At 41.4% G+C, this 57,671-nt stretch carries 52 protein-coding genes and 1 pseudogene (1 of these 53 running past the window's edge); 45 read left to right on the forward strand and 8 right to left on the reverse strand.

Features of this window, described 5'->3' with window-relative positions; genetic code table 11:
- Positions 1-629 precede the first annotated feature (629 nt).
- On the reverse strand, positions 630-1,070 hold the full coding sequence (locus FE810_RS08930) for a secondary thiamine-phosphate synthase enzyme YjbQ (protein WP_138319713.1): 441 nt from the start codon (positions 1,068-1,070) through the stop codon (positions 630-632).
- Positions 1,071-1,470: 400 nt separating this feature from the next.
- Between FE810_RS08930 and pyrG the strand changes: the two genes are divergently transcribed.
- Positions 1,471-3,108: a CTP synthase gene (pyrG, locus tag FE810_RS08935; protein WP_138319714.1), complete on the forward strand. Its 1,638-nt coding sequence runs from the start codon at positions 1,471-1,473 to the stop codon at positions 3,106-3,108.
- A gap of 71 nt (positions 3,109-3,179) precedes the next feature.
- Complete coding sequence (eno, locus tag FE810_RS08940; protein ID WP_138319715.1) at positions 3,180-4,478, forward strand: phosphopyruvate hydratase; 1,299 nt, start codon at positions 3,180-3,182, stop codon at positions 4,476-4,478.
- Positions 4,479-5,396: 918 nt separating this feature from the next.
- Here eno and FE810_RS08945 read toward each other — a convergent pair.
- Together FE810_RS08945 and FE810_RS08950 are read right to left on the reverse strand one after the other, a co-directional pair.
- A complete protein-coding gene (locus FE810_RS08945; protein WP_138319716.1) occupies positions 5,397-5,687 on the reverse strand; it encodes a GIY-YIG nuclease family protein in 291 nt (96 codons plus the stop codon).
- A gap of 533 nt (positions 5,688-6,220) precedes the next feature.
- Complete coding sequence (locus FE810_RS08950) at positions 6,221-6,853, reverse strand: hypothetical protein (RefSeq protein ID WP_138319717.1); 633 nt, start codon at positions 6,851-6,853, stop codon at positions 6,221-6,223.
- Positions 6,854-7,387: 534 nt separating this feature from the next.
- Between FE810_RS08950 and ftsB the strand changes: the two genes are divergently transcribed.
- From ftsB to FE810_RS09120, 34 genes and pseudogenes are all read left to right on the forward strand, one after another.
- Entirely contained in the window at positions 7,388-7,666 is a 279-nt protein-coding gene (ftsB, locus tag FE810_RS08955) for a cell division protein FtsB (RefSeq protein WP_138319718.1), read from the forward strand.
- 11 nt (positions 7,667-7,677) lie between these two features.
- Positions 7,678-8,403 carry a 2-C-methyl-D-erythritol 4-phosphate cytidylyltransferase gene (gene ispD / locus FE810_RS08960; RefSeq protein WP_212744492.1) on the forward strand — a complete coding sequence of 242 codons (726 nt, stop codon included), beginning with the start codon at positions 7,678-7,680 and terminating at the stop codon, positions 8,401-8,403.
- Positions 8,394-8,885 carry a 2-C-methyl-D-erythritol 2,4-cyclodiphosphate synthase gene (gene ispF / locus FE810_RS08965; RefSeq protein WP_138319719.1) on the forward strand — a complete coding sequence of 164 codons (492 nt, stop codon included), beginning with the start codon at positions 8,394-8,396 and terminating at the stop codon, positions 8,883-8,885. Before ispD ends, ispF begins: the two co-directional genes overlap by 10 nt.
- A 98-nt stretch (positions 8,886-8,983) precedes the next feature.
- Positions 8,984-10,057, forward strand: a complete 1,074-nt coding sequence (gene truD, locus FE810_RS08970; protein WP_138319720.1) for a tRNA pseudouridine(13) synthase TruD — start codon at positions 8,984-8,986, stop codon at positions 10,055-10,057.
- Entirely contained in the window at positions 10,038-10,784 is a 747-nt protein-coding gene (gene surE, locus FE810_RS08975) for a 5'/3'-nucleotidase SurE (RefSeq protein WP_138319887.1), read from the forward strand. Before truD ends, surE begins: the two co-directional genes overlap by 20 nt.
- Positions 10,781-11,434 (forward strand): protein-L-isoaspartate(D-aspartate) O-methyltransferase, encoded by a 654-nt coding sequence (locus FE810_RS08980; RefSeq protein WP_138319721.1) that lies wholly within the window; start codon positions 10,781-10,783, stop codon positions 11,432-11,434. The genes surE and FE810_RS08980 overlap by 4 nt, the downstream gene beginning before the upstream one ends.
- Positions 11,431-12,009: a YqaA family protein gene (locus tag FE810_RS08985; RefSeq protein WP_138319722.1), complete on the forward strand. Its 579-nt coding sequence runs from the start codon at positions 11,431-11,433 to the stop codon at positions 12,007-12,009. The genes FE810_RS08980 and FE810_RS08985 overlap by 4 nt, the downstream gene beginning before the upstream one ends.
- 66 nt (positions 12,010-12,075) lie before the next feature.
- Positions 12,076-12,921 carry a peptidoglycan DD-metalloendopeptidase family protein gene (locus FE810_RS08990; RefSeq protein WP_246037009.1) on the forward strand — a complete coding sequence of 282 codons (846 nt, stop codon included), beginning with the start codon at positions 12,076-12,078 and terminating at the stop codon, positions 12,919-12,921.
- A 62-nt stretch (positions 12,922-12,983) separates the two neighbouring features.
- Positions 12,984-13,913, forward strand: coding sequence for an RNA polymerase sigma factor RpoS (gene rpoS, locus FE810_RS08995; RefSeq protein ID WP_138319724.1), 930 nt, complete (start codon positions 12,984-12,986; stop codon positions 13,911-13,913).
- 532 nt (positions 13,914-14,445) lie between these two features.
- The gene (locus FE810_RS09000; RefSeq protein WP_138319725.1) at positions 14,446-14,799 is read left to right on the forward strand and encodes a four helix bundle protein; all 354 of its coding nucleotides are present in this window, start codon (positions 14,446-14,448) and stop codon (positions 14,797-14,799) included.
- Between the two features lie 802 nt (positions 14,800-15,601).
- Entirely contained in the window at positions 15,602-16,138 is a 537-nt protein-coding gene (gene rfaH, locus FE810_RS09005; RefSeq protein ID WP_138319726.1) for a transcription/translation regulatory transformer protein RfaH, read from the forward strand.
- A gap of 606 nt (positions 16,139-16,744) precedes the next feature.
- Positions 16,745-19,081, forward strand: a complete 2,337-nt coding sequence (locus FE810_RS09010) for a polysaccharide biosynthesis tyrosine autokinase (protein ID WP_138319727.1) — start codon at positions 16,745-16,747, stop codon at positions 19,079-19,081.
- A gap of 275 nt (positions 19,082-19,356) precedes the next feature.
- Positions 19,357-20,934, forward strand: coding sequence for an MATE family efflux transporter (locus tag FE810_RS09015; protein WP_138319728.1), 1,578 nt, complete (start codon positions 19,357-19,359; stop codon positions 20,932-20,934).
- Entirely contained in the window at positions 20,934-21,638 is a 705-nt protein-coding gene (locus tag FE810_RS09020) for a sulfotransferase family 2 domain-containing protein (RefSeq protein WP_138319729.1), read from the forward strand. The genes FE810_RS09015 and FE810_RS09020 overlap by 1 nt, the downstream gene beginning before the upstream one ends.
- A gap of 42 nt (positions 21,639-21,680) precedes the next feature.
- Positions 21,681-22,319, forward strand: a complete 639-nt coding sequence (locus FE810_RS09025; RefSeq protein ID WP_138319730.1) for a sulfotransferase — start codon at positions 21,681-21,683, stop codon at positions 22,317-22,319.
- Positions 22,320-22,340: 21 nt separating this feature from the next.
- Entirely contained in the window at positions 22,341-23,297 is a 957-nt protein-coding gene (locus tag FE810_RS09030; RefSeq protein ID WP_138319731.1) for a hypothetical protein, read from the forward strand.
- 40 nt (positions 23,298-23,337) lie between these two features.
- Positions 23,338-24,012, forward strand: a complete 675-nt coding sequence (locus tag FE810_RS17265) for a CatB-related O-acetyltransferase (RefSeq protein WP_281278328.1) — start codon at positions 23,338-23,340, stop codon at positions 24,010-24,012.
- Positions 24,009-24,614: an acyltransferase gene (locus FE810_RS09040; protein WP_138319732.1), complete on the forward strand. Its 606-nt coding sequence runs from the start codon at positions 24,009-24,011 to the stop codon at positions 24,612-24,614. The genes FE810_RS17265 and FE810_RS09040 overlap by 4 nt, the downstream gene beginning before the upstream one ends.
- Positions 24,575-25,888, forward strand: coding sequence for a hypothetical protein (locus FE810_RS09045; protein ID WP_138319733.1), 1,314 nt, complete (start codon positions 24,575-24,577; stop codon positions 25,886-25,888). Before FE810_RS09040 ends, FE810_RS09045 begins: the two co-directional genes overlap by 40 nt.
- Positions 25,889-26,478: 590 nt before the next feature.
- Entirely contained in the window at positions 26,479-27,345 is an 867-nt protein-coding gene (locus FE810_RS09050; RefSeq protein ID WP_171022317.1) for a glycosyltransferase family 2 protein, read from the forward strand.
- Entirely contained in the window at positions 27,335-28,471 is a 1,137-nt protein-coding gene (locus FE810_RS09055) for a glycosyltransferase (protein ID WP_138319735.1), read from the forward strand. Before FE810_RS09050 ends, FE810_RS09055 begins: the two co-directional genes overlap by 11 nt.
- A gap of 75 nt (positions 28,472-28,546) precedes the next feature.
- Complete coding sequence (locus FE810_RS09060) at positions 28,547-29,782, forward strand: dTMP kinase (protein ID WP_171022318.1); 1,236 nt, start codon at positions 28,547-28,549, stop codon at positions 29,780-29,782.
- On the forward strand, positions 29,763-30,773 hold the full coding sequence (locus FE810_RS09065) for a hypothetical protein (protein WP_138319737.1): 1,011 nt from the start codon (positions 29,763-29,765) through the stop codon (positions 30,771-30,773). Before FE810_RS09060 ends, FE810_RS09065 begins: the two co-directional genes overlap by 20 nt.
- On the forward strand, positions 30,770-31,969 hold the full coding sequence (locus FE810_RS09070; protein WP_138319738.1) for a glycosyltransferase family 4 protein: 1,200 nt from the start codon (positions 30,770-30,772) through the stop codon (positions 31,967-31,969). Before FE810_RS09065 ends, FE810_RS09070 begins: the two co-directional genes overlap by 4 nt.
- Positions 31,947-33,125 (forward strand): glycosyltransferase family 4 protein, encoded by a 1,179-nt coding sequence (locus FE810_RS09075; protein WP_138319739.1) that lies wholly within the window; start codon positions 31,947-31,949, stop codon positions 33,123-33,125. The genes FE810_RS09070 and FE810_RS09075 overlap by 23 nt, the downstream gene beginning before the upstream one ends.
- A complete protein-coding gene (locus FE810_RS09080; RefSeq protein ID WP_138319740.1) occupies positions 33,106-33,891 on the forward strand; it encodes a WecB/TagA/CpsF family glycosyltransferase in 786 nt (261 codons plus the stop codon). Before FE810_RS09075 ends, FE810_RS09080 begins: the two co-directional genes overlap by 20 nt.
- Positions 33,892-33,933: 42 nt before the next feature.
- The gene (gene gmd / locus FE810_RS09085) at positions 33,934-35,055 is read left to right on the forward strand and encodes a GDP-mannose 4,6-dehydratase (protein ID WP_138319741.1); all 1,122 of its coding nucleotides are present in this window, start codon (positions 33,934-33,936) and stop codon (positions 35,053-35,055) included.
- 485 nt (positions 35,056-35,540) lie between these two features.
- Positions 35,541-35,911: pseudogene (locus tag FE810_RS09090) on the forward strand (GxxExxY protein).
- A gap of 293 nt (positions 35,912-36,204) precedes the next feature.
- Positions 36,205-37,179 (forward strand): GDP-L-fucose synthase, encoded by a 975-nt coding sequence (gene fcl / locus FE810_RS09095; RefSeq protein WP_138319742.1) that lies wholly within the window; start codon positions 36,205-36,207, stop codon positions 37,177-37,179.
- A gap of 116 nt (positions 37,180-37,295) precedes the next feature.
- Entirely contained in the window at positions 37,296-37,865 is a 570-nt protein-coding gene (locus FE810_RS09100) for a GDP-mannose mannosyl hydrolase (protein ID WP_138319743.1), read from the forward strand.
- 339 nt (positions 37,866-38,204) lie between these two features.
- On the forward strand, positions 38,205-39,698 hold the full coding sequence (locus tag FE810_RS09105; protein ID WP_138319744.1) for a mannose-1-phosphate guanylyltransferase/mannose-6-phosphate isomerase: 1,494 nt from the start codon (positions 38,205-38,207) through the stop codon (positions 39,696-39,698).
- 120 nt (positions 39,699-39,818) lie between these two features.
- Positions 39,819-40,151, forward strand: coding sequence for a four helix bundle protein (locus FE810_RS09110; protein ID WP_138319745.1), 333 nt, complete (start codon positions 39,819-39,821; stop codon positions 40,149-40,151).
- Positions 40,152-40,296: 145 nt separating this feature from the next.
- On the forward strand, positions 40,297-41,706 hold the full coding sequence (locus tag FE810_RS09115) for a phosphohexomutase domain-containing protein (protein WP_138319746.1): 1,410 nt from the start codon (positions 40,297-40,299) through the stop codon (positions 41,704-41,706).
- Positions 41,707-41,927: 221 nt separating this feature from the next.
- A complete protein-coding gene (locus FE810_RS09120) occupies positions 41,928-43,349 on the forward strand; it encodes an undecaprenyl-phosphate glucose phosphotransferase (protein ID WP_138319747.1) in 1,422 nt (473 codons plus the stop codon).
- Positions 43,350-43,601: 252 nt separating this feature from the next.
- Here the strand turns inward: FE810_RS09120 and FE810_RS09125 are convergent, their stop codons facing one another.
- Entirely contained in the window at positions 43,602-44,246 is a 645-nt protein-coding gene (locus FE810_RS09125) for a PEP-CTERM sorting domain-containing protein (protein ID WP_138319748.1), read from the reverse strand.
- A 439-nt stretch (positions 44,247-44,685) separates the two neighbouring features.
- Here FE810_RS09125 and FE810_RS09130 point away from each other — a divergent pair, with 439 nt between their 5' ends.
- Positions 44,686-46,365, forward strand: coding sequence for a zinc-ribbon domain-containing protein (locus FE810_RS09130; RefSeq protein WP_138319749.1), 1,680 nt, complete (start codon positions 44,686-44,688; stop codon positions 46,363-46,365).
- A 319-nt stretch (positions 46,366-46,684) separates the two neighbouring features.
- Complete coding sequence (locus FE810_RS09135) at positions 46,685-47,359, forward strand: excalibur calcium-binding domain-containing protein (RefSeq protein ID WP_171022319.1); 675 nt, start codon at positions 46,685-46,687, stop codon at positions 47,357-47,359.
- 344 nt (positions 47,360-47,703) lie between these two features.
- Here FE810_RS09135 and FE810_RS09140 read toward each other — a convergent pair whose 3' ends face one another.
- On the reverse strand, positions 47,704-48,888 hold the full coding sequence (locus FE810_RS09140; protein WP_246037010.1) for a PQQ-dependent sugar dehydrogenase: 1,185 nt from the start codon (positions 48,886-48,888) through the stop codon (positions 47,704-47,706).
- Here FE810_RS09140 and FE810_RS09145 point away from each other — a divergent pair.
- On the forward strand, positions 48,873-49,310 hold the full coding sequence (locus FE810_RS09145) for a hypothetical protein (protein ID WP_138319752.1): 438 nt from the start codon (positions 48,873-48,875) through the stop codon (positions 49,308-49,310). The genes FE810_RS09140 and FE810_RS09145 overlap by 16 nt on opposite strands.
- A 297-nt stretch (positions 49,311-49,607) precedes the next feature.
- Here FE810_RS09145 and FE810_RS09150 read toward each other — a convergent pair whose 3' ends face one another.
- The 3 genes from FE810_RS09150 to FE810_RS09160 all read right to left on the reverse strand — a co-directional run bounded on the left by FE810_RS09150 (position 49,608) and on the right by FE810_RS09160 (position 51,919).
- Positions 49,608-49,955: a four helix bundle protein gene (locus FE810_RS09150; RefSeq protein ID WP_138319753.1), complete on the reverse strand. Its 348-nt coding sequence runs from the start codon at positions 49,953-49,955 to the stop codon at positions 49,608-49,610.
- A gap of 433 nt (positions 49,956-50,388) precedes the next feature.
- Positions 50,389-51,156 carry a PEP-CTERM sorting domain-containing protein gene (locus FE810_RS09155; RefSeq protein WP_138319754.1) on the reverse strand — a complete coding sequence of 256 codons (768 nt, stop codon included), beginning with the start codon at positions 51,154-51,156 and terminating at the stop codon, positions 50,389-50,391.
- A 133-nt stretch (positions 51,157-51,289) separates the two neighbouring features.
- Complete coding sequence (locus FE810_RS09160) at positions 51,290-51,919, reverse strand: PEP-CTERM sorting domain-containing protein (protein ID WP_138319755.1); 630 nt, start codon at positions 51,917-51,919, stop codon at positions 51,290-51,292.
- 461 nt (positions 51,920-52,380) lie between these two features.
- On the opposite strand from FE810_RS09160, the gene FE810_RS09165 reads away from it, so the two are divergent.
- From FE810_RS09165 to FE810_RS09190, 6 genes are all read left to right on the forward strand, one after another.
- Positions 52,381-52,602, forward strand: coding sequence for a TA system antitoxin ParD family protein (locus tag FE810_RS09165; RefSeq protein ID WP_138319756.1), 222 nt, complete (start codon positions 52,381-52,383; stop codon positions 52,600-52,602).
- Positions 52,595-52,885 (forward strand): type II toxin-antitoxin system RelE/ParE family toxin, encoded by a 291-nt coding sequence (locus FE810_RS09170; RefSeq protein WP_138319757.1) that lies wholly within the window; start codon positions 52,595-52,597, stop codon positions 52,883-52,885. The genes FE810_RS09165 and FE810_RS09170 overlap by 8 nt, the downstream gene beginning before the upstream one ends.
- 353 nt (positions 52,886-53,238) lie before the next feature.
- Positions 53,239-53,745 carry a DUF3016 domain-containing protein gene (locus FE810_RS09175; protein ID WP_138319758.1) on the forward strand — a complete coding sequence of 169 codons (507 nt, stop codon included), beginning with the start codon at positions 53,239-53,241 and terminating at the stop codon, positions 53,743-53,745.
- Between the two features lie 590 nt (positions 53,746-54,335).
- The gene (locus tag FE810_RS17220) at positions 54,336-54,605 is read left to right on the forward strand and encodes a DUF3012 domain-containing protein (protein ID WP_138319759.1); all 270 of its coding nucleotides are present in this window, start codon (positions 54,336-54,338) and stop codon (positions 54,603-54,605) included.
- A gap of 719 nt (positions 54,606-55,324) precedes the next feature.
- A complete protein-coding gene (locus FE810_RS09185) occupies positions 55,325-55,729 on the forward strand; it encodes a hypothetical protein (RefSeq protein WP_138319760.1) in 405 nt (134 codons plus the stop codon).
- Positions 55,730-57,227: 1,498 nt separating this feature from the next.
- Positions 57,228-57,671: the 5' end (the start) of a polysaccharide export protein gene (locus FE810_RS09190; protein ID WP_306416900.1), read on the forward strand. The gene runs 681 nt beyond the window's last position; only the first 444 of its 1,125 coding nucleotides appear in the window; its start codon is at positions 57,228-57,230; its stop codon lies beyond the right edge, outside the window.

Here is a 57,671-nt window from a genome sequence, read left to right on the forward strand (position 1 = left end):
TGTATGGACTCCGTCGTAAAGGTTTGGTCATTTTTACGTTACATCCCCGAGGGGAGGGAGTCCATACATCGAGACACTACTGGGAATCTAATGCAAAAGCAGATCCCCACTTTCGTGAGGATGACGGACAAAGTGCAAGCTAAAGCTCTAAAGGTGACAAACACAGCTAAAAACACTGTGTTAGGGTGACGGCCGCAGCAAACAATACTGCGTCTGGGACAAATCGAACTGAAGTTCTCTTAGGATGACGGACAAAGTGAGGGTGACGGCAGGGGCGTGAGAATGCCGGCAAGAGCGACACCTGCAAGGCTTTACCATCCACGCAGTAGTCACCAAAAAACTGCCAGGACTAAGGTTTTATCCACCCGACGCAGTTGTCACCTAAAAACCTGCCGGAACTAAGGTTTTATCCACCCGGCGAAGTTGTCACCTAAAAACCTGCCAGGACTAAGGCTTTACCACCCGACGCAGTAGTCACCTAAAAAACTGCCGGAACTAAGGTTTTATCCACCCGACGCAGTCCTCCCCCCAAAACCGCGCGTAGCTAACGGCGCGTTTTATCCACCCGCGCAGCCTCCACCCCAAAACACGAAACACTGAGTGTTTTTCTCCCTCCGCGCAGCATACCTCTATAACAGTGGTGACGCGCTAGCGTCACCACTTAGCGTACAAACCACCCTTCGCCCGCCACCGTGATTACGGTGCTCACACAAATAAATACCTTGCCAGGTACCCAGGGCCAAGCGGCCATTTTGAATTGGAATTGTCAGTTGGCAACCAAGAATTGAGCTTTTAATATGCGCCGGCATATCATCGGGCCCTTCGTAGTCATGCAAATAATAAGGCTGATTTTCCGGCACAAATTGATTGAAATGGCTTTCTAAATCCATACGCACGGTCGGGTCTGCATTTTCATTAATGGTTAATGAGGCGGAGGTATGCTGTAAAAACACATGCAATAGGCCGACTCGATAATCTTGGATAACCGGCAGCTTCGATATAATCTCGTCGGTGATGAGATGAAACCCTCTGGGTTTCGCAGCTAAATTTAGGGTTTGCTGTTGCCACATAAAAAAAGAAACTAATAAAAAACTGAATCTATAATACGCCAGGCTTTTAAGTTTGTACAAAGCCAAGCGGGGTACGTGACCAAATACGTCACTCCGAGAACACCGAAAATAAATATTCGGTTCCGGGTATGGATGCTTTAACCCGAAGAGGCGTTTTGTGCCTCGTACTCGGAATGAACCTCTGGTTCATGTACTCGTAGTGATGTTTTCCATCACGTACTCGGAACAATCTTTGATTGTGTCCCTCGGGATTCCCTAGTTAAAACCCAACACCTCAAACTATTGCGTTAAACCCTAAAATCCCATTGTTGTCGCCCACCTCTTTTGATACAATGCGTTCCCGTCCTGCTACACTGTTAGCACAAATACTTTACTGATTTTCCTTACATCTGGGTTTCACATGACAACAAGATATATTTTTGTAACTGGTGGGGTTGTTTCATCCCTTGGCAAGGGTATTGCGGCGGCTTCTATGGCGGCAATACTGGAAGCGCGTGGTTTAAAGGTTACCATGCTAAAACTTGACCCATATATCAATGTCGATCCAGGTACTATGAGTCCAATTCAACACGGTGAAGTGTTCGTCACAAATGACGGCGCCGAAACGGATTTGGATTTGGGCCATTATGAGCGCTTTATTCGCACCAAAATGACCAAACGTAATAACTTCACAACTGGCCGAATCTATCAAGGTATTTTGGCTCGTGAACGTCGTGGTGAATTTTTAGGTGCAACCATTCAGGTGATCCCTCACATTACCAACGATATCAAACGCCGTGTTATTGAAGGCGCGGAAGGTTTTGATGTTGCCATGGTTGAAATTGGCGGCACTGTGGGTGATATTGAATCACAACCATTTCTTGAAGCAATTCGCCAGCTGGGTGTAGAGTTAGGTCGTGAGCGTGCTATGTACATGCACTTAACTTTAGTGCCGTATTTAAAAGCCTCTGGTGAAATCAAAACGAAGCCAACGCAACACTCAGTGAAAGAGTTACGTTCCATTGGTATCTTCCCGGATATTCTGGTTTGTCGCAGTGAAGGCGTTATTCCTGCCAATGAACGTGCGAAAATCGCATTATTTACCAATGTTGAAGAACGCGCTGTTGTGTCCATGCGTGATGTCGACAGTATCTACAAAATTCCTGCGCTATTAAAATCCCAGGGAACCGATGAACTTGTCGTTAAACGTTTTGGTATCGAAGCCCCAGAAGCAGATTTGCATGAGTGGGAACAGGTGTTATATCAAGAAGCCAATCCAAAGGGTGAAGTCACCATTGGTATGGTAGGTAAGTACATTGAATTACCCGATGCCTATAAATCGGTGAATGAAGCATTGAAACATGCCGGTCTGAAAAATCAGTTAACGGTTAATATTCAATACATCGATTCACAAAGTGTCGAAAGTAAAGGATCAAAAGCGTTAGAAGGTGTGGATGCAATCCTGGTTCCTGGCGGTTTTGGACAGCGTGGTGTTGAAGGTAAAATTTTAACGGCGCAATACGCCCGTGAAAACAATATCCCGTATTTTGGCATCTGCCTTGGTATGCAAGTGGCGCTGATCGAGTTCGCCCGTAATGTTGCCAAGCTTAAAGGTGCGCATTCCACTGAGTTCGATGCAAAAACCGAATACCCAGTGGTTGGCTTGATTGAAGAGTGGCTGGATGAAGAAGGCAAGGTTGAAATCCGAGACGAAAATTCCGATCTCGGTGGTACCATGCGTCTTGGTTCACAACAGTGTCACTTAATTAAAGGAACTCAAGCCGCAAAAATCTATGGCGGTTCGAGTGTGTTCGAACGTCATCGTCACCGTTATGAGGTGAATAATAATTTCCGTCAGCAATTAAGCGATGCGGGTTTGGTGTTCTCGGGTTTATCTGCAGACAAAAAGCTTGTCGAAATGATCGAGTTACCTGACCACCCTTGGTATGTTGCCGGTCAGTTCCACCCAGAGTTTAACTCTACGCCACGGGATGGCCACCCATTATTCGAAAGCTTCGTTGCCGCGGCTTTTGAACATCAGAAAAGCCAGCAAAAATAATAACGTTAAAAAGCGAGCCGTAGCGTAATTTACATTACCTGCGGCTTTTTTATGAAAATAAAGAGGTTGATATGTCAGAGATAGTTAAAGTGATCGCTCGTGAGGTAATGGACTCTCGCGGGAATCCAACAGTAGAAGCAGATGTGCGTTTAGCATCTGGTGCCTTTGGTCGTGCCTGTGCCCCATCCGGTGCATCGACAGGTTCACGTGAAGCACTAGAATTGCGTGACGGCGACAAAGCTCGCTACTTAGGTAAAGGTGTATTAAAAGCTGTTGCCGCAGTGAATGACAACATTGCTCCTGCCTTAGTTGGTAAAAACGCATTAGATCAGGCGAACGTCGATCAAATCATGATTGATTTAGACGGCACAGAAAACAAAGAAAAGTTTGGTGCTAACGCAATCTTGGCTGTGTCATTAGCCGTGGCTAAAGCCGCTGCTGCCGACAAAGGCGTTGAACTTTACGAACATATCGCTGATATCAATGGCACTCCGGGCGTATATAGCTTACCGGTACCTATGATGAACATCATCAATGGTGGTGAGCATGCCGACAATAACGTCGATATTCAAGAGTTTATGATCCAACCAGTTGGCGCGGCGAACTTCTCTGAAGCGTTACGTATGGGCGCTGAAGTATTCCATGCCTTGAAAAAAGTACTTTCGAGTAAAGGTCTGAATACGTCTGTTGGCGATGAAGGTGGTTTTGCTCCAAATCTGGAATCCAATGCTGAAGCATTAGCCGTTATTAAAGAAGCGATTGCCGCTTCAGGGTATGTTCTTGATAAAGACATCACCTTAGCAATGGATTGTGCGGCTTCTGAATTTTACGACGCCGAAAACAAAATCTATGACCTTAAAGGTGAAGGTAAAAAGTTCACGTCCAATGAATTTTCAGACTTTTTAGGTGAGCTTTGTAAAGAGTACCCAATTGTATCAATTGAAGATGGTCTAGACGAATCTGACTGGGATGGCTTCAAATATCAAACAGATTTGCTGGGTGACAAAGTACAGATCGTTGGTGACGATTTATTCGTAACCAATACTAAGATCCTAAAGCGCGGTATTGATAACGGCATTGCCAACTCAATCTTAATCAAGTTTAACCAAATCGGTTCTCTAACCGAAACGTTGAACGCGATTAAAATGGCCAAAGACGCAGGTTTCACTGCGGTAATTTCTCACCGTAGTGGTGAAACGGAAGATGCAACCATTGCGGATTTAGCCGTTGGTACTGCTGCCGGTCAAATTAAGACAGGTTCATTGTGTCGCTCTGACCGTGTTGCCAAGTATAACCAACTGCTTCGTATCGAAGAGTTCTTAGGCGACGCTGCCGTGTATAACGGCCGCTCAGAAATCAAAGGTCAGTAAGCCAAAAGTCAATAAGACTTAGCCAAAAACCTTTTTAGAAAGCTCCCTCTATATAATAGTCGGGAGCTTTTTTGTTTTAGAGGGAAGCTTCGCAGGTGGAGTCAAAACAGAAGTTGTTTTGAGGGTGGAGTCGAGACATATTGTCTCGAAGTCACGTTCGTCATTTCCAGCCATGAATGGAAATCAATTCCAACACCTGACTCGTAATTTCCAGCCAAAATCCAACCCCGTCATCCCCAGTCAATACCCAACCCCGTCATCCCCAGCCAAAACCCAACCCCGTCATTCCCAGCCAAAACCCAACCCCGTCATTCCCAGACACTACTGGGAATCTAAAGCAAAAGCAGATCCCCACTTTCGTGAGGATGACGCCGGGAGGCGAACTAAAGTTCTCGAAGGATGACGGCGGGACCGTTCCGCCTAGACTGGCTTTCACCGACGAAGTCCTCTACCCAAAAACGCGCAGCCACCCCGTCATTCCCAGACACTACTGGGAATCTAAAGTAAAAGCAGATCCCCACTTTCGTGAGGATGACGCCGGGAGGCGAACTAAAGTTCTCGAAGGATGACGGCGGGACCGTTCCGCCTAGACTGGCTTTTTACCACGAAGTTGTCACCTAAAAACCTGCGGGAACTAAGGTTTTATCCACCCGACGCAGTCCTCCACCCAAAACGTGCGTAGTTAACAGTGCGTTTTATCCACCTGACGCAGTCCTCCACTTGCGCAGCTCTCCCGTCATTCCCAGACACTACTGGGAATTTAACGCAAAAGCAGATCCCCACTTCCACGCAGCTAACGGAGCGGGGCCGCGAAGATACCGGAGTAGGGAAGTGAGAACACACCCCATTACTTTGAATATTAAATGGCTGTATTTCCCTAAAGCAAAGTTATGTACCGATTACTGGATTAAAACTTTTTTAAAGAACAACGGTCGGGTATAGGTCCTGCCAATCAGGGTTTTCTTTGTTAATCAATTCATTCTTCCATGCCCTAAGCCATTTCTTCAGTTGTTTTTCCCGGGCAATCGCATTTGGCATATCGTCATAAATTTCAAAATACACCAACTTGTTTAAATGATATTTAAGAGAAAAGCCTGCAATCAATTTTTCTCGGTGCTGATATATTCGACTCGGCAAATTACTGGTAACACCAATATATAAAATTGAATTCGTTTGATTAGTGATAATGTAAACGGCGGGTTGTTTCATGATTGAATTCCTTTTCAATGACATAAAACTTTATTGTAGTTATAGATGGCACACCGCGGCAGGGGCTCTAAAGCAAAAGCAGAAAGCCAATTGCGCAGCCATCCCGTCATTCCCAGATACTACTGGGAATCTAAAGCAAAAACAGATCCCCACTTTCGTGAGGATGACGGAGTGGGCCGGACCCCTTTGGCTTTTATCGACGAAGTCCGCCACCCAGCACGCACAGCCATCTCGGCTTGACTGGCTTTTTACCACGAAGTTGTCACCTAAAAACCTGCCGAAACTAAGGTTTTATCCACCTGACGCAGTCCTCCACCCAAAACGCGCGTAGCTAATGGTGCGTTTTATTCACTTACGCAGCCATCCCGTCATTCCCAGATACTACTGGGAATCTAACGCAAAAGCAGATCCCCACTTTCGTGAGGATGACGGAAGCTGCAAAGGTGACGGACCGTGTGGGACGACGGAACGTGTGGGATGACAGAAGGTGTGAGGATGACGGAGTGGGCCGGACCCGCCTGACTTAAATCTTCTTAAACCTTTTTAAAGTTTTGCCAGTTAATTTGTGTAGAAAGCAGTAATTCTCGCAGTTCGAGAGGTTGCGGCTGTAGTTTTTGCTTACCGACCCAGCGATGTCCACTGCAGGCGGCTAGCATTGTCTTGCGGTTTGGCTTGAGTAGACGAAAACCATGGTTATTGGTAAGTACCTGACCTTCACTTGCCTGTGCAAACGTATAGCGACCGGAAAAATTGCAGCGAATCACGCCTTTTTCCAAATCAATTTTATCTATGCAGTCGAGCACAATGCGTTCAATGCCTTGTTGTTGATGATATACCGGTACCACGAGTCCAAGACAAAGATGCTTGCCTTGATACCATTTGCTGATTTGGGCATCGGCTTGATCATCAATGGGCGCCTTCGCAGCCTGGCGCGCAGACCAGCCTGCATTTTGACAGTCGATAGTAATCGGTGCATCCACATTAAGTAATGCGTGGGCAGTGCGGGAAATATAATGACTTAAACTTTTTAACTTGGATTGCAGAGGGGCTGCACTTTCAATTGGCAATGCAGACAACTTATCCACCTCTCGTTCATACAGTGCATGACAGAGTTGATGAAAATGTGGGTGGGTTTGCGGCCCTTGCCAAAAAGAATCTTGTTCCATGAATTAAAAGTGAGTAGCTGTAACTATGGTTCAGCCAAAAGCCCTTTTTCTTTATTGTCTAGTAATTAAACAAAAGAACCGGACAAAAAGCCAGCATTGTTAACGATTTACCCGAAGATAAAGAACGCAACGACGTAGAGTTAGGTGATTCGATACGAAGTTTTGAGGGGGAACGACGAAAACATCTGGGTGACAAAGCTGGCTTTTCTACCGACGAAGTCTTCCACCTAAAACGCGCGTAGCTAACGGTGCGTTTTATCCACCCGCGCAGCTCTCCCGTCATTCCCAGATACTACTGGGAATCTAAAGTAAAAGCAGATCCCCACTTTCGTGAGGATGACGGAAGGGCGTGAGGATGGTTGCGTACCCGAAGAGGCTATACGGCCTCGTACCCGAAACAATCTTCGATTGTGCACTCGCAGCGATGTGGTTTATTGCGTACCGTCATTAACCAAAGATTCATGTACGAGCTGCTAGCCTTTGTTTTTCCGCCTTGCTATCATGGTTTTAATTCTGTCTACCACTTTAAATCATATGAAAATCATCAATGCCATACTGATTGTTCTTGTACTGTTATTGCAGTACCGGCTTTGGTTTGGCAAAAATAGTATCGGTGATTATCTGGCATTGGAGCAGCGCGTGATGCATCAAAATGAGCAAAACCAAAAGCTCCAGCAGCGCAATAAGCTTGTCTATGCCGATATTGATGATTTAAAAAATGGACTGGAAGCCATTGAAGAGAATGCCCGAAATGAATTGGGCATGATTAAAGATGGCGAAGTATTTTTCCGGGTCATTCCTAAAGAGAACTAATCGTGATCGATATTGACGATAACTTTCAGGTGCCCGTTGTGGTTCCTGCCGCTGGCATTGGCAAACGCATGGCCAGCGATATTCCCAAACAATACTTGTCTCTGGCGGGTAAAACCATTCTTGAACATACCGTTGAACGGTTATTGAGCCACCCCAATATTTCCTGTGTGATTATCGCGCTAAACCCGCAGGACACTTATTTTAATACATTGCCCCTGGCCAACCATAAAAATGTTATCACTGTGGTCGGTGGTGATGAGCGCTGCGATTCAGTGTTGTCTGGCTTACATGCCGTGAAAAACACCGTTAATAGCCCATATGTTTTGGTGCACGATGCGGCTCGACCTTGTATTACCCATCACGATATCAGCCAGTTGATTGGCCATTGCATTGACACAAACCGAGGCGGTATTTTGGCCAGCAGAGTGCGCGATACAATGAAGCGAAGCAGTGCCGATAATCAAATCACTCACAGCGAACCGAGAGAAAATTTGTGGCATGCGTTAACGCCGCAATTGTTTAAAACCGATGAATTAACCGCGGCATTGATTAAAGCGCTAGCAGAGCATCAACGGATCACCGATGAAGCGTCAGCGATGGAATATTGCCACTACCCTGCCGATGTCATTCCCGGCAGGGCCGATAATATTAAAGTGACCCAGCCAGAGGATTTGCATCTGGCGGAATTCATTCTTCAGCAACAACATAAACAACAAGAAGGTTCACCATGCGCATAGGTCACGGCTTTGATGTCCATAAATTTGGCGGCCAGGGGCCGGTCACCCTAGCTGGCGTAAAAATCGATTACGAGCAAGGCTTTATTGCCCACTCCGATGGTGACGTGGCAATTCATGCGCTGTGTGATGCCATTCTGGGCGCCCTTTGCCTAGGCGATATTGGTAACCACTTTCCCGATGATCAGGACCAATATGAAAACATTGACTCACGGATTTTGCTCCGCCATGTGGTCAATCTAATGCAGCAAAAATCCTATAAAATTGGCAATGTTGATTTAACCATTGTCGCCCAGGCCCCGCGCATTGCGCCGCACTTGTTAGCCATGCGAGAAACCCTGGCGCAAGATCTTAACGCCAATATTGATCAGGTTAATGTCAAAGCAACGACCACGGAAAAATTAGGCTATGTTGGCCGCAAAGAAGGGGTCAGTGTGCATGCAGTGGCTTTATTACTTGCAGATAGCGACAGCACGTTAACCTAAGTAAATTTATCTAAGCACTTTAATTTAAGCACATTAACTTAAGCACATTAATCTAAGCACATTAATCTAAGCACATTAACGTAAGGCGGTTCTCTAAAATGAACGATACCCCGCAACATGAATTAGCCTATTTATATCAAAGGCCGGAATCGAAAGGCGTGATCCGTCATGCTCTCGAAGATTTTAAAGTCTTCGAAATACTTCCCTTTGAATTTAGCGGTGAAGGGGAACACCTGGTTTTACACATTCGTAAAACCGGCGCCAATACCACTTTTGTTGCACGCCAGCTTGCCCGGTATTTTAAGGTCAAAGACGCATTAGTCTCTTATGCCGGTATGAAAGACAGAAACGCCGTCACTGAACAATTCTTTAGTATTCATTTACCGGGAAAACCCGCAGACGATATCAGCAGCTTAGCTATCGAAGGGGTCGAAGTGCTGGGCAAATATCGTCATAATAAAAAGCTAAAAACCGGCGCATTGTCTGGCAACCGATTCGAGTTGGTCATTACCGGCGTTACCGATATTGATGATATCTACCGCCGTTGGGTTCAGGTGTGTAAACATGGCGTCCCTAACTATTTTGGTGAACAACGCTTTGGTATTAATGGCAACAATTTAACCCAGGCTCAGGAAATGTTTGCCGGCAAAAAAATTAAAGATAAAAAGAAGCGTGGCTTTTATTTGTCTGCGGTGCGATCGTTTCTCTTCAACCAACTTGTCCATCAACGCATTGAAGAGCGCTTATTTAGTGTACCGCAAGCGGGCGATGTGATGATGATGTCTGGCAGTCAGTCGGTGTTTGCCATTGATGAAGTCAGTGACGATATCCGCGAACGTTTTTCTCAAAACGACATTGATATAACCGCCTGTATGTGGGGGCGTGGGCAGTTAATGTCAACGCTGCGTGTCGAACAGCGAGAGCAGGCCATTGCCGAAAATTACCCTGAGTATTGTGAAGGTCTTGAAACTTTCGGTTTAAAACAAGAGCGCCGGCGCATTCGCTTAATGCCAAGTGATGCCGATATCAGCCAAAAGGATGATACAGTCACAATAAAGTTTACCTTACCCGCCGGCAGTTTTGCGACAACGATATTAAGAGAATTAGTGGATTATCAGGACGCCAGTGAAATAAGAAGGACAGAAAACCATGATGAAAATTCTGGTCAGTAATGATGATGGCGTAAACGCCAAAGGCATCGCCGTACTAAACAATGAGTTAAGTCAGTTTGCAAAAACTCAGGTTATCGCCCCGGATCGCAACTGTTCCGGCGCCAGTAACTCGTTAACGTTAGTCAACCCATTAAGAGCGGAAACCCTCGCTAATGGCTTTATTGCGGTCAATGGTACACCGACAGATTCTGTCCATGTTGGTATCTCTCAGCTTTTTGATGGCTCCCCGGACTTAATCGTCGCGGGCATTAATCATGGTGCTAACTTGGGCGATGATGTGTTGTATTCCGGTACTGTGGCCGCGGCTACCGAAGGACGCCATATGGGCTTACCGTCGATTGCGGTGTCTTTGGCGGGTAATGAACATTTTGAAACCGCAGCCATTGTTGCCGCAAAAGTGATTAAACGTCTGGTTGAGCACCCTTTAAATGCCGATCAAATTCTCAATATAAATGTACCGGATTTGCCCCTCGATCAATTAAAGGGTATTCAGGTGACTCGCCTGGGTCATCGCCATCGCGCCGAAACCATGAAGAAAGTGCAAGACCCTTGGGGCAGGGACATTTATTGGTATGGCTCGCTAGGTTCGGGTTTAGATTGTGGCGAAGGTACCGATTTTTATGCCATTAACCAAGGCTATGCGTCCATCACGCCGTTAACTGTCGATATGACAGCCTATCGCAGTTTGATGCCAATGACCGAGTGGGTAAACGAATTAAAGCTATGAGTATTCCCACTTCATTGGGCGGTAAATCACAACGCTCTGGTTTAATCCTCGCCAAACAATTACAAGCGAGCGGTATTACGCAAACCAAAGTGCTGGCCGCCATCGCCAATTGTCCAAGACACTTATTTGTGCCAGAAATCCTGGCGCATAAAGCCTACGACAATACTGCGCTGCCCATTGGCCAGGGACAAACCATCTCACAACCTTATATTGTCGCGCGTATGACCGAACTTATTTGCCTTAATAGCACTGACAAAGTGTTAGAGGTTGGTACGGGATCGGGATATCAAACCGCAATACTGGCGCAAATATTTGATGAAGTGTATTCAATCGAGCGGATCAAATCATTACAATGGCAGGCAAAACGACGTTTACGTAATCTGGATTTGCATAATGTTTCGATGAAGCATGGCGATGGTTGGCAAGGTTGGGCGAGCAAAGGACCATTTAAGTCCATTATTGTGACCGCCGCGCCCTCTGAAGTTCCACCAGAATTACTTGAACAGTTAGAAGACGGGGGGCAAATGATTATCCCCGTGGGTGATCATCAGCAAACGCTGCGACTCATTACCCGAAAAGCGAATACTTTTGAACAACAAACTATCGAGGCGGTGCGATTTGTACCCCTGGTTCCCGGAGAACTCATTTGAAAATTTTTACCGCATTATATGACTGGACGCTAAAGTGGGCGGAGCACAAATTTGCCCCTGCGGTTTTATCGGTACTTACCTTTGCAGAATCCGTATTTTTCCCCATTCCTCCGGATGTGCTGCTAGCCCCTATGGTGCTGGCGAAACCCCATAAAGCATGGCGCTTAGCCACCATAACAACCATTTCATCGGTGATCGGTGGAGTAGTTGGCTATTTTCTCGGTTATCTGATGTTTGAACCGCTGATCCAACCGCTTTTAATTGAATTTAACTATATGGATAAATTTGAGCGGGCAATGGCGTGGTTTAATGATTATGGGGTCTGGGTTGTGTTCCTGGCCGGATTTTCACCGATCCCTTATAAAGTATTTACCTTGTCCGCTGGCTTTTTGCAGATGATGTTTTTGCCGTTCTTGATCGCTTCTGCCGTTGGCCGGGGCATGCGCTTCTTTTTAGTTGCCGGTTTAATTGCCTGGGGCGGCGAGAGAATGGAAGCAAATTTACGCAAAAGTATTGATGTCATTGGCTGGAGCGTCGTTATTCTTGTTGTGGTACTTTATTTTATCTTGCGCTAACCGATACAATAGATGATATAAAGACTAATTAATTCAAATTGCTATGTTGTTAAAATGGGTGTCAATGTGTTGTTGAAAAAGGAAGTTACTGCACTTTTGATTGGTGTCACCTTGCTATTAACTGCTTGTGCTGAACGCATAAAACCAGCAGAAGTGGTAAGCATTGGTGGCTCTAAACCAACATTACAAAAACAAAAAAACACACTTTCTGGCAAGAGTCATCAGGTTCAGGCGGGAGAGACGTTGTATTCGATTGCCTGGCGTTCAGGTAACGATGTCAACACGCTGGCGGCGTTAAATGGCCTTGTCTCACCTTATCGAATTTACCCCGGCCAAACTATTCGTCTGCAGGGGGCAAATCCGCCGAAAAAAGTCGCTTCAGTACCCAAAAGCCGTACTAATAAGGTGGAAACTAAGACTGTCACAAAAAATCCACAAAAAACTCAATCAAAAGTAGTTGCAAATCAAAATTCGAAGGAGTATGTTAAAAAAAGTGACGAAAAAATAACCAATATAAAGGTTCCGTCCATTAGCTCCAAAGTCAGTTCATGGCGTTGGCCAGCAAAAGGGCAGGTAATCTCTGGTTTTTCGAGCGCGAAGCAAGGCAACAAAGGCATTGATATTGCCGGCGTTAAGGGCCAGGAAGTAACCGCATCAGCCGATGGCTTGATTGTCTACTCCGGGAATGCCTTGCGAGGATATGGAAACCTAATAATTATAAAACATAATGACGATTATCTTAGTGCTTATGCGCATAACGACACCTTGTTGGTTCAGGAACAACAAAACGTCAGAGCAGGGCAAGTGATCGCAAAAATGGGTAACAGTGGTACAGATAAGACCATGTTACATTTTGAAATTCGATTTCGGGGCAAGTCGGTAAATCCAGCGCGGTATTTACCGAAACGTTAATAAATACAGAGGCAAGATGTGAATAAAACCTAAATAGTTACGATTAGTATTGGGAGATATTGATGAGTAAAAGTAAAAGCAACGAAGCGGTAGTTGAAGACGTAGCCGAAATCAACAAAGCAAAGGAAGGCAAGATCGCTCCAGAAGAATCTGGCGCTAACTTAGACGCAACTCAGTTGTATCTTAGCGAAATTGGCTTTTCACCTTTATTGTCTGCAGAGGAAGAAGTGTATTTCTCTCGCAAGGCCCTAAAAGGTTGTGGAGCATCTCGAGCACGAATGATCGAGAGTAACTTACGACTTGTCGTCAAAATCGCCCGACGATATAACAATCGTGGTTTACCCCTGTTAGATCTTATCGAAGAGGGTAACTTAGGTTTAATCCGAGCGGTCGAAAAATTCGACCCTGAACGTGGCTTCCGATTCTCGACCTACGCCACCTGGTGGATCCGCCAAACCATCGAACGTGCCATTATGAACCAAACCCGCACGATTCGACTTCCCATCCATGTCGTCAAAGAACTCAACGTTTACCTGCGTGCAGCACGTGAACTGGTTCAAAAACTCGACCATGAACCCACCGCCGAAGAAATTGCCACAAAATTAGATGTACCCGTGGCAGATGTGTCTAAAATGCTTAAACTCAATGAGCGCATAACTTCTGTCGATACCCCATTTGCTGGCGATTCGGAAAAAGCCTTATTAGATGTATTGGCCGATGAAAAAAGCCAGGGCCCGGAATCCGACCTTCAGGACAGCGATATTAAAGACAATATCGTACACTGGCTGAACGAACTGAATTCTAAACAACGGGAAGTGCTCGCCCGCCGTTTCGGCTTGCTCGGTTATGAACCCGCAACCCTGGAAGATGTTGGCCACGAAATCGGTTTAACCCGCGAACGGGTTCGCCAAATCCAGGTCGAAGCATTAAAACGCTTACGCGATATCCTGTCTTCACAGAACTTGAGCATAGAAGCGCTCTTCCAAAACTAATGAAAACTAGTGATTGAAAAACCGGCTAATCGCCGGTTTTTTGCTTTTTAGGGTACGCCAAAAAATAGGTTTTTGTCTCCGGGTACGTAACACAAGTGTTACTACGGGTACGCTGATAAATCAGCTTCGGGTTACGAGTTAAGAGCCGCTTTAACCCGCAACAATCTCCGATTGTGTCCCCGCAGAGGCTTTATGGTCTCGTACTCGAAACAACCTTTCGAAACCAAACTATGATTAATACACTCGAAGCGATGCTGTTTATCGCGTACCCGAAACAATCTCCGATTGTGTACCCGCAGAGGCTTTATGGCCTCGTACTCGAAACAATCTTTCGAAACCAAACTATGATTAATACACTCGAAGCGATGCTGTTTATCGCGTACCCGAAACAATCTTCGATTGTGTACCCGAAGAGGTCTTTACGGCCTCGTACTCGGAATGAATCTTTGATTCATGTACCCGAAGCAACGTTTTATGTTGCGTACTCAGCGAACCGAAATGGAATAAGGTTCGCGTTAAAAAAGGACTTTTTATGTACCATGAAAAACTAGCCATCTGGAAATTAAGCTGCGAACTATCTGTTGCAACATACCATCAATCCAAATCGATTAATGACTTTGGCTTTAAAAATCAAATTACTCGTTCAGCTCTGTCTGTACCAAGCAATATAGCGGAGGGCATGGAACGCGACAGTCAGCAGGAAAAGTATCGATTTTTATCAATAGCAAAAGCATCCCTTGGAGAGTATAAAACTCAGCTAATCATTGGACAAAGAGTCGGTTTTCTTGAAGATAGCTTCGCAAAATCTTCAATCATTAAAGCTGATAAACTATCGAAAATGATAGGTAAATTGATGAAAAGCGTAAAAGAAAAATCGCAAACTTAGGCAGAAAAATCACCTTGTCTTATTTATCTTTGGTACGCCAATAAACAGCATTGGCTCCGAGAACACAAAATCAAGATTTTGTTTCGGGTACGTAAAAATAAGATTTTTACTTCGGGTACGGGCAAACAGCGCCCTTCGAGTGAAAAGGTATGCCAATAAACGGCATTGGCTCCGGGAACACAAAATCAAGTTTTTGTTCCGGGTACGTAAAAATAAGATTTTTACTTCGGGTACGGGCAAACAGCGCCCTTCGAGTGAAAAGGTACGCCAATAAACGGCATTGGCTCCGGGAACACAAAATCAAGATTTTGTTCGGGGTACGTAAAAATAAGATTTTTACTTCGGGTACGGGCAAACAGCGCCCTTCGAGTTAAGAGCCGCTCTAACTCGCAGCTGCGTTTTCCGCAGCGTACCCGAAATGAATCTCCGATTCATGTACCCGCAGAGGCCTTTACGGCCTCGTACCCGTAACAATCTCCGATTGTGTACCCGAAGCAACGTTTTCCGTTGCGTACCCCAACCAAATCAACCCCTTACTCCATACCTGATTTTTTTAGCTCTATAAATCATGAAAAAACCCTATTTATGCTTTGGATATTCTTCGTTAACTGGTAATCTATATTCGTTAATTTGTATTTCGCGGCGTAGCGATAAAGGCAATGTTGGATAAATGTGCAATTGTTGTCAGCAGGTTAACAAAAACAAGGACGCAATAGCAGGTCAGTAGTTAACTGACCCAATGGATTAAAATAATAAACGTTGGCGACTTTTTAATAGGTCTTCAAGCCAAGCTGAGTGCAGTATGTCAAATGCAGTAAAATCGACGAAGAAGTGGTATGTAATTACTTCAAAGCCCAGGGAAGAGCGCAGAGCGTTTGATAATCTGGCAAGTCAGGGTATCGATGTATTTTACCCGAAAATTTCTGCAGTAAAAAAACGACAGGGAGTTAAGTCGGTTTCCATTGAACCTCTTTTCCCCAATTACCTTTTCGTAAAACTGGATTCAGAAACAACAAATTTTAATGCGATTCGCTCAACCCGTGGGGTAGCGAATTTTGTTCGTTTTGGCGCCAATATGGCTACCGTAAACGAACCGTTAATTGAACAATTAAAACAAGATACGGAAATAACCGGCGATTCAGACCAGCTACCAAGCTTAGCGGATCTGGAAAATTATCACCGGGGTGATGCGCTAATAGTCACCAATGGGCCGTTTAAAGGCCTGTCCGCAATTTATAAATCGTCTGACGGCCTGGAACGTTCAATCATTTTATTGAACATGCTTGGCCAACAGAACGAGGTCGCGGTTTCAAATCAAGACATTGATAAAGAAGCTTGATTGAAATAACGACGGTACGCAACATAGCGTTGGGGTCAGATCTTTAGCTCTGACCCCAAAGCGGTTGCTCCGAGTACGCGATTAAAAAACATCGCTCCGAGTACGTAACAAACAACGTTACTCCGGGTACGAGACAGACAACGTCTCTTCGAGTTAAGAGCCGTTTTTACCTGAAGCTGATTCATGTACCCGAAGGGGCGTTGTTGGCCCCGTACTAAAAATTCGAAGTTATTAGAAATTTCGAATCAAAATTTTAAAAAACACGAATTTTTTGCCTTTAGGAGCCAAACCTATGGGCGGAAGCGTGGCTAAACGATGAGCATGCAGCTCATCGTTTGTTGAAGAGGTAAGCTGTGCTGGTGGGAGAGGTAAGCTAAAATTGGTTATGGCCATGGATTGGCCGGTAGACCGATAATGCAGGGAGCATTTTCGGTGGAAGATTTAAGAGGTTGTGGTGGTTTATACTTCCACTCCCAGCTTCCACCTTAACCTTCTCTGAGCTAAGCAACGCTCAGTTCAGAGTATAGGATTGCTGGTGTTTACTTCCACCTCCACCTTATCACTTATTAAGTTTTTAAATTTCGCCCCCAGAATAAGAAATTAAACATGACTAATAAAAACACACCAGTGTCAGCACCTGTTGCTGATTCTGACGAAATCGATTTAACCCGCCTATTTGGCCTGCTGCTCGATAAAAAATTGTTTATCGTTGCAGTAACCGCCATGTTCACCTTGATGGGTGTAACTTATGCCCTCCTGGCTACTCCCGTCTATAAAGCCGATGCGTTGATCCAAATTGAACAGAAAAATGCCGGTTTACCAGGCCTTGATGAGCTGGGCGAAATGTTTGCCAGCGACAGCGAAGCCGTGACCGAGATTGAGCTATTAAAATCTCGCATGGTAATGGGAAAAGTGGTTGATGATCTCAAACTGACTAATGTGGTAACGCCAAATTACTTCGGGAATAATGGCAATTTGGGGCGATTTTTCGCTCGTCGTTATCAAAAGTTAGCGGATAATGATTTTAACCAGCCTTGGCTGGCCAGTGTTACCTCTGAGCACTACGCCTGGGGCGGCGAAGTGATCAACGTCGCTAACTTTTCGGTACCACGCGCATTTGAAGGTCAAAATTTTATTATCACCAGCCTTGGCGGTGAAGAGTATCAGTTATCCTTAGCGGACACACCGGAAAAGGTGTTGGTTAAAGGCCGGGTGAATGAACTGGCGATAGTCGATAATTTACGCGCCGGTGAGATCCGTTTGTTAATTACTGATTTACTGGCAATGCCCAATACCCAGTTTAATCTGGTAAAAAGGTCGCGCAGTGACGCTATTCAAACCTTGCAGTCGAGCCTGTCGGTGTCAGAAAAGGGCAAAAGCTCGGGCATTTTATTCCTGACCTTAGAAGGCACAGATAAAACTGCCACCGAATTACAGCTTGATGCGATTACCCACTCTTATGTGTTGCAAAATGTCGAGCGTATGTCGGCAGAAGTGCAAAACTCCATCCAATTCTTGGAAAAAGAATTACCGCAAATTAAAAGTCAGTTAGAGGCCGCAGAAGCGTTACTGAATAATTTCCGTCTTGAAAACCAGTCCGTAGATTTGTCTTTAGAAACCCAATCGATTCTGAAACAAATCGTCGATCTTGATACCCGCATTCACGAGTTATCCTTTAAAGAAACAGAAATTTCTCAGCGCTATACCAAAGAGCATCCAAGCTATGTATCGTTAATCAAGAAAAAGAACGATTTGCTTGAACAAAAAGCCCTGCTTGGCAACAGCGTGAAAAACCTGCCATCCACCCAACAACAAATTCTGCGCTTAACTCGCGATGTGGAAGTTAACCAGCAAATCTATTTAGCCTTGTTAAACAATGTTCAGCAGTTAAATGTTGCCAAAGCCGGTACCGTCGGTAACGTGCGTGTTGTTGACCAGGCACAGGTTGCAAAAATTGCCGTTAAACCGAAAAAACCGTTAATCGTTGTGTTCGCAACTATGCTAGGCGGCATGTTTGCCGTCGCTATCGTATTATTGCGTGCGGCGTTTAATCGCGGCATCACTAATCCTAAAGATTTTGAAGATATTGGGTTAACCTTATACGCCACAATACCGGTCAGTGACGTGCAGGATGCCTTTAACAAAAAACGCGAACGTGTCACTAAACTACAAGCGAAGCTTCGCAAATACAGGCCAAAATCTAAAAAGGCGACTACGGAAAGCAAAATTGACCCGACAACCAATCGTCGCAAAGATCATGAATTGCTACTTGCCAAAGAAAACCCGACCGATTTAGCCGTAGAGGCAATCCGTAGCCTTCGCACCTCTTTACACTTTGCTATGTTAGAAGCAAAAAACAATGTAGTGATGATCTCCGGTGCTAGCCCGGAAGTTGGCAAGTCATTTGTCAGCGCTAATCTGGCAACCGTTATTGCGCAAAGTGGCAAAAAAGTTCTAATTGTCGATGCAGATATGCGTCGTGGGTATTTGCAAAAAATGTTTGATATGGCCTGGGATAATGGCCTGTCCGATCATCTATCTCATAAATTAAGCTTTGAACAAGCTATCAAATCTACCGATATTGAAAACCTGGATATCGTGACTCGTGGCGAAATTCCGCCCAATCCTTCCGAGCTGTTAATGAGCGAAAAGTTCGAACAGTTCGTGAAACAGGCATCTGAAAACTACGATATAGTGTTAATTGATACTCCACCGATTATGGCGGTAACCGACCCTGCGGTTGTTGGTAACCATGCCGGCACTTCATTTATGCTCACCCGTTATGATATCAGCACCTTAAAAGAAATCGGTGCTGCCCTGGAGCGCTTCGAGCTTAATGGTGTGGAAATCAAAGGCGTGATCTTTAATGCATTGGAAGCTAAGGCCAATTCGTATTATTCCGATTATGGGTATTACCAGTATCAATATAATGAACCTTCTTAAACCGATGTCAAATAAACACCATAAAGTTGCTTTTCAAAACTCTACTATTTAGATGGATATTTTAACTAAGTAACAACGGGTTAAAGTTATTTGTGCAGTTCTAATATTTGCTAGGTTTAATCAACGAGAATAAAAAGCTAACCGTTTAGGTTAAAGAAAGGGTAGTTTAAATCTTAGGTGGCTTTTTGAAAAAGGGTGTGTTTTGTTGCAACGACTAGGAAACAAATGCATAACTTGGAATATCTGCGACTAATAGCCTGTCTGTATAAAATCATATGACAACTATATCAACTACAAGCCATAAAGGTAAGGAAAACGCAAAACGCGTGGCTAAAAATACCGGGTTTCTCTATATCCGTATGGCTATTACCGTATTTATTTCTTTATATGTTACAAGGCTTTTACTGGCTAGCTTAGGAACAGAAGACTTTGGTATTTATAATTTAGTTGCAGGCATAGTTGCAATGCTTGTGTTTCTAAATGCAGCTATGGCTGCTGCATCTCAGCGTTTTATGTCATATGCGCATGGGCAGGGGGGGGGGAAGCTAAAAAGTATATTCAATGTAAGTCTTCTGCTTCACTTTATTATTGGAATAGTTGTGTGCCTTCTATTAGAGTTCGTTGGTTACTTTCTTTTTGAAAGCGTTTTAAATATTCCTGAAGAAAGATTACAAGCTGCAAAATATGTATTTCAATTTATGGTGACTAGTACATTTTTCACTATCATTTGCGTACCCTATGATGCACTAATAAATGCTCGAGAAAATATGTTGTTTGTAGCCATCTCCGGAGTGCTAGAAAGTTTCTTTAAGTTAGGTGTTGCAATTTATATCACATATACTGATTTTGATAAACTGATTACTTTTGGTCTATTAATGGCGTTATTGGCTATTTTAATGCTGTGTATAAAATGGGTTTATTGCCACAAAAATTACATCGAAGCCGAAGTTAATTTCAAAAAATATCTTGACCGTAAATTATTCTACGAAATGGGCGGCTTTGCATCATGGTCATTTCTTGGTGCCTCGAGTAGTATGTTAACAATGTATGGTCAAGGCATTCTCCTGAATGTGTTTTTCGGATCAATAGTTAATGCAGCTCAAGGAGTTGCAAACCAAGTTAGTGGACAACTTGGTGCATTAAGCACAACTATGTTAAAGGCTTTAACCCCTATGATTGTTCGTAGTGAGGGGGAGGGAGATCGAAGAGTAATGCTTGAAGCCACTATGATGGGAAGTAAACTATCTTTCTTTCTTATAGCTCTTTTGTATATTCCTATAATGTTGGAAATGTCATATTTATTTAGTATTTGGCTAGTTGAGGTTCCCAAGTTTTTAATAACTTTTTGTTATTTACTGCTTCTGCAAAATCTGGTTAGGCAATTTTTTATACCTTTAGAGGTTGGGATTTCAGCTGTCGGGCACATTAAAAGCTTCCAATTAGTTTTCTCATTTATAAATATATTTCCTTTGTTTATTGCTTGGGGGTTATTTGCTTTAGGGTACCCCCCCCACTTCATTTATATCACCATGATAGGTAGGGCAATTGTCCTTGGTGTAAATGCATTATATTTTTCAAAGAATAAATTCGGATTGAATATTGTTTTTTTTATTAAGAATAACATAATTAGAGGGGGAGGGGCTTTTGCATTAATTTATTTATTATTATATTTTATGACTTCTAATATAGTTGATGAACAAATAAAGTTACTTGTTCTGGCTCTTGCTTATATACCTGTGTTTACATTAGTGCTTGTTTTTATTGGTTTCAATACTTATGAAAGGAATACTTTAAAAGGTTTTATCATCAAATATTATCACTCTAAATTTAATAATAAGGTAAAGTTTAGTTAATGAGTACCTATAATGTTCCCTGGAAAAACTCGAAACTCAAAGAAGTATTCTCATATCGACTTTGGGATTCATTAAGTATTATTAAACAGGCGAAAAAGAAAAAGCACCTTCTGAATCAATTGAAAGAAGAAAAAAACATAATTTTAGTGCACATCCCGAAAACAGCAGGTGTTTCAATAATCACAGCGTACAGAGATTCTTTTGCTGAAGCTAGGCATACTACAGCGTTACATTATAAGTGTTTGTTAGCTAATGATTTTTGTAAGTTTAAAACGTTTTCGATAGTGAGGAATCCATGGGCTAGATTGTTATCGGCCTATAACTTTTTAATGCAAGGAGGGTTGACTGTTGACGATCGTAATATGGGCGCAGTTCTAAACAGGGAGTGTAATACTTTCGATGAATTCATTAAAAATTGGTTACCTCGCCATAGTGTATATTCTTTTACACATTTTATACCCCAAAATGAATTTGTATGTGGTTTTGGCGATAAGATAATTGTAGACGAAATTGTTAAACTAGAATCTCTAGATAGTGACTGGGTACAAGTAACTCAAAGGCTAGGTTTACCATACAGAAGGCTTGCTAAGGAAAATTCAACTAAGCTCGAAAAAAACTATAGCGATTTTTATGATGACGAGTCGAAAGAGATTGTAGCCGAGTTATATAAAAAAGATATTGTATTATTTGATTATGACTTTTAACAGTTTAACGGTTATCAATAAAAACGATGAGGAAAGAATTATATGATAAATAAAATGAAAAGAAGGTTTCATAATTTTTTTTTAAAATATTTTAATAAATACATTAGCAATAAATCTAAGGTCTTTGGTATTGGTTTGAATAAAACAGGGACAACATCGCTTGGTGTTTTTTGTCATACTCTTGGCTTCTCACACTCCACTGAAGTTTATACTGCGGAAAAAATAAAGGACTTTCTAGCTAACGATGAAGCACTTTTTCATGAAGCTGATATGTTTGATATGCATGAAGATTGGCCCTGGCCTGTTAAATACGAATCGTTGTTTTACAAATATCCAGATGCTAAGTTTATATTGACTTTAAGAGCTGATGCAGAGCAATGGTTTCTTTCTTTGGCTAATACTTCTACAAAAGATGGCCCAAGTAAAGTAAAAAAAATATTCTATGGTGATGAGATTGTAGGATCACATAATAAAAGCTCTATAATCGAAATTTATAAAAATCATCAGGAGCAGGTTATTAAATTTTTTACGGATAATGACCCTTCTAGACTATTGGTTATTCGCACGAATGATTTAAATAAAGAAGAACTGATTTGTGATTTCTTAAAAATAGAAAATGAAAAAAATCTTAAGTATCCATTTGCAAATCATAGAGTTAAATCTGACGTACCATTGCGGTAGTTTGAAAATTTCGGAATCTCAATGAAATCAATACAAAGAATCACACTAAAGGGATTACGTAAGACGTATTCCAGAATTTCCTCCAATGGAACAGAACTTAGAAATTGGAAGTTGTTTTCACAGAAGCAATATTCCAATGATTTAATATATAACACCTTAGTTAGAGAGTCCCCGTGTATGATTGGTAGAATAGGTTCTACTGAAATGCTTGCTGTTACGAATTATATTGGAGTTAAAAGTACTCGAAGTGTAATTGATTATATAAAAGGTAAGTCTTTCCCTTGGTGGTGGGAAAAATCGACGTTGGATCAAATGCAAAACTGGTCTGGTTTTTTCCCTGCGAAAGAAGAAAAATTAGAAGAGTTTTGTGAATTAATGTTAACTGACATATGTGAAGTAGATATTTTAGGTTCATGGTTAAATGATGAAAAGTATTTATCTAAACAGTTAGCTAACGCTAAGCGGGTTGTGTTAGAGGACCTTGAACCTTTTTTCACTGCGGCGCCTTGGACTAGAGCATTAACAGGAAAGAAAGTTTTAGTAATTCACCCTTTTGCTGAAGCAATAAAATCACAGTACAAAAATAGAAAATTATTATTCGATAATGATTTATTGCCAGAATTTGAACTTAAAACTATTAAAGCAGTTCAAAGTATAGCTGGTGAGAAAACAGAGTTTATAGATTGGTTTGAAGCATTAGAACATATGAAATCACAGATGGAAGCTACCGATTATGATATTTGTATTTTAGGTTGTGGAGCTTATGGTTTTCCTCTCGCTGCCCATGCTAAAAGAAAGGGGAAAAAGGCTATTCACCTTGGTGGTGTTACGCAATTGTTGTTTGGTATTAAAGGAAATCGATGGGAGGACTATATAGTTTGGCCTTACAAGAACCTATTCAATGAACACTGGATTAGGCCGGGGAAAAACTTAAAACCTTTGGATGCGGAAAAAGTTGAAAACGCTTGTTATTGGTAAGAACAGCGTTAAATCCGAACTGAACTTGATTAGAATATTAATGATTATAAAAATTTTAAGGTTGCTACTTTTTCCCATAGGATTGGTCAGTAGAATCAAAGATATTGCAAATAGTGGTGCTAGAGATATCGAAAACAGATATAGGTTTAAGAGCTCAATTATAGATAAATCATGTTGCATAGACCGAAATTCAACTATAGCGGAAAATTGTCATATTCTTCAGAATACAATTATAAATAAATCAGAAATTAAAAATTATAGTTATGTAGGTAGAAACTCAGTTATCCAATATGCAAAAGTTGGAGCTTATTGCTCAATAGCAAATGATGTTTTTATTGGTCTTGGTATGCACCCTAAGGACTATTTTACCACATCTCCATTATTCTATCGGGTCAAAAACACTTTTAAATTAAATATTGTTAATGAAGATTTAGAGTTTGATGAATATAGCAGAGTAACCATTGGCAATGATGTTTGGATAGGGGCGCGAGCAATTATTTTGGATGGAGTGAAAATCGGTGATGGCGCAATAATTGCCGCAAATGCTGTAGTAACTAAAGACGTGCCTCCCTATGCTATCGTAACTGGAGTGCCGGCTAAAATTAATTCTTATCGCTTTGAAAAAGAGAGAATAAACGAATTATTAAAGTTAAAGTGGTGGGATTTGCCGATCGAAGAAGTTTTGGAATCTATAGAGAGGAATAGATTGAAATGATTGCAAATAGCTATAAAGCCATAAGAAAGGCTTGCCGGTTCTCAATTACGCCAATATACACACCAATGGCAAAAATTAAATTTTTTTTGAATGGTGTAAAGTATGGTTCTGCTTTGCGCGTAAGAGGTTTTCTAAAGGTAGTTATAACTAGAAGAGGAAAATGCAGTATCGGAGATAATTTTAGGGTAAATAGCGGCGAAAACCACAACATCATAGGCCGGCAGCAAAAATCAACATTTTGGGTTGAAGGTAAACTTACGATTAAAGAAAATGTGGGTATAAGTTGTAGTGCGATCATATGCAATCATGAAATAATGATCGGTAATAATGTTATTATTGGTGGAAATGTTGTTATTTACGACACGGATTTTCACTCTATCGATCCCAGCATTCGGAATGACACTGAACTTGATAGAAAGAATGCAATATTAAAACCTGTTTTGATTCATGATAATGTTTTTATCGGAGGACACTCAACTATTTTAAAAGGCGTTGAAATAGGAGAGGGTGCTGTCATAGGTGCATGCTCTGTTGTCACAAAAAATGTTCCACCCCGAGAAGTATGGGCTGGCAACCCTGCGAGGTTTGTGAAAAAAATATAATGACCAAGCAGTTATTTTTTGCCAAAGTGTTAGCGTTTTTTTTTGTTGTAGCCGCAGTTAGGTCGGTGGTAAGTGCTATTCAATTTGAATCTAACTTGACTTTGGGAAATACGGCGTTTTGGTGGTTTTATCAAACCTGCTTTTTATTACTTGCCTTAGTGTCAATAAAGTATTTTGTAGCTAAAAAGCAATCTGCATTAATGAAATTGATTCAGTTTTATATCCTTCTCGTCTTAATAAACTTTATGAGAGGGCTTCTGATTAGTGATACTTATTGGGACTTTAAAGGGTTAATTAATAATTCGCTGCCATTGCTCGTGCCTGTGTTAGCATACTTAGGAACCAATAAAGACCTAGTTAAAAGGCTTCTTACGACATATTTTAAGTATGGTTTAGTTGTTTTAGTTGCCCTGCTGCCAATTTTACCCAAAGTTGCCTTTGGTTATTATTTGGTCCCGGTTACTTTAATAACATTATTCTATTCAGCTCTAAGTATCAAAACTAAGGCGCTAATGATAGCTTTGATATTGATTGTTTTTACTGCTGACCTAGGAGCTAGAAGCAATGTGATTAAATTTTTCGTTCCACTTTGCCTTTGTTTTATATTTTATTTTAAAAACATACTTGGCACAAAATCTTTAAATTTTATTAGAATTACTTTTTTCTTCCTACCACCAATTTTATTAACGTTGGCGATTCAAGGCGACTTCAATGTTTTTAAGATGGAAGATTATATAAAAGGTTCATTTACGACATTAAAACTCGATGAAGACGGACACGAAAAAGAAGAAAACCTATTATCTGATACGAGAACATTTTTATATGTTGAAGCTTTAAGCACCTCAGAATATTACAATTCGTGGATATTCGGCAGAAGTCCCGCTAGGGGAACTATTAGTGCCCACTTTGGACATGAAGATCTAAACAATCGGGGCGAAAGGTTAAGTAATGAAGTGTCAATATTAAATATTTATACTTGGTTAGGGCTGGTCGGTGTTCTAGTTTACGCATTTATATTTTACTTCGCATCGTATTATGCAATAAATAAATCCAATAATTATTATTGTCAAATTCTCGGAGTTTTCATAGCTTTTCGTTGGTGTTATGCGTGGGTGGAAGATTTTACCATTTTTAGTTTAACCTATATTTTACTTTGGATAATGATTGGAATGTGTTACTCCGTACAATTTCGAGAAATGACCGATCTTGAATTTAAGGTTTGGGTTAAAAGTATTTTTAATGGAAAACTCAAAAGCTATAGTGCTAAGGCTTAACCGAAGGGCTTTTGTAACTGTGAACATTTTTGTACTCATGGCTCGAAGTAACTCTATTAAATTTTCCTTCCCGTCGATTTCAGTTCTCTATTTTATTCAAACGGCTTTTATCCATTAACTTATCCCATGTAATGCAAGTAGTTTTGTTTTTACTCCTTTTTTGCTTTGAGAGTTACCATTATATTCAGTATTTTTCAAATTGTTGAATAATTAGGTAATGAATACGTCGAACATACCATTGAAAGATATGGGGGATTAAAGGAGAAGCGTTTGATTTTGTACACGAGAACCTCTCTTTACGAGGAGGTTTTGAGCTCTTCCGCTTGTTTTGATTCATGTCTTTTGGTTAGATGAACTTGTCCGATGCATTTAGTGAAGGTGATTTAGCGCCCAAGGTGAACGATTAGGTGGTGCTATGCCTGGGTAGAAGAAATTACTCGATTTAACCTGAGTTTTATATTGATATGTTTTTTGGTTGGAATATCTTTTTAAAAAGCGTTTAGATCTATATATGAACGTGAATTTAAGAATTCGATGCAGCAAATATTAATAGGAAGACGCATTAGATTTTCGAGGTTATGGTGAAATATATGAAGAAAAAAATTGCAATACTCCTTACATGCTTTAATAGAAAAGACTTAACTATTGATTGTTTGAAAAAAATTGAAAAGCAAAAGCAAATTGAAGGTTATAACTATCAAATATTCTTAGTTGATGATGGAAGCGATGGAACTGGAGAGGAAGTCGGAAAGTTATTTGATAATGTCAACGTTTTAAGCGGCAATGGCGCCCTGTTTTGGTCCGGCGGTATGCGTTTAGCTTTTAAAGAGGCAATGAAATGGGGGCCGGACTTTTACTTATGGCTGAATGATGATGCTCTAATTTATGAAGACTCGTTATATCGCTTGCTTGTGCAGGGAAGGAAATTAGTTGAAAAAGGGTGTTCGGGAATTCTATTGGGAAGCATGGAAGATCCTAATACAGGTCAGATTACATATGGCGGTAAGGTAAGGGCTTCAAAGTTCAGCCTATCGAAAGTAAAAATGGTCTTACCTGATCGTACAGTCTGTCTCCCTTGTGATTTGATCAATGGGAACTTGGTACTTATTCCAAAAATAGTTGCAGATAAACTGGGGAACATAAAGGAGGTTTATACTCACGGTTTGGGAGACTATGATTATGGATTGAGAGCTCAAAAGGCTGGTTTTCAATGTCTGGTTGCTCCCGGGGTATACGGGGCATGCTCTAATAATAAAGTTGAAGGGACCTGCCGAGATAGTCAACTTACAGTTAAAAGCAGAATAAGAATGCTCGAAGGGCCAGTTGCTTTACCACCAATAAATGAGTGGCTTTATTATACTCGCGAACATGGAGGAATATTGTGGCCTTTGTTCTGGTCAAAAAGTTTGATTCGTAAGTGGTTTCCTTCAGTTTGGGTTAAGATGCGTGAAAAATAAGAAAATAAGACTGTTAATTTTCCATCCTGCTTTAGCTCCCTATAGAATTGACTTGTTTAATGAATTGAACGAACTATATGAACTTAAAGTTGTTTTTTTTCAGAAAAACTTGGCTAACCAGTCTTTCAATCAAGGTGAGTTAACATCTCAATTAAACTGTAAATACGGTTATTTAACCTCGGGTGTTAAATTGGGAAGTAGATATTTAAGATTCGGCATACTACGAGAAATTAAAAGCTATAAACCTGATGTCGTTATATCAATGGAATATTCTTTATCGAGTATATTCATATCTTTCCTTAGAATATTTAGTAAATGGGGCTTCATTGTATGGACTGCAGACAATGCACGAATATCAGAGCAAACTAAGGGGTTAAGAAAAGTAGCTCGAAGGCTAGTCATGAAAGCTGCAGATGGTCTTATTGTTTACTCAAAAAATGTGAAAACTTGGTATAGTCAATTTGGCGTTGCAAATCAAAATATAGCAGTGTGCTCAAATTTGCCTGATGAGCGCATATTTACCTCAAAACTAAATAATACTTCGGACTTTATTTTGGCTCATCGCCGAAAATTTAATCTAGAAAACGACAAGTTGCTTCTTTACGTTGGAAGACTTTCCCCTGAGAAAGGACTAGATTTGCTACTAAAAGTATTTCAAGGTGTCTGTAATGTCAAACATGACTTAAAGCTGGTACTTGTGGGGGGCGGACCCCAGGAATTTGAGCTTAAAGAGTTAGCTAAAAAGTTGAACGTTGAAGAAAAGGTTTTGTTTGTAGGAAGATATGAAGGAGAGGAACTTCTTGCTTGGTATAAGATGTCGCTTTGCTTTGTATTGCTTAGTAGGTTTGAGCCTTATGGCGCTGTAGTGAATGAAGCCCTGTTATCTGGAACGCCTGTTGTTTGTAGTAAATACGCTGGTGCATCTGAATTAATTAATAATGGAGAAAATGGTTATGTAGTAAAACCTCAAAACTTAAAGGAAGTAAAAAATGCAATCTATAATATTTTAGAAACCACCGATTTTAAAACAACTAAAAATTCTTTGATGCCAATAAGTTTCCAGAATTCAATTGAGTCTTTACATCAATTGATTAGTATGGTTTCCACCGAATCAAAAATGTTTTAATAACTATTGCAAACGCAACTCATTTTAAAAACTAAAAGTATATTACTCCATATGATTTTAACCTTTGTAAAGTTCTTGGATAAAAAGCAAATTAATTATTGTTTTACTAATGGTTACCAAGATTTAAGTAAATTTGATAATAATGAGCACGATCATGATATTTTGTTCAAAAAGAATGATTTCTTTCTCATTGATGAGATATTGAGAGACTTTGCTAATCAAAATGACTATAAAATTGTCCAATGCTATCATCAGGGGCCGTTCGCAAAAAATTTCTTTATATATGACCCAAATACAGATCAGATTTTGAATTTAGATTTATACGGGGTTTTAGAAAGAAAGAGCATTGAATTTGCAAATGAAGGTGAAATATTTCGAAGGCGGGTTTTTCGTAACGGCATTTCAACATTGGCACCTGATATCGAATTCATATTTTATTTTGTAAAAAAAATGGAAAAGAGGCAACTCCATAAGAAGACTTTTGACTTATTGAGAGAGCTATACTCTGAAAATGAAAATTTATGTAATGCTCAGATAGAACGACACTTCCGTGGAAGTTTCGGAGTTATTATTGCTGCCTTTAAAAACGCTCATTTTAAAACCCTAGAACAGAATCAAGAAAAATGTCTTCGAGATTTTGAATCTTCTCGAAACACAAAATTATCTTTAAATGAATTTCCAAGGTTGTTCAAGCGAGCTACAAATCCAACTGGCCTTATTATTAGTTTTTTAGGACCTGATGGTGCTGGGAAGTCAACAATTATTTCAAAGTTGGAAGACCAGATCTTACCGTTTAGGCGCCGTAGCTACTTTCATTTAAGGCCTAAATTGACAAAGGGGGAGAGGACAGTTGCACCAGTTTTAAATCCGCATAATTCGCCGTGCTATGGTGCACCAAAGTCTATTTTGAAATTATTTTACTTTGTCTTTATCTATAATTTTGGTTGGATACGAAACATTTTTCCTTTAAAAATTAGGTCGTCACTTGTCATTTTTGACCGATTTTATGACGATATTATAGCGGATAATAAACGTTACAGGTATGGGGCGAATTTAATCTTTGCAAAGTTTTTTAAAAACTTTATTCCTAAGCCTGATATTTGTTTCATCTTGATCAGTGATGCAAATGTTATCTACTCAAGGAAGCAAGAAATCGAGTATGAGGAATTGAGAAGGCAAATAAGAGCTTATCGAGAACTCGCAGTTGATGACAGCTATCATGTTATTGATGCCAATAACTCACCGGAAGATATAACTAAAGAAATAAAAATAATAATGATGGAGAGAATGAATGATAGGTACAGAGTTTAATTCCAAAAACCTTTACCTCAGCCTTCCAAGTATTAAAAAACCGAGAGTCAAATTAGCTGTAGATTCTTCAGTTAACCTTAAAAATTCATTCAAGTTGTACAATCCATTCAGTTTAAAAGCTCGGGTACTAAAATTTGTATGTTATTGGCTCATCATTTTAATACCCGATAGTGTTTTAAGGATATTCTTAACGAGAGAAAGTAACACCTCAGATTTTATTAAATTCTTAGAGTATGAGCTAGGTGAAAGCTTCATATCGTCGATCTACTTTGCAACAAGTAAAGATAAAGTAGTCATTCAGCTGCAGAATAAAAGATCAGAAATTGTCGGGTATATTAAGTTTCCACTCAATGAGACTGGAATAAAGCATTTACACAATGAGATAAAAGCCTACAAAATTTTTTCAGAAATAGGGATAGTGGAAAATGTTTTACATACTGGCTTTTATGAAAATACACCTTACATACTCTTGAAACCTTTGGATGGGAAAGTGATAAGAAAATCAAACGGCTATGCTGAGGTAATTGCTGGGAAATTGCTAAGGGAAAATGAAGCGAAATTGCAGCTACACCCACGAGCCCTAGGTGTACTGTCAGATCTAAAATCTTTATCTTTAATTGAAGTTCACGATAAAATTTTGTTAATGCTAGAGAAGGCTGATTTAAGTTATAGATTAGCCTTTGAACATGGCGATTTTGCGCCTTGGAATGTTATAGAGTCGAATGGGAAGATAATTCCTTTAGACTTTGAGTTTTTCGTTGAAAATGGACTAGAACATATGGATTTATTTAAGTTTTACTATCAGCAAGGAACTCTAATCAACAATCTACGTGGTTCTGAACTAATTAAAAATTTAGTCCATGCTCTCAAGGTAGAAGAGTTTGATTCACTTTTTTCCGTTTTTTTAGGAATTGAAATTGTTCGTAAATGCAAATTAGAAGAAAATTTTGCATTTGAAACGTCACTTTTAAATATGTTAGTAGAAAAATGAAAATATTAATTTCTGCATATGCCTGTGAGCCCAATCGGGGATCTGAACCCGGAGTAGGTTGGAATTGGGCAAAAGAGTTAGGTTTAAAGGGCCATGACGTAACTGTAATTACTCGGCTAAATAACAAAGAAAGTATTGAGCAAGCTAGCAAATTAACGAATGTGAAGTTTATTTACTACGATTTGCCTGAGCTTCTGAAGAAATGGAAAAAAGGGAATAGAGGAGTTCACCTTTACTATTTCTTGTGGCAACTTTGTATATATAAAATCGCAAAAAAATTAGTCGTAGAGGAGCAATACGATGTAATCCACCATGTCACTTTTGTAAGTATCAGGCAACCGAGTTTTTTGGGGGCCCTTAATGTCCCGTTTGTATTTGGGCCTGTAGCAGGAGGCGAATCAATACCTAAATTACAGAGAGCGGGTATGAGTATAAGAGCAACGGGACGAGAAAAAATTAGAGATTGCATAAATGGACTTGTGAAATATGACCCATTTATGAGACTAACCTTCAAAAGTGCGAATAAAATATTTGTTACTTCAGAAGAGACGAAACAACTGCTGCCCAGACGCTATCAAAAGGAAGCTGAGGTGAAGTTAGCCATAGGCGTTGATACAAGCGATTCTTTTCCTGTAGAAAGAGCTGCTGAAAAAAAATTAAGAATTTTATATGTAGGTAATTTTATTTATTTGAAAGGAATACACCTTGCGTTACGGGCATTCGCTGAGTTTTTAAAAGTAAAACCAAATGCGAAGTTTACTCTGGTCGGTAAAGGCGAAGAGAAAGAAAAACTTCAAATTCTAGCATCTGAACTAAACATAACTTCAAAGCTAGAGTGGGTCAATTGGGTTGCACAAGACGAACTTCCTTTATTGTATCAAAAAAACGATGTTTTATTGTTTCCTAGTTTGAGAGATTCTGGCGGGATGGTTGTATTGGAAGCTCTAAGCTTTGGCACTCCAGTTATTTGTTTTAATATAGGAGGGCCGGGAACTATTGTTAACGAAAGTTGTGGTTTAAAAGTTAATATTGATAACATATGTGACCTCCAGGCGATCAAAAGGTTAAAGGAACAGCTTTGTAAACTTGATGAGTCGACGTTGAAAAAATTAAGTAAAGGAGCTTTTATGGAGGCCAAGCGACATAGTTGGGATAAACTTTCAGAGGGGGTTTATGAAAATATTAATTGTTCATAATTCCTACCTCGAGCGGGGAGGGGAGGACGAGGTTTTTGACTGTGAAAAGCGTTTACTGGAAAAACATGGCCACGAAGTAACATCTTTCATTTTGGCAAATAAGAATATAGATTCAATAGGAACAAAGATAATAACCGCAATTGGCGCTCCATTTTCTCTATTAAAATATTGGAGCTTGTATAAATATTTTAATAGAGAAAAACCAGACGTGATTCATATTCACAATTATTTTCCTAAGTTAACCCCTTCAATTTTTTTTGCCGCAAAACGTGCAAAGGTACCTGTTGTTCACACGTTACATAACTACAGGGCTGTTTGCCCCACCGCGTTGCTAATGGTGGACGGAAAAATTAATGAAACAAGTGTAAAAAAAAATTCATGGTGGACAATTCCTAGGAAGATTTATAAAGGCTCTTATATCGGCACGATATCGCTAGTAGCTATGGTTGAGTGTAATAAACTCATTGGCACATGGGATAAGAAAGTTGATAGGTTTATTGCTTTAACTAGATTTTCAAAAGAGAAATTCATAGAGGCCGGATGGCCTGAAAGTAAAATTTGTGTGAAACCAAACTTCATAGAGAGAGAATTTCAAGAAAGTAAAGAAAAGTCGAGGGAACCGGAATACGCATTATTTGTTGGCAGATTGAGTGAAGAAAAAGGTGTAACCACATTATTGCAGGCCTGGGCTGGAAATAGTATCAATTTCCCATTAAAAATAGTTGGTAAAGGGCCTCTACAAAGCTGTGTTGAAGCTGCAGCAAATTCCAGAGTGGAATTTTTAGGAGTAAAAAATAAAGCAGACGTATTAGAGTTAATGAGTAAAGCTAGTTTTATTGTAATGCCTTCAACTTGGTATGAAGGGTTCCCTATGGTTTTGGTTGAATCCTTCGCTTGTGGCACTCCAGCTATCGTTTCAAAGCTAGGTAGTATGGAGGAAATTGTTCAGCCTGGACATGCTGGGGTACATTTTGAGGCCGGAAACTCAGAAGATCTTGTCCATAAAGTTAATTGGATGATTGCTAACTCTAAAAAATGCCGTCAAATGGGAGTTAATGCGAGACAAGAATATTTAAGTAAGTATACGCCAGATAAAAATTACCAGATGTTGATTGATGTATATCATGAAGCAATAAGTGAGTCTCGAAATGCTTGAATCGAATAAAGTAATTGAAATGGAGGTTGATGTTGTTAATTTAGAGGGGAGTCTGACTCTAATTCACGAACTTTCGTTTGCGCGCAAGGGAGCTTACGTTTGCGTGTCTAATGTTCATATGTGTATGGAGACGTTTGATGATTTGACTTTTAAGAATATAGTTAATTCCGCAGATATGGTTATTCCTGATGGTAGGCCCATTTCTTGGGCACAGAAATTGTTGGGTAGTAATCGAGCTGAACAGGTCCGAGGCCAGGATATAATGAATGCTTTATGTGCATCTTCCGGAGAGAAAAATTTAAATATCGGGTTTTATGGAGGAAGCTCGGATCTACTACTCGAAAGAGTTGTCATAAAACTAAAAGAAAGTTTTCCGAGTATCCAGGTCACTTACAAGTATTCCCCACCGTTTCGGGCATTAACAGAAGAAGAAAATAAAGCTGTGGTGGATCATATAAACGATTGTAAAGTCAATATACTTTTTGTAGGCATTGGTTGCCCTAAGCAGGAAAAATGGATGGCATCAAATAAAGAATCATTGAACTGTGTGATGTTGGGAGTAGGTGCCGCCTTTGATTTTATTGCGGGAAGTAAGAAACACGCGCCAACTTGGATACAATATCTTGGTTTTGAGTGGCTATTTAGACTGTGCTCGGAACCACGCAGGTTGTGGAAAAGATATTTAAAGCAAAATCCACGATTTTTATATCACTTTACTAAACAGTTAGTTCAACACAAATTAACGAATAGATGCGATATTGATTAATTCACGATGTCGATAAGATTAAACATAAAGGAAGAAAAAAGTATGACAAATAGAGTCGCCCTTATTACGGGAGTTACGGGCCAGGATGGCTCGTATTTAGCAGAGCTTTTATTGGAAAAAGGTTATGAGGTGCATGGGATTAAGCGCCGTTCATCATCCTTTAATACCGAACGTGTAGATCATATTTATCAAGATAGGCATGAGCAAGACCCTAAGTTTTTCTTACATTATGGCGATTTGACTGACACATCTAATTTGACTCGCATTTTGAAAGAAGTGTGCCCGGATGAGGTTTACAATCTAGGTGCTCAATCTCATGTTGCGGTATCGTTCGAATCTCCCGAATACACCGCTGATGTAGACGCGATGGGGACATTACGATTACTTGAAGCGATTCGCTTTTTGGGCCTAGAAAAGAAAACGAAATTTTATCAGGCATCTACATCTGAGCTTTATGGCCTAGTTCAAGAAATACCTCAAAAAGAAACAACACCATTTCACCCGCGTTCGCCTTATGCCGTAGCAAAAATGTATGCTTATTGGATCACAGTGAATTACCGTGAAGCCTATGGCATGTATGCCTGTAATGGTATTTTATTTAATCACGAATCACCGCGCCGTGGTGAAACTTTTGTTACCCGTAAAATCACTCGCGCTTTAGCAAATATCTCCCAAGGTCTAGAGCAGTGCCTTTACCTAGGTAATATGGATGCGCTTCGTGACTGGGGCCATGCTAAAGATTATGTACGTATGCAATGGATGATGCTTCAGCAGGATATCGCAGAAGATTTTGTTATCGCTACAGGTAAGCAAATATCGGTTCGCGAATTTGTGCGCTTATCCGCAAAAGAATTGGGTATTGAATTAGAGTTTTCAGGCGAAGGCGAGCAGGAAGTCGCGACCGTTGCAAAAATCACTGGTGATAAAGTTACGGCGTTAAATGTTGGTGACGTTATTGTTCGTGTTGATCCGCGTTATTACCGTCCAGCTGAAGTCGAAACCCTACTTGGTGACCCTACTAAAGCGAAAGAAAAGCTAGGCTGGGTGCCAGAGATCACTGTTGAAGAAATGTGTGCGGAAATGGTTAACTCTGATCTGGACATCGCTAAGCGCCATGCGTTGTTGAAAGCCCATGGGCATGATGTTTCTATCGCGGTTGAATAATATTTCTACCACAGAGAACTTACGTTATTAAGTTTTACTACGGAGAGCACTGAAGATAGCTCACCACAGAGAACACAGAGTAAGTAATTAACTCAATAGCAAACGAATAACAGATTTCACTGTAGAGAAGTTACGTTATTAAGTTTTACCACGGAGAGCACTGAAGATAGCTCACCACAGAGAACACAGAGATTAGGGCAATTTTGATATCGCAGTGAACTCCGAGGATGGATAATTATATTTACCACAGAGAACGCTGAAGATATTGTGAAGAAAGTTCACCACAGAGCACACAGAGATTAGGACAATTGGTAATATCGCAGTGTACTCCGAGGATGGTTAATTATATTTACCACAGAGAATACAGAGGGTAGGGTAATTATATTTACCACAGAGAGCACAGAGAATTTTGAGTAATGATTTAAGGCATTAGCTGTTGTTTGGGTGCCATGAGTGTTGAATGAGAATTAAGCAAGGGAGTGGTTATGGGAACGGATTTCCTGACACAAAAGGTAATCGGGTGTGCTATCGAGGTTCATAAAACACTTGGGCCAGGATTATTGGAATCAAGTTATGAACAATGTTTGATGTACGAATTAAATCAAGCGGGCATCATTGCAAAAAATCAGGTTGTTTTGCCAATCGCATACAAGAATGTTGCCATCGATGCTAACTACCGACTTGATATATTATTACCTGGAAAACTGATTGTTGAGCTAAAGGCTGTTGATACGTTATTACCTATTCATACAGCGCAATAACCACTTACTTGAAACTCTCACAAATTAAGACCGGCTTATTGATAAATTTCAATGTAACAAAACTTACAAATGGAATTAAACGCGTAAGCATTTGATCTCTCTTTCTCGTGCACTCTATCTACATAACAACAGAACACTCGCTTTTCTCATTTTTATCTCGGTGTCTCGGTGGTAATGAAACAAAAAGTAATTCTCGGTACCTCAGTGGTAATTAACAAACACATAATTAGAGTCTCCTTTTTATCTCGATGCCTCTGTGGTAATAAACAAACACATAATTAGAGTCTCTCTTTTTTATCTCGGTGTCTCTGTGGTTATTAAAGGAATAGATAGTTCCCGCGTCCCGATTCTACCTCGGTGACTCTGTGGTAATTAAAAGGTTTTAAAAATGGAAAATAAAAAAAACATTCGCGTATTTGTAGCTGGCCATCGAGGGATGGTTGGTTCAGCAATCGTTCGCAAACTGGAAGCTAAAGGCGGTTACGAAATCATCACTCGTAGTCGAAGCGAGCTTGATTTAACGTCACAAGCGGACGTTAAAGCTTTCTTTGAAACGGAGCAGATTGATCAGGTCTATTTAGCCGCGGCTAAAGTCGGCGGTATCCACGCAAATAATATATACCCTGCAGAATTTATTTACGAAAATCTGATGATAGAAGCCAATATCATTCATCAGGCGTATGCCGCTGGCGTGAAAAAGCTTTGTTTCTTAGGTTCTTCTTGTATTTATCCGAAATTGGCAGAACAGCCAATGAAAGAAGAAGAGTTACTAAAAGGCTATCTTGAGCCAACTAATGAACCCTACGCAGTTGCCAAGATTGCCGGTATAAAACTTTGTGAAAGTTATAACCGCCAGTATGGCGTCGACTACCGTTCTGTTATGCCAACAAATCTATATGGTGAAAATGATAATTTCCATCCAGAAAACTCCCATGTAATTCCAGCCATGATGCGTCGTTTTCATGAAGCAAAACTGCGCGGTGATAGCGAAGTGGTTGTCTGGGGCACGGGTAAGCCTATGCGCGAGTTTCTCCATGTCGATGATATGGCCGCTGCATCTATCCATGTTTTGGAATTAGACAAAGAAACCTACGAAGCTCAGACATCGCCAATGATGTCGCACATTAATGTCGGTACGGGTGTTGATTGCACAATACGCGAACTCGCCGAAACCTTAAAACAAGTGATCGGTTTTGAAGGCGAACTGGTATTCGATACAACCAAACCAGACGGGACACCAAGAAAACTTATGGATGTCTCTCGCCTGGAATCACTTGGATACAAAGCCAGAACCACACTTAAAGACGGCTTAACAATGACGTATCAGTGGTTTTTGCAAAATGAAAAGGGCCTACGTAAGTAGGCTTCAAGAAACAAGGATGAAATTCAAGGCATCAAGAAATATTCGATTAATCGAAATTAATTATCGTCGCTCGATCCTTGACCCCTTGACCCCTCGACGTTAAGGCCCTGACTATAATGTTCTTAGATTCAAAAACGTTTAACACTGTAATCGCATCAACCCCACTGGTCTCAATCGATCTTATCGTTAGAAATCAGTCTGGTGAGGCGTTGCTCGGTTATCGCAATAATCGACCTGCGCAGGGATATTGGTTTGTTCCTGGCGGCAGAATCGTAAAAGATGAGAGCATTGATTCCGCATTCGAAAGATTGGTTGAAGCGGAATTAGGTGTCAAGGTGGAAAAGAATCAAGGAGATGAATCTTCAAGGGCTCAAGGGGGGGGCTATCAAGGTTTTGAAAGTGCAAGATTTATTGGAGTGTATCAACACTTCTATGATGATTGTGTTTTTGATACTAATTCGAGTTTAAACGAGAAAAGCCAAGAAACAACAAGTACCCACTACGTGGTATTAGCTTACGAAATTACCTTAGAAATAAAGCTTGCGGATCTCCCAAACCAACAGCACAGTAAATACCAGTTTTTAAGCGTTGATGAGTTACTTTCCACAAGGGACGTACACCAACACAGCAAATGGTATTTTGATCCTAAGCAAGAAAACAACTTCACGATAAGTGATAAGAAATAAATGGTAAGAAGAAAGTGCTCGTCTTTCACCTTACCACTTTCATCTTACTACTCGTTTCCTCCAGTTAAAAAGGAAACGCTTTGTACATCAACACAGCAAGTGGTATTTTGAGAACAGAGAATAAGAATAGGAATCAAGGAATCAAGGAATCAAGGGGGCAAGAGTTTTAGCCTGGTCGACAATTATTGAATTTCAGACTTAACCCTTTTAGCCTAACCCTTGACTGTAAACCTAGCGATAAGTCTTGAAATGTCGGGCTAAAAAGCTCTGACACTTTGAGGCCTTGAATTGTAAAACCTTGATACCTTGACACCTAATTAACTAACAAGAAGAACGATTATGCTAAAACCTGTCATTATGGCTGGCGGTAATGGAAGCCGCCTGTGGCCAATGAGCCGAAAACTATTTCCCAAACAATTTTTAAAAATCTCTTCTGACTTCACCATGATTCAGGAAACGGTTAAGCGCCTGGATGGCCTGGTCGCCTTTGAACCGGTAACGATTTGTAATGAAGAACATCGATTTATTGTGGCCGAACAGTTACGAGAAATCGATAAATTAGGGCAAATCATCCTAGAGCCCGTAGGCAGAAATACTGCACCTGCCATAGCTTTAGCTGCATTGTCAGAAATTCAACAAGGCAACGATCCTGTGCTACTGGTGTTGGCAGCGGATCATGTTATCGGCGACATAGATAAGTTCCAGTCTGTCGTGAATACAGGTTTAGAGCAGGCAGAAGCTGGTAAACTTGTAACCTTTGGCATAGTACCAACCCATGCTGAAACCGGGTACGGATATATAAGAAAGGGGAAAGTGGTAAGTGGTGAGATGAAAGGTCCTGACTCTACCTTGACCAACGGCCTTGAATCCCTTGACGCCGAGGCCCTTGAATCCCTTGATGCCTACTCTGTAGGCTCCTTCGTTGAAAAACCGGACTTACCAACAGCTAAAGAATACCTTACTTCTGGTGAGTATCTCTGGAACAGCGGTATGTTTATGTTTAAGGCGAGCCGCTATATCGAAGAGCTAGGTAAATTCCGACCTGATATTTTAAATGCTTGTGAAGCGTCGTTAAAAGATACTTCGAGTGATATGGATTTTATTCGTGTAGACAAAAAAGCATTTGAGTCTTGTCCCGATGAATCGGTAGATTATGCCGTTATGGAACCTATTTGTTCGGCTGAGGACTCCGATGCAGCAGTTGTGGTTCCTTTAGATGCTTCCTGGAATGATATCGGTAGTTTTTCGGCAATTTGGGATATTTCTGATAAAGATAGCAATGGTAATGTACATCAAGGAGATGTGCTAAATCACGACTCAAAAAACAATCTGGTTATTGCTGAAAATAAGTTAGTGGCAACCGTAGGGCTTGAAAATACAGTTATCGTACAAACCAAAGATGCCGTGCTTGTTGCTAATAAAGATAAAGTGCAAGACGTTAAAAAAATTGTTCAACAAATCAATAGCAAAGGCCGAACCGAAGCGAATTTACACCGCCAGGTGTATCGCCCTTGGGGCCATTATGATTCAATCGATTTTGGCTCACGGGATCAGGTGAAACGAATCACCGTAAAACCTGGTGAAAAACTTTCCATCCAAATGCATCATCACCGTGCCGAACACTGGATCGTAGTCTCCGGAACCGCCAAAGTAACCAATGGTGATGAAGTATTTCTTTTAACAGAAAACCAATCCACCTATATCCCCGCGGGTGTCGTCCATGCCCTGGAAAATCCAGGCGTTTTACCCCTTGAACTTATCGAAGTGCAAAGCGGTAGCTATTTAGGGGAAGATGATATTGTAAGGTTTGAGGACCGTTACGGGCGCGTCTAAAAAAGTGGTGAGTAGTGAGATGAAAGAATAAACTTACTTCCATCTTTTCCGTTGGAACTTTTATCTTTATTGTTATCTACACTTAACTTCGAATTCAATTTATCCAACAAGGAGGTTAGGGTGCAATTCGAAGATTTAGCTGTATGGAAAGAGTCTCACCATTTAACGGTAGCCATTTATAAATTAATGGCTAATTACAGGGATTTCGGTTTTAAAGACCAAATTACGCGCTCTGCTCTCTCAATATCATCGAATATCGCTGAAGGATATGAGCGCTTTTCTATAAAAGACAAAATCAACTTTCTTTATTACGCTAAAGCCTCATCAGCGGAGCTTAGATCGCAGTTATATGTAGCTATTGATATTAACTACATTTCCAAACACGATGGTGAAATGCTAAAAGCTAGTTCAATAAAGATATCTAAAATGCTTCAAGGCCTGATAAACGCATAACGAAAGAATATATAAGTATTAAAACTGTGGCCAATTGCTTGACCACGACAAGTCAAAGAATAAACGTGAGAAATAGGTAGCACCGATGATAAAGCACTTTCATCTTATCCCTTTTATCTCACAACTTAATTTTTAAAGGTGTACCGTGCAAAAAAAATTAACCTGTTTCAAAGCCTACGACATCCGCGGCAAGTTAGGGGACGAACTCAACGAAGACATTGCCTATGCCATTGGTCGTGCTTTCGCGTTGGAAATTAAACCTAAATCCGTGGTTGTTGGTGGAGATATTCGCCTGACATCTGAGCGATTGAAGCTAGCGCTTGCTTGTGGTTTGCAGGATGAAGGGGTTGATGTTATTGATTTAGGGATGACAGGTACAGAAGAGATTTATTTTGCAACGCGTCATCTAGGCGTTTGTGGTGGTATCGAAGTTACCGCGTCTCATAACCCGATGGATTACAATGGTATGAAATTGGTGCGAGAAGATTCGAAACCTATTTCAGGTGATACAGGGTTGCTGGCTATCAAGCAAACCGCTGAGAAAGTAGTGAGTGGTGAGATGAAAGCACCATCATCTTCTGTACGTGGAACCTATCTGACCCGGAATTTAAAAGCGGAATATGCGCAGCATATGCTGGAATTTATTGATGTTAAAAAACTGAAGCCGTTAAAGCTGGTTGTCAATTCCGGTAATGGGGCGGCAGGGCCTGCGCTCGATGCGATTGAAAGTGCGCTAAAGGCTACTGGTGCTGAAATTGAGTTTATCAAAGTCCATCATAAGCCCGATGGAAAATTCCCTAATGGTATTCCTAACCCCTTATTGCCAGAATGTCGAGAAGATACTGCCAATGCAGTAATTGAACATAATGCCGATATGGGCATTGCCTGGGATGGTGATTTTGACCGTTGCTTCTTGTTTGATGAAAAAGGTCAGTTTATTGAAGGGTATTACATCGTAGGGTTGCTGGCTGAAGCGTTTCTGCAACAGGAGTCAAGGGAGCAAGGAGTCAAGGAGAAAATCATTCATGACCCGCGGTTAACTTGGAATACCATTGATTTGGTGGAAGCTGCTGGTGGTGAGGCGATTCAGAGTAAAACGGGTCATGCGTTTATTAAAGAGCGGATGCGTGCTGAGAATGCCATTTATGGTGGTGAAATGAGTGCGCACCATTACTTTCGTGATTTTGGCTATTGCGATTCAGGGATGATCCCTTGGTTATTGGTTGCAGAGTTACTTTCAGTAAAAAATAAAACATTGTCATCTTTGGTAAGCGAACGTATCGCTAAATATCCCTCATCTGGAGAAATTAATTCAAAATTAGTTGACCCAAAATCTTCGATTCAACGGGTAAGAGATATTTACCAGCGTGATGCTCATCGTGTCGATAAAACCGATGGCATTGCTATGGAATTGAGAACGGAAAATGGTGAGTGGCGTTTTAACCTTCGTTCATCGAACACAGAACCTGTAGTCAGATTAAATGTAGAATCTAAAGCGAACGTTGCTTTGATGGAAGAGAAAACAAAAGAGATATTAAAGGTTCTTAGAGGGTAAGGAACAGGAGTCAAGGGGGCAAGGACCATAGTTCAAGGAGTCAAGATGTTTAGGCGTCAAGGTCAAAGTATCAAGTTACTTTCATCTTATCCCGCATAACCTTCACCTTTTCACTCACAACCTTCTCCTTATCCCTCCCTATTTTTATCCTGCTTTTCTTGTTCTTGCCCGTTAATTTTTATATTGTAGATTTGAGATAATAAAAAAGAAGTACAGTAGTTATGAAACACGGTATTCTTCAAAGTCACTCCTCATTAATCACGCTTGTCAATCAACTCATCGATATTGCATCGATACCTGCTAGTTTTTTATTGGCCACCTACCTAACCGACCAATTTTCCTTAGACCTGAGGTTTATTTTAGCTACGTTAGTGGCTGCCATGAGTTTTCAGTTTATCGCTAGCTTTCGTGGCCTATACCTTTCAATGCGTGGTGAAAGCACCATAAATGAGGTGGTTAAGTGTGTTAAGTATTGGCTGGTTAGCTTTGCTTTAGCCTTTAGTTGTTTTTATACTCTGGTGGAATCATCAACAGCTTACGATAAAGCCATGTTGATTTGGTTTATCAGCCAGATGGTGTATTTCGCTATTTCCAGAATTACATTGCGGCAGTTTCTCCGTTTTATGAGACGCAATGGCTATAACCAGAGAACGGCTGTGATTATAGGGGCAGGGGATACGGGACGAAAACTCGCAGAGAATATCATCACATCGCCTGGGTTAGGATTAAAAGTCGCAGCGTTTTATGATGATGTTCGTACAGGTGCTATGGAAATTGGTGGTGAAACCCTCGAGGTGGTTGGCAACTCGGAAGATCTAATTCATGATGCGAAACGCCTTAAAATTGACCGTGTCTATATTGCCCTTTCAATGCGCCATGATGTGTTTATTAAAAAAATTGTGGCGGAATTAGCTGATACCACTTGCTCAGTTGTCTTTGTGCCGGATATGTTCTCGTTCGAATTGTTAAATGCTCGCATGGGCCATTTAAATGGTATGCCGGTAATATCCATTTATGATACCCCAATGGAAGGGACCAACCGTTTATTAAAGCGGACACAGGATATTATTTTAGCCAGTGTTATTTTGTTACTGATTTCTCCTATTATTGCCATCATTGCTTTGGCTATTAAATTAACGTCTCCCGGTCCGGTGTTTTTTAAACAAAACCGTTATGGTATTGACGGTAGGCCGATAAATGTGTGGAAATTCCGCTCAATGAAGGTGCATGGTAGCGGTGCGGTGGGTGATGATGGAACTAGCGTTAAACAAGCGCAAAAAGGTGATTCGCGCATAACCCCACTTGGTTCATTTTTAAGGCAGACGTCTTTGGATGAGCTTCCGCAATTTATTAACGTTTTACAAGGCTCAATGTCTATCGTTGGACCGCGACCACATGCGGTGGCGCATAATGAAGAATATCGTCGATTAATCGATGGTTATATGTTGCGCCATAAAGTAAAACCCGGCATTACCGGTTGGGCACAAATTAACGGTTGGCGCGGAGAAACTGATACTATAGATAAAATGCAAAAACGAATCGATTACGATCTCGATTATATCAATAACTGGTCTACCTATTGGGATATTAAAATTATCTTTTTGACTATCTTCAAGGGGTTTATAAATAAGAATGCGTACTAATGTTTAGCATTAATTCTTATAAGTAAATAAAAGTTGTGAGTTCAAAGAAATAAGATGAAAGTGGTGAGACAAAGTTGTGAGTTCAAAGTATTAAGATGTAAGTGTTAAAGTGTAGGTGTTGCGATGCAAACTACGATGCATTTTCTTTTACAAAAAAATAAAACCAGCTCAATTGAGCTGGTTTTTTATGCTTGTGATGCGTTAGAAGGGAAGAAAACTTTCGTCTTATCTCTCACTACTCACAACCTTTGTTTAGATATTTTCGCCTCGTTTTTTTCGTGCTAATAGTAAACCTGCCATGCCAGTTAAGAATAATAATATATTTCCAGGCTCCGGAATTCCTTGTGGAGGTACCAAACCATCGTCAATCCAGATGGAGCCCAAGTACAGCTCACCAGAGGTGACTGTAAAAGTAAAAATGTCCGTTACTCTTCGATACATCCAAAAATTATTTTGACTATTTATGCCTTGTGGAAATTCACCATAATTCAATATTGTTGAATCAACAACACCTCCCTCGTTATCATGACCGACAAAAAACATGGTAAAGTCCTCAACCGCAAAAGGCGAACCACCAAGGGTGAATTCGAACGTCAGGCCTTCTCCCGCGTTAATATTATCTTCATAATTAGCATTACAATCATCCAACGGACAAATGCCCAAACCTGAACCGGCATCTAACCAGTGATTAGCACCAGTATTGGTAGTGAAAGTTACATTAAAGCCCTCAATTCCTAATAGATTTTCAAAAGTGAATGGACTTGGTATAGGCCCTTCATCTTCTTCAGCGGTTTCTGTGAAATCTAACAGTTTGATTAGTTCGGCATTTGCCGCAATGGGTAAGCTTAATAACAGCATTACAAAGCTTATTTTGAGTAAAGATAGTATTCTTGCCATGATAGTTACCTCGTAAAATCGACTGCATGGACAGTATGCAAAATTGCATGTCGTGATCAGTGCATAAATCGCGCCAATCAATAAATTTTTCCCAAATACACTCCAAACATCAATTCTTTACGAAATCCTTCCTAAAAACGTAAATCCAAAAAATTCAATATTTGTAAAAAAAGCTGACAAATAAAAGAGTAAATTGATCAATTTACTCTTATAGGTTTCAGGGCTCAGGTTTCAGATCACTATACTTGGTCGGGTCTTGAACCGTGCAGAAACCTCAACCTTTCGGTTGGGCTTTTTTCGTTTCTGAAATCGGCATAAATTTACATTTGAAATTGAACGCGAAAGTAAGTAGGTTCAATTGACCATGTAGAGTAGTTACCCGCGAATACCTGTAACCCCAATGTAAGATAAAGGTACGGTCTTAAAAGGGATTTGAAAAGTGAAAGCAAAGCGATACTTGATTGACGAAATTGAATTAATGAAGGAGTGGGATTTCGAGGAAAATCACCAGTTAAATCCTGCTGAGCTCGTCATTGGCAGCAACAAACAAGCTTCCTGGATTTGTTACTTATGTAACAACAAATGGAAAACTGCAATCTATCACCGGACTGTCAAAAAAACTAGATGTCGCAACTGTTCTGCTAGTAGGAGGCTAAGTTTTAACGAAGAAGATAGTATTGCTAACACCCATCCCGTTATCGCACGAGATTGGGACCCTGATGGAAATGGTAGATTATTGCCAAATATGTTCGCGAAGGGAGCGAGGTATCAAGCTAACTGGCGTTGCCATGAGTGTGGAAACAAAATTAAAAAAAGTATCAAAAGTTATATTGGCTGTAATGATTGTAAGAGTGCTAAACAACTTGAAAGCTGCAATTTAGAATTAGAATATCCAGACATTTCCAGGGAGTGGGACAATAAAAAGAATGGTGCAATATGCCCATCTGATGTTAAACCACAAAGTAATAAATACGCATGGTGGGTTTGTTTAACCTGCAGCCATAGTTGGTCAGCTAAAATCAATAATAGAGTTAATGGCCGAGGGTGCCCTTCATGTGCCAATAAAGTGGTAGTTGTAGGTAAGAATGATCTCGTTACAACGCACCCACATTTAGCAAAGGAATGGCATCCAATAAAAAATGAATTGACAACTAACGACGTGACGTACGGCAGTGGTAAGAAAGTGTGGTGGCTTTGCCCACATCGTCATGAATATCAAGCCACGATTCTCCATAGAGCACATGGAACGGAATGCCCCAAATGTAATGATGGTAGGCAGACTTCTTTTGCTGAACAAGCAACTTATTTTTATATCAAGAAACTTTACCCTGATGCTTTAAATCGTTATACCGCGGATTTCCTCGAACGAATGGAATTAGATATCTATATACCGTCGATTAAATTGGCGATCGAATATGATGGTGAAGCTTGGCATAAAAAATATACAAGAAAACGGGAAGAGCGGAAGTATCAAATTTGTAAACAGCAGGGAATAAAGCTAATCAGGCTCAGGGAAAAGATGCCAGAATTTCCCTCAAATATTGCAGACAGAATGTTTGGAATGGATAGGCTTTATGAACCTAAAAACTTAGAGGAAGTGCTCGATGAACTCTTGAGGCATATTAATTACTCAAGCACCTGGTTGCTGCGTTGCCCAGTAGATATAGATATCGAAAGGGATAGGCCTGAAATTTTGCAGTATAAAACAGACCTAAAAACCAAGTCTTTAAAATATCTTTACCCTGAAATAGCTAAAGAGTGGCACCCCACTAAGAATGGAAAGCAACAACCTGAACATTTTCAACGAGGAACGGACTTTAAAGCCTGGTGGGAATGTTCTAATTGCAGAAATGTTTACAAAGCTTCGATTTCCAAAAGAACAAGTGGGACAGGTTGCCCTCTATGCGGTATTGAAAAAGCAACTCGAGCAAAGTGTAAAGCAGTAAATATGGTAGATCCCGACTCAGGCAAGGTGTTAAGGACTTTTATCTCGATATCAGACGCATCGAGGAAACTGAATATTAATAGCTCGAATATTAGTATGGTATGTAAAGGCCAGAGGCCAAAGGCAGGTGGTTACTTCTGGGCCTATTACCAAAGCAAAGAGAACGAGGACTGATATTGAATCGTGTTGAATGGGGTCAGATCTTGATCCGTGCAAGAGAAAAGCTCAACTTTATGGTTGGGCTTTTTTCGATTAAAGGGCGCAGTAAAGAGGAGATTGTTTAACGAGAATTAAGGCTTTGATTTCCAGTCGTGGCTGGAAATGAAGGGGTGGATATACGGGGTCAAGTCCTGAACCGTGCAATTTTCTTGAACTCTTTGGCATAATATTTCACTGCCTAAGTAAGAATTATTGATTAATATCCGGATTCGAACGGATTTCTTTTCATGTTAATATCACAAAGTCCTACCGATTTATGTAAATGGAAGCAGTAATGAACGGAATTGATAGCCAGAAAACTTACCGTGGCAAAATAAAAACATGGAATGAAGATAAAGGCTTTGGCTTTGTTAATGTCGATGAATTACCAAGAGATGTGTTTCTCCATATTAGCCTGTTAAAACACATGAGCCGCGAGCCGAAACAAGGCGACTATGTTCACGTTACAGTAATTGAGGAAGCGGGAGGTAAGCTTCGAGCCTCTTCCGGGCGTATAGAAGGGGTGGTGGCGAAATCAACAAAGCCTCGAGGCAATCATCATAAGCAACATAAGCAACATAAGCAACATACGCGACATAGGCGCAGTTACTCGGGTAAGTCAGATAGTAGATTCGCTCGCACTGTTCGTTCTATCATTTTTCTTGCGTTGGTATTTGTTGCAATTGATGCCTATCAGCTTTATTTGGGCGGTGGCACAACTACCGTTAGCGATGCGCCAACCCAATTAGAAAAACAATTGGCAATATCGCCGGACACTCAACCGGCTAAACCACGCAAACCACGGCAAGCTCAACGTTCAATATTTGATGAACCGGAATTTACATGCGATGGTCGCCAGCATTGCTCACAAATGCGCTCCTATGAAGAAGCCCTGTTTTTTATCCGCCATTGCCCGAATACCAAGATGGATGGTGATAATGATGGGATACCGTGCGAAAGGCAGTTTTAACAGCGGTCGCTGATTAAAACTGCTTTTCAGGGCTCTCTAGGGTTTTGGTTTCAGGGGCTTTTGCTAAAGCAACTGTGAGAAAAGCGACGGTGTAAAAAAACAACGGTGTCTAAAGGTGAAAAAAAAGAACCGGTGCCTAAGGGTGTCAAGGTGTCTAAAGGTGACTAAGGCAAGAGCGTGGCTTGACACCAGTCCGGAATATTTGATTCCGGACTGTCACCTTCGATAAGCTTGTCACCTGTCCGGAGTAATTGCTTCCGGACTGTCACCGTTCGAAATTTTATTTCGAATTGTCACCTTCCGCGAGATTCTGACCTGCGGTAAGAATCTCTAGGTTTCAGGCTTTAACGCCTTGGTGTTATCAATTGCAATTTTGCACCATCTCCGTCGGTCAATACCGCGATATTCCCCGCTTGGGTGATCCACACATCCCTTAAACGTCCGGCAATCTCCGGAAACACATGGGATCGGGTAAACGTGCCATTCGCTAAATCCACAGCATAGAGTTTTCTATCTACCAGGGTGGTGATCAGGACATGTTTTTGTAGTGAGGGGAATGCTGTTTGCTGGGTACCATAATAAGCCATGCCGGACGGGGCAATGGAAGGCGTCCAATCAACCGTGGGTTTTTGCATCCCCTCATAGTCGGTGAAAGGGGAGATGCGTGCTTGAGAATAATCTTTGCCATGGGTGATAACAGGCCAACCGTAATTGGTGCCCGCATGCAGATAGTTTAATTCGTCACCGCCTGCCGGGCCATGCTCATGGCTGACAATTTGCTTTGTGTCATAGTCATACACTAACCCCTGGGGGTTGCGATGGCCCAGTGAAAAAACAGCGTGTGCCGCGGGGTGTTGGTGAGCCATAAAAGGATTATCTTTGGGGATGCTGCCATCTAGATTTATGCGTAATACTTTGCCAAGTTGACTGCTGATCACCTGTGCCTGTTCCCGATAATCAAACCCATCACCGCTGGAGAGCATAAGGGTGTTGTTCGGCAGGATCAGCGCTCGCCCAGCATAATGTTGCGGTGTCCCTTTATCGGTTGCTACCTGATAGACGATTTCTGGCTGAGAAAAACCTGAACCGTTAAACCTGGCTTTGACGACAACCAGACGATTGGCTTTTTGCTCGCCCTGAGCGTAGGTGAAAATCACATCGTTGGTTGTATGAAAATCCGGGGATAGTACGATATCCAGTAACCCTCCCTGACCGGCGACATATAACCCATCAAGCCCTAAGTTAACTCTGGATTGCTCCGCACCTTGTGCGATCACCACATGGCCATCGCGTTCGGTAATTAACCAGATACCACCGGGTAATTCCACCATACTCCAGGGGGAGCGTAATTCGGTCGCCAGGGTCTGCACACGATAGTCTTTGTCAGGCTCTGCACCGTTGGCATGCATGGAAAAAAAAGCACATAGGGACAAGACAAAATCATTGAAGAATTGTTTACGTTGCAAGCGTTTGTTAGGGTAAGAAAAACTCGTTGCTTTACGTTGAGAAAACCATGCAATTTTTGACACGCCTTTTGCTCCCATTTTTCGCTTCTTGGTTGCTAACATTCACATTGGCTAGCTTGTTCCATAGCCAATATGTTGTCAATCAATTAGTAAAGGTTGGCGTTGTGGTCGAGTTTAATGATCGTGTTAACTTAACGGTTGACGATTGGCTCGGGCTTTTACCCACGTACGGGATGATAATCGCGATCGCCCTGTTAATCGCTTTTTTCGTTGCCGGATTGATCGCCAAACGACTGAATGCCTATCGCGCTGTATTGTTTGTCTTGGCTGGCATCGTGGCTTTTATTACAGTACTAACCGCGATTGAATCCATCATGAACATCAACGTGATCGCCGGTGCCAGAGGTTGGGGCTTTTACGCGCAATGTCTCGCGGGCGCTATCGGAGGCTTTGTTTTTACAAGGATGAAAAAAGCGAAGGTGTAAAAAAAAGACGGTGAGAAAAGCGACGGTGCCTAAGGGTGTGAAAAGGAAAGGTGTCTGAGGGTGTCGAAAGGTGCCTAAAGGTGACTAAGGCAAGAGCGTGGACACCCGTCCGGAATATTTGGTTCCGGACTGTCACCGTTCGAAATTTCATTTCGAATTGTCACCTTGACGCTGCGTTGTTTGTAGCGTCTGTCACCGTTGTCTAACTTGTCACCTTGACGCTGTGTCATTTTCAGCGTCTAACACCGTTGCCTATCTGCGTCATTTGCAGCGTCTGTCACCTTCATTAAGCCTACCTTAACCTTTACCTGATATGCTACTAATTAACCTCGTTAGCATAAAGTCTATGACTTCGATTTCTTGTTTACATTCTTTTGTAATTTCTTGCGGGATGTAGTTAATTTTTTCACCAATAATAAATTGAGTTTTTAGTTCCGCTAATGATCCTTTAGCGATGTAGAGAAATTTTTGTTTATCTTTGGCTGTTGGTTTTTCTATACCTTCGGCAATGTTACTTGGCACTGATAAGCTTGAGCGGGTGATTTGGTTCCGAAACCCCCAGTCTTTTACGTTATCAGTCTCTCTATAAATTCTTACTGATAACTCACAGCTTCGTTGCCAAACGTCAAGTTTTTCGTGATACATAGCTAGTCTCCAGCTTTATTAATCTTTACGTTCAAGCAAACTATGGCTAAAAACTTAGCTAAATAAACATGTGGACTCGCAGGCTAATGAAAATAGCAGGGTGAAGGTAGTCACCGGAGTAAGCTTAAGCGAGAAAAAAGCGACGGTGTAAAAAGCGACGGTGTCTAAGGGTGTCGAAAGGTGAGAAAAGCAACGGTGTCTGAAGGTGTCGAAAGGTGACTAAGGGTGACTAAGGCAAGAGCGTGGCTTGACACCTTTCCGGCATCTCTGATTCCGGACTGTCACCGTTCGAAATCTCATTTCGAATTGTCACCTTGACGCAGCGTGGCTTGACACCTGTTCGGAATCTTTGATTTTGGACTGTCACCGTTCGAAATTCTATTTCGAATTGTCACCTTGACGCAGCGTGGTTTGCAGCGTCTGACACCGTTGTCTATCTGCGTCTGCCACCTATTTTTACCACCAACAACCCCAATACTAACAGCAATATGGATCCTGGCTCAGGGATTTGTTGGGGGCCTTTAACCAGCAAAAAGGAAAACGGTTGGGCGTTGGGATCAAGTGTTGGGATATAGTCTGCATCCATAAACATGGGTAATGTAGAGTTATAACCATTTAGGTATACATCGGGATGAGAAAGTTCAGGGTACCCTTCTAAGCTGGCTGCTGGGATCAGGCTTTTATAGGTCAGGTTGAAATCATGGTAGGTATTTTTTCGGGTTGACACATAAAAGGTGTGCGCAAAGGTCTCATCGGTTAGCGCGTCCAGGCCTACAATGGCATGATGTCCCGCCCAGGTTTCACTGTTCACGCCACCATACTCAATAAATGTACAAAATAATTCCGGTATACATTGCGGAACAGCCTCAGGGTAGCTCACGGATTCGGGCACAAGGCTTTGGATAAACAGAAAATCTAACAATTGATTGGCTTCATTGAATGTCGCGATCCGCCATCCTTGCGCTTGCAAACTGCCCTCCAATAATACCTGAATATCATCGATATCAAGGTTCTTGACTTCAGATACATCGAGCCAGATCAAATCATACCCGGTTAAATCCAGAGTGAATGCTTTGTTATCGCCGTCGTCAAACGCATCGGCTTCAATTAACTCAGCACGAGCGGTAAGCGTTAACAGCAAGGCTAACAGAGTGACGCAGCGCGCCATGTTAGTGATTAATGGGGTGAAGCATTTCATCATATCCTCGGTAAGTCTGTGTTATCGAATGTGCGGATAAACACGAACGGAGTGGCGGTAACGCTTGCACACTCTGTTCGTGGTGTTCTGAGTTAGCATGTAGCAGCTTATGGCACTAACCCTGCAACGTGTTGGTCTATTTACGCTTTCTTGATGCCAAAAGCCCGGCAAGACCGGTTAGCAGCAATAATACGTTGGCCGGCTCAGGTACCTCTTTTGGGGGAAAGCTTTCGCTGTCAATCCAAATGGAACCGAGATACAGCTCACCTGAGGTGACCACAAAGGCATAGGTATCGCTGGCCACGGTATATGTGGTTAATGGCATGGCTTCGCTGATCATATTTGTGGTGACATCATCGGCACTGATCATCGAATCGATAATGCCTTCCCCATCATGACCTGCAAACAGCATGGTGAAATCCGCAACAACAATTGGCGTACCGTCAAGGGTAAAGCTAAAGCTTATGCCTTCGCCTTCATTGATATTGTCTTCTGAATTGCGGTTACAGTCATCCAGTGGGCAAATGCCCAACCCTGAGCCGGCATCCAACCAGTGGTCGTCACCAGTATTGGTAGTAAAGGTGACGTTAAAGCCTTCAACCCCACCCAGGTCGGTAAAGGTGAAAACGCCCGGTACCGCACCTTCATCTTTGGGTTTTGTTTCCGTAAAGTCGAGTAGTTTAATCAGTTCGGCGTTAGCGGCCGAGGAAAGGCTAAGTAAAAGTGTGATACCGCTCACTTTTAGCAAGGTTTTTAAAGTGATCATGCTTAAATTCCAAGTTCGTTAAAAGAATTCCTCCTTAAACGGCTACTGCATGTGGTATGTCGATATACGCATTGAGTTCTCAAGCATATTTTAGGCCAAGATATATGACGAGTGTTTTCGTACATAGAAACAAAGGGTTAGATGAAGGGTCGGTTGAGGTTAGGGGGAGGTTGGTAAAAAAGCTGACATGGAAAAAAGTAAATCGATAGATTTACTTTTTTAGGTTTCTGGTCTCAGGTTTCCGGTTTCAGGGGCTTGGTAAGAGGTTTTTGCTAAAGCAACGGTGTCTAAAGGTGTCGAAAGGTGTCTAAGGGTGACTAAAGCAAGAGCGTGGTTTGACACCCGTCCGGAATCTTCGATGTCGGACTGTCACCGTTGTCTAACTTGTCACCTTGGTGTTGTGGTGTTTTGCATCAATAGTGGCTGAGTGCTACTATTGCTGGTGCAATAGGAGAAATATCATGGCAACAGCAAGCATTAGATTAGATCAGGATTTAGTCGATAAAGCCGCTATTATGGCAAAGGCACTAAATCGAACCACACCGAAACAAATTGAGCATTGGGCAAAGATTGGTGAAATCATGGAAGACAATCCTGAGCTTCCATATGAATTTGTTAAGCAAGCGATTATTGCTAAAGCAGAAAAAGAAGCCGGAAAACTTGAGGAATACGACTTTGGCTAAAATATCCAAAGTTTTACAAACCCCAAGTTTTAAAAAAACGACGAAAAAACTTCGGGAGAACCAAAAATCAGATCTAGATAAAGCCATTAGAGCGTTAATTGAAGACCCCTTACTCGGTGAGCAAAAAAAAGGTGACCTTTCGTTTATGCGAGTACATAAATTTAAAATGGTCAAGCAATTAACGCTTTTAGGCTATAGCTATGAAGATGGTTCGGTTGTGCTTGAGTTATTAACAATTGGGACTCATGAAAACTTTTATCGGGATGCAAAGAGATTGTTGTGATTAATTCACGGCTTCATTGTGTCAAAAAAAGCGACGGTGCCGAAAGGTGGTAAGAGCAACGGTGTCGAAAGGTGGTAAGAGCAACGGTGTCGAAAGGTGTCAAGGTGTCTAAAGGTGACTAAGGCAAGAGCGTGGCTTGTCACCTGTCCGGAGTATTTGCTTCCGGACTGTCACCGTTCGAAATTCTATTTTGAATTGTCACCTGACGTAGAGTCGTTTGCTACGTCTGACACCTTCGTTAAGTTTGAGACCCGTCCGGTATCTGTGATTCAGGACTGTTACCGTTCGTAATTCAAGTGCTGCCCCCCGTATATCGACTAGAATCAAAGGTAAAGTTTCAGAAGGAGGAAACGATGAATAAACTGTTGATGGCGATCCTCGCTATTTTGCTGGTATCTTGCTCAAGCACAGAACAAGCCCCAAAAAACGTAACGGTTACCGATCGAAACGTTACGGTAACATTGCTCAACACCGCTGACTTTAGTGATATTGATGCAGGTAATACGATGGTCCAGTCGAAATTTGAGGACAGTGTTGCGAAAAGCCTGGCCGAGGCATTAGCCGATTCGGTTGAAGAGAGAAATGTCACCATTGAACTTAAATTCTCGGATATTGATTTAGCGGGGGAGACGCGATTCAATGCGCAGGAGATTCGAGTTCTGAAGGACTCCTATATTCCGCGTATGGAATTTGAATATGAAATAAAAGATGCGGCCGGTAGTGTTGTCAAAACAGAAACTGCCAACATTAAAGATATGGGCTATTTGTCCCGTACCTTGTTTGGTTTGGAAGCGAATGAATCATTTGGTTATGACCGACGTTTGTTAGTCGAGTACTTTAAAGAAGTGTTTAGCGGTTAACTGCGTTAACGGGTGGATAAAACAAGTCGTTAACGCAGTTAACTGGTGGATAAAACCCTAGTCCTGGCGGGTTTTTGGTGACTACGGCGTGGATGGAAATGTCTTGCTGGAACGACCCTCTCTGTCACTCTCGCGCCCACGCCGTCACCTTCACGCCAACGCCGTCACCTTCATTCACGCCCACGCCGTCACCCTAACGCTCAACCCGTCATCCTCACGAAAGTGGGGATCTGCTTTTGATTTAGATTCCCAGTAGTATCTGGGAATGACGGAAAGGCTGCGCGGGTGGATAAAGCTTTTGCTAAAGCAACGGTGTCTAAAGGTGAGAAAATCAACGGTGTCTAAAGGTGCCTAAAGGTGTCTAAGGGTGTCAAGGTGTCTAAGGCAAGAGCGTGGCTTGTCACCGTTCGAAACTTTATTTCGAATTGTCACCTTGACGTAGCGTGGTTTGCTGCGTCTGTCACCTTTATTGAGATCCTGTCCTGACGGTAAGGTTCTCAATAATGAGCCCCGCTTTGCTGTTACCGTGTTTCTCACCTTTTACTTTTCTTCTGCTACGCTTTATTCAGTTTTAGTGCAGGAGTAAAATTATGAAGCAAATCATCCTTATTAGTTTAACTTTCCTTTTTCTCACCGGGTTTATGACCGAAGAAGAGAATGATCAAGAGCGAGAACGAATTTGGTGTGAAAACGTCAAAGACAACCCTGAAGTGTATGCCAAAGAGCTTGATTCCATGGAATATAAGGTCAAATGCGAAGTTGGTAAGACGGAATGGTGTGCACAAATGGATGCGAAATCTAAAGGTGACTGGTCTTCCCGAGAAGCTGGGGCTTATGCGGAGTATTGTGTGATTGATTGATCGCCATTGCTAATCGTTGATGCGCAATGGCTAGGTTTCCGGTCTCAGATCTCAGAAAATGCATGGAGCAATTTTCTGAGACGTTTTTCGTCGCTAAAAAACAGCGCGGACACTGCCCATTCCGTCATCCTCACCCCTTCCGCTCGCATCCTGTTCTGTCACCCTAACGGTCATTCCGTCATCCTCACGGAAGTGGGGATCTGTTTTTACTTTAGATTCCCAGTAGTGTCTGGGAATGACGGTACAGGTAGTCACCGAGTGCGCTTTCGCTCGCATCTTATTCCGTCATCCTGACCCCTTCAGCCATCCTCTCGCTCCGTCAGTCACCTTCACGCCCAAGCCGTCATCCTCACGGAAGTGGGGATCTGCTTTTACTATAGATTCCCAGTAGTGTCTGGGAATGACGGTACAGGTAGTCACCGAGTGCGCTTTCGCTCGCATGTTATTCCGTCATCCTGACCCCTTCAGCCATCCTCTCGCTCCGTCAGTCACGTTCACGCCCAAGCCGTCATCCTCACGGAAGTGGGGATCTGCTTTTACTTTAAATGCCCAGCAGTGTCTGGGAATGACGGTACAGGTAGTCACCCGAGCAGCTACCTCTAAACCAGAGTCATATATATAAATATAACTCGTGGTCAATTTGCATAACCCATTAATTTAAATTAGGTTTATTAATGTTCGATTAATATATTTCAATAATAATTAAATGAGGTAATTCAATGACGGTATTAAAAAACGCGTTGTTAAATGAAAAGCTATTAACCGCAGAAATTAAAAAGTTAAGCGTGGAAGAGAAAGTTCAGGTTAAAAAAGTATTAACCTCTGTTACCAATAAATTAAAACTGCCTTCGCAGAAATTATTAAGCGCACTTAAAAGTGAAGGGTTTGAATTTTCCGATATCGTAGGTTCAGGAGCAACAAAACCAGTCAAACCTTCAGCCAAACGCGCACCTCGCAAATTAGTGTTAGAAAATCAGAGCTTTGCCATTATCAATGAACAGAAAAAAGAACTGGCCCATGCGGTTGGCCGAGGCGTGACTTCATATAAAGAGAAAGGCTATGAGGTTGTGAAATATGGTGAGCTTTCCTCGGCGTTGCAAAAAGTTGCGAAAGGGATGATCTAGGACGCAGGCCTCAGGATTCAGACGCTTGGCAAGAGGCTTTTGATTTTGCTCTTTCGGAAACCTGAGACCTGCGACCTTTCTTTACGGTGTCTAAGGGTGAAAAAATCAACGGTGTCTAAGGGTGCCGAAAGGTGAAAAAATCAACGGTGTCTAAGGGTGACGAAAGGTGCCTAAGGGTGACTAAGGCAAGAGCGTGGACTGTCACCGTTCGAAATATCATTTCGAATTGTCACCTTGACGCAGCGAGGTTTGCAGCGTCTGACACCTTCGTTAAGCCTGTCACCTGTTCGGAATCTTTGATTTTGGACTGTCACCGTTCGAAATTCTATTTCGAATTGTCACCTTGACGCAGCGAGGTTTGCAGCGTCTGACACCTTCGTTAAGCTTGTCACCTGTCCGGAATCTTTGATTTTGGACTGTCACCGTTCGAAACTTTATTTCGAATTGTCACCTTGACGCAGCGTGTTTTGCAGCGTCTGACACCTTCGTTAAGCTTGTCACCTGTCCGGAATCTTTGATTTTGGACTGTCACCGTTCGAAACTTTATTTCGAATTGTCACCTTGACGCAGCGTGGTTTGCAGCGTCTGACACCTTCGCTAATATTGTAACTTCAGCGCAGCGCTATTTGCTGTGTCTGTCACCATACGCGAACTTCTCCACATCCGCTTTAATCATTCGAATCGCTATTACCTTAGAGCGCTTAGTACGTTACGAAAAATCAAGCATTATTCCCATTATTCCAAAAATATATTCGTTTATTTTTGTAGTATTTCTACGACACTTTTCATATAATCTTTTTCGTTTTAGAGCACGAGCTCAAATTTTGTATTAGCGACAACCCAATAAAAAGAATAGGTCGTTGGTATTAAAAATTTGCCTTTAATCGGATGGTGTTTACCGGATGTTGGGTAGATAGGCGATACTGAGTTGTTTAAAGGGTGTCATTGAACGATTATACGTCCATTGACTGGTAGTACAATGTGCCAAGGATACGAAGGCATATATGACTAAGGAATAGTCGAGATTTTTGTATTGATAGACACAAGTTCTGTCAATCGCACTTGCCAAAATTTCTTTATACCTCTCAATCACTAAATTCGCCATCCTAGAACCTTTTAGAGGGTTTCAGGCGGTGCTTTTTTGCTCTTAAATGAATAATTCAGGGGGATGCGCTAATCCCACCAAAATAACGGTAATTTCGTTCAAGTAATAACGGTTGCCGCGATAATGTCGTTTGAATTTCGTGTGTGAAATTGATCTTTTGATTAATTGTATTCGCATGCAATTTTGAATTTGATGTTCCTGAATGTGGAATGTTTGTATTTCACACACAACCCGTAATAACCGCAAATAAAGCGCTTCGTTTTTCGGGATATTATAAAAATTACGTTGTTTTTGCTTTTGGGAGCCAAACCCATGGGCGGAAGCGTGTCTTGATTAAGCTTTTGAATATGTTCAATATTGAGAATTCAAAAAAGTTAATAATAAAGAAACTGCATGATGAATAAAATTAAAGCACTAACTCTATCTTTCGCAATCGCGGGTTTATCCGCTTGTACCGTTGTACCTGGCGGCCATGTTAATGATATTGATCGCAATGATGCAGAAAACGCATTTGATATCTCAGAAAAAATCAATGCGATGTTGGTTACCCCTGAAGTGATTAACGCGTTAAGAAGTGAAGCTTCAAGTGCCAAAATCAATGGCGACTTAGATGCGCAGGTTAATGACTACAGCTATATTATTGGCCATGGTGATGTGCTCAATATTACTGTATGGGATCACCCTGAACTTACTATCCCTGCTGGGCAATTCCGATCCGCTGGTGAATCCGGTAATGTCGTTCATGCGGATGGGTCAATCTTTTATCCGTATATTGGCAAAGTCAAAGTCGCGGGCCTAAGTGTTACAAAAGTACGTGATTTAGTGACAGAACGTTTA

It is taken from the genome of Thalassotalea litorea (assembly GCF_005843925.1).
Taxonomy (GTDB): domain Bacteria; phylum Pseudomonadota; class Gammaproteobacteria; order Enterobacterales; family Alteromonadaceae; genus Thalassotalea_A; species Thalassotalea_A litorea_A.

Excerpts from the sequence above, each read along its gene's own strand:
- FE810_RS08930 (WP_138319713.1), bottom strand. The coding sequence starts at position 1,070 with ATGTGGCAACAGCAAACCCTAAATTTAGCTGCGAAACCCAGAGGGTTT.
- pyrG (WP_138319714.1), top strand. The coding sequence starts at position 1,471 with ATGACAACAAGATATATTTTTGTAACTGGTGGGGTTGTTTCATCCCTT.
- eno (WP_138319715.1), top strand. The coding sequence starts at position 3,180 with ATGTCAGAGATAGTTAAAGTGATCGCTCGTGAGGTAATGGACTCTCGC.
- FE810_RS08945 (WP_138319716.1), bottom strand. The coding sequence starts at position 5,687 with ATGAAACAACCCGCCGTTTACATTATCACTAATCAAACGAATTCAATT.
- FE810_RS08950 (WP_138319717.1), bottom strand. The coding sequence starts at position 6,853 with ATGGAACAAGATTCTTTTTGGCAAGGGCCGCAAACCCACCCACATTTT.
- ftsB (WP_138319718.1), top strand. The coding sequence starts at position 7,388 with ATGAAAATCATCAATGCCATACTGATTGTTCTTGTACTGTTATTGCAG.
- ispF (WP_138319719.1), top strand. The coding sequence starts at position 8,394 with ATGCGCATAGGTCACGGCTTTGATGTCCATAAATTTGGCGGCCAGGGG.
- truD (WP_138319720.1), top strand. The coding sequence starts at position 8,984 with ATGAACGATACCCCGCAACATGAATTAGCCTATTTATATCAAAGGCCG.
- surE (WP_138319887.1), top strand. The coding sequence starts at position 10,038 with ATGAAAATTCTGGTCAGTAATGATGATGGCGTAAACGCCAAAGGCATC.
- FE810_RS08980 (WP_138319721.1), top strand. The coding sequence starts at position 10,781 with ATGAGTATTCCCACTTCATTGGGCGGTAAATCACAACGCTCTGGTTTA.
- rpoS (WP_138319724.1), top strand. The coding sequence starts at position 12,984 with ATGAGTAAAAGTAAAAGCAACGAAGCGGTAGTTGAAGACGTAGCCGAA.
- FE810_RS09000 (WP_138319725.1), top strand. The coding sequence starts at position 14,446 with ATGTACCATGAAAAACTAGCCATCTGGAAATTAAGCTGCGAACTATCT.
- rfaH (WP_138319726.1), top strand. The coding sequence starts at position 15,602 with ATGTCAAATGCAGTAAAATCGACGAAGAAGTGGTATGTAATTACTTCA.
- FE810_RS09010 (WP_138319727.1), top strand. The coding sequence starts at position 16,745 with ATGACTAATAAAAACACACCAGTGTCAGCACCTGTTGCTGATTCTGAC.
- FE810_RS09015 (WP_138319728.1), top strand. The coding sequence starts at position 19,357 with ATGACAACTATATCAACTACAAGCCATAAAGGTAAGGAAAACGCAAAA.
- FE810_RS09020 (WP_138319729.1), top strand. The coding sequence starts at position 20,934 with ATGAGTACCTATAATGTTCCCTGGAAAAACTCGAAACTCAAAGAAGTA.
- FE810_RS09025 (WP_138319730.1), top strand. The coding sequence starts at position 21,681 with ATGATAAATAAAATGAAAAGAAGGTTTCATAATTTTTTTTTAAAATAT.
- FE810_RS09030 (WP_138319731.1), top strand. The coding sequence starts at position 22,341 with ATGAAATCAATACAAAGAATCACACTAAAGGGATTACGTAAGACGTAT.
- FE810_RS17265 (WP_281278328.1), top strand. The coding sequence starts at position 23,338 with ATGATTATAAAAATTTTAAGGTTGCTACTTTTTCCCATAGGATTGGTC.
- FE810_RS09040 (WP_138319732.1), top strand. The coding sequence starts at position 24,009 with ATGATTGCAAATAGCTATAAAGCCATAAGAAAGGCTTGCCGGTTCTCA.
- FE810_RS09045 (WP_138319733.1), top strand. The coding sequence starts at position 24,575 with ATGGGCTGGCAACCCTGCGAGGTTTGTGAAAAAAATATAATGACCAAG.
- FE810_RS09050 (WP_171022317.1), top strand. The coding sequence starts at position 26,479 with ATGAAGAAAAAAATTGCAATACTCCTTACATGCTTTAATAGAAAAGAC.
- FE810_RS09065 (WP_138319737.1), top strand. The coding sequence starts at position 29,763 with ATGATAGGTACAGAGTTTAATTCCAAAAACCTTTACCTCAGCCTTCCA.
- FE810_RS09070 (WP_138319738.1), top strand. The coding sequence starts at position 30,770 with ATGAAAATATTAATTTCTGCATATGCCTGTGAGCCCAATCGGGGATCT.
- FE810_RS09075 (WP_138319739.1), top strand. The coding sequence starts at position 31,947 with ATGAAAATATTAATTGTTCATAATTCCTACCTCGAGCGGGGAGGGGAG.
- gmd (WP_138319741.1), top strand. The coding sequence starts at position 33,934 with ATGACAAATAGAGTCGCCCTTATTACGGGAGTTACGGGCCAGGATGGC.
- fcl (WP_138319742.1), top strand. The coding sequence starts at position 36,205 with ATGGAAAATAAAAAAAACATTCGCGTATTTGTAGCTGGCCATCGAGGG.
- FE810_RS09100 (WP_138319743.1), top strand. The coding sequence starts at position 37,296 with ATGTTCTTAGATTCAAAAACGTTTAACACTGTAATCGCATCAACCCCA.
- FE810_RS09105 (WP_138319744.1), top strand. The coding sequence starts at position 38,205 with ATGCTAAAACCTGTCATTATGGCTGGCGGTAATGGAAGCCGCCTGTGG.
- FE810_RS09120 (WP_138319747.1), top strand. The coding sequence starts at position 41,928 with ATGAAACACGGTATTCTTCAAAGTCACTCCTCATTAATCACGCTTGTC.
- FE810_RS09125 (WP_138319748.1), bottom strand. The coding sequence starts at position 44,246 with ATGGCAAGAATACTATCTTTACTCAAAATAAGCTTTGTAATGCTGTTA.
- FE810_RS09135 (WP_171022319.1), top strand. The coding sequence starts at position 46,685 with ATGAACGGAATTGATAGCCAGAAAACTTACCGTGGCAAAATAAAAACA.
- FE810_RS09145 (WP_138319752.1), top strand. The coding sequence starts at position 48,873 with ATGCAATTTTTGACACGCCTTTTGCTCCCATTTTTCGCTTCTTGGTTG.
- FE810_RS09150 (WP_138319753.1), bottom strand. The coding sequence starts at position 49,955 with ATGTATCACGAAAAACTTGACGTTTGGCAACGAAGCTGTGAGTTATCA.
- FE810_RS09155 (WP_138319754.1), bottom strand. The coding sequence starts at position 51,156 with ATGATGAAATGCTTCACCCCATTAATCACTAACATGGCGCGCTGCGTC.
- FE810_RS09160 (WP_138319755.1), bottom strand. The coding sequence starts at position 51,919 with ATGATCACTTTAAAAACCTTGCTAAAAGTGAGCGGTATCACACTTTTA.
- FE810_RS09165 (WP_138319756.1), top strand. The coding sequence starts at position 52,381 with ATGGCAACAGCAAGCATTAGATTAGATCAGGATTTAGTCGATAAAGCC.
- FE810_RS09175 (WP_138319758.1), top strand. The coding sequence starts at position 53,239 with ATGAATAAACTGTTGATGGCGATCCTCGCTATTTTGCTGGTATCTTGC.
- FE810_RS17220 (WP_138319759.1), top strand. The coding sequence starts at position 54,336 with ATGAAGCAAATCATCCTTATTAGTTTAACTTTCCTTTTTCTCACCGGG.
- FE810_RS09185 (WP_138319760.1), top strand. The coding sequence starts at position 55,325 with ATGACGGTATTAAAAAACGCGTTGTTAAATGAAAAGCTATTAACCGCA.